General features: G+C 45.9%; 46 protein-coding genes and 2 pseudogenes (1 of these 48 running past the window's edge). 27 read left to right on the forward strand and 21 right to left on the reverse strand.

Annotated elements, in window-relative coordinates:
* Positions 1 to 175: 175 nt before the first annotated feature.
* Positions 176 to 811, reverse strand: coding sequence for an endonuclease III (gene nth / locus Q0218_RS07470; protein WP_297968214.1), 636 nt, complete (start codon positions 809 to 811; stop codon positions 176 to 178).
* A gap of 109 nt (positions 812 to 920) precedes the next feature.
* Between nth and Q0218_RS07475 the strand changes: the two genes are divergently transcribed.
* The 8 genes and pseudogenes from Q0218_RS07475 (at position 921) to Q0218_RS07510 (ending at position 10,453) form a co-directional block, all read left to right on the forward strand.
* Complete coding sequence (locus tag Q0218_RS07475) at positions 921 to 1,733, forward strand: peptidylprolyl isomerase (protein ID WP_297968215.1); 813 nt, start codon at positions 921 to 923, stop codon at positions 1,731 to 1,733.
* Between the two features lie 10 nt (positions 1,734 to 1,743).
* Positions 1,744 to 2,808 (forward strand): class II fructose-bisphosphate aldolase, encoded by a 1,065-nt coding sequence (fbaA, locus tag Q0218_RS07480; protein WP_297968217.1) that lies wholly within the window; start codon positions 1,744 to 1,746, stop codon positions 2,806 to 2,808.
* 8 nt (positions 2,809 to 2,816) lie between these two features.
* Positions 2,817 to 4,154 carry a MotA/TolQ/ExbB proton channel family protein gene (locus tag Q0218_RS07485; protein ID WP_297968220.1) on the forward strand — a complete coding sequence of 446 codons (1,338 nt, stop codon included), beginning with the start codon at positions 2,817 to 2,819 and terminating at the stop codon, positions 4,152 to 4,154.
* Entirely contained in the window at positions 4,141 to 5,208 is a 1,068-nt protein-coding gene (locus tag Q0218_RS07490; protein ID WP_297968222.1) for an OmpA family protein, read from the forward strand. The genes Q0218_RS07485 and Q0218_RS07490 overlap by 14 nt, the downstream gene beginning before the upstream one ends.
* Positions 5,209 to 5,248: 40 nt before the next feature.
* Positions 5,249 to 5,509, forward strand: a pseudogene (locus Q0218_RS11970) (1-aminocyclopropane-1-carboxylate deaminase); the annotation flags it as partial.
* 905 nt (positions 5,510 to 6,414) lie between these two features.
* Positions 6,415 to 7,710, forward strand: coding sequence for a histidinol dehydrogenase (hisD, locus tag Q0218_RS07500; protein WP_297968225.1), 1,296 nt, complete (start codon positions 6,415 to 6,417; stop codon positions 7,708 to 7,710).
* A gap of 277 nt (positions 7,711 to 7,987) precedes the next feature.
* Positions 7,988 to 8,419: a hypothetical protein gene (locus Q0218_RS07505; protein WP_297968226.1), complete on the forward strand. Its 432-nt coding sequence runs from the start codon at positions 7,988 to 7,990 to the stop codon at positions 8,417 to 8,419.
* Positions 8,420 to 8,866: 447 nt separating this feature from the next.
* Positions 8,867 to 10,453, forward strand: coding sequence for a DKNYY domain-containing protein (locus Q0218_RS07510; protein ID WP_297968228.1), 1,587 nt, complete (start codon positions 8,867 to 8,869; stop codon positions 10,451 to 10,453).
* A 117-nt stretch (positions 10,454 to 10,570) separates the two neighbouring features.
* Here the strand turns inward: Q0218_RS07510 and Q0218_RS07515 are convergent, their stop codons facing one another.
* Positions 10,571 to 11,098 carry an NAD(P)H-dependent oxidoreductase gene (locus Q0218_RS07515; protein WP_297968230.1) on the reverse strand — a complete coding sequence of 176 codons (528 nt, stop codon included), beginning with the start codon at positions 11,096 to 11,098 and terminating at the stop codon, positions 10,571 to 10,573.
* A gap of 380 nt (positions 11,099 to 11,478) precedes the next feature.
* Between Q0218_RS07515 and Q0218_RS07520 the strand changes: the two genes are divergently transcribed.
* The gene (locus Q0218_RS07520) at positions 11,479 to 12,237 is read left to right on the forward strand and encodes a flagellin (protein WP_297968233.1); all 759 of its coding nucleotides are present in this window, start codon (positions 11,479 to 11,481) and stop codon (positions 12,235 to 12,237) included.
* A 198-nt stretch (positions 12,238 to 12,435) separates the two neighbouring features.
* Here the strand turns inward: Q0218_RS07520 and Q0218_RS07525 are convergent, their stop codons facing one another.
* From Q0218_RS07525 to rpsO, 5 genes are all read right to left on the reverse strand, one after another.
* On the reverse strand, positions 12,436 to 12,867 hold the full coding sequence (locus tag Q0218_RS07525) for a trehalose-6-phosphate synthase (protein WP_297968236.1): 432 nt from the start codon (positions 12,865 to 12,867) through the stop codon (positions 12,436 to 12,438).
* Between the two features lie 293 nt (positions 12,868 to 13,160).
* Positions 13,161 to 15,038: a molecular chaperone DnaK gene (dnaK, locus tag Q0218_RS07530; RefSeq protein WP_297968239.1), complete on the reverse strand. Its 1,878-nt coding sequence runs from the start codon at positions 15,036 to 15,038 to the stop codon at positions 13,161 to 13,163.
* Between the two features lie 35 nt (positions 15,039 to 15,073).
* A complete protein-coding gene (grpE, locus tag Q0218_RS07535) occupies positions 15,074 to 15,601 on the reverse strand; it encodes a nucleotide exchange factor GrpE (protein WP_297968242.1) in 528 nt (175 codons plus the stop codon).
* The gene (locus Q0218_RS07540; RefSeq protein ID WP_297968245.1) at positions 15,598 to 16,377 is read right to left on the reverse strand and encodes an HrcA family transcriptional regulator; all 780 of its coding nucleotides are present in this window, start codon (positions 16,375 to 16,377) and stop codon (positions 15,598 to 15,600) included. The genes grpE and Q0218_RS07540 overlap by 4 nt, the downstream gene beginning before the upstream one ends.
* A 301-nt stretch (positions 16,378 to 16,678) precedes the next feature.
* Positions 16,679 to 16,951, reverse strand: coding sequence for a 30S ribosomal protein S15 (gene rpsO / locus Q0218_RS07545; protein WP_122863120.1), 273 nt, complete (start codon positions 16,949 to 16,951; stop codon positions 16,679 to 16,681).
* A gap of 144 nt (positions 16,952 to 17,095) precedes the next feature.
* On the opposite strand from rpsO, the gene Q0218_RS07550 reads away from it, so the two are divergent.
* The 8 genes from Q0218_RS07550 (at position 17,096) to msrA (ending at position 24,599) form a co-directional block, all read left to right on the forward strand.
* Positions 17,096 to 17,500, forward strand: coding sequence for an Rrf2 family transcriptional regulator (locus Q0218_RS07550; protein ID WP_297968248.1), 405 nt, complete (start codon positions 17,096 to 17,098; stop codon positions 17,498 to 17,500).
* 3 nt (positions 17,501 to 17,503) lie between these two features.
* Entirely contained in the window at positions 17,504 to 19,666 is a 2,163-nt protein-coding gene (gene flhA, locus Q0218_RS07555; protein ID WP_297968251.1) for a flagellar biosynthesis protein FlhA, read from the forward strand.
* A gap of 8 nt (positions 19,667 to 19,674) precedes the next feature.
* The gene (locus tag Q0218_RS07560; protein WP_297968254.1) at positions 19,675 to 20,793 is read left to right on the forward strand and encodes a 3'-to-5' oligoribonuclease B; all 1,119 of its coding nucleotides are present in this window, start codon (positions 19,675 to 19,677) and stop codon (positions 20,791 to 20,793) included.
* Positions 20,794 to 20,796: 3 nt separating this feature from the next.
* Complete coding sequence (locus Q0218_RS07565; RefSeq protein WP_297968257.1) at positions 20,797 to 21,024, forward strand: hypothetical protein; 228 nt, start codon at positions 20,797 to 20,799, stop codon at positions 21,022 to 21,024.
* Positions 21,021 to 21,200: a hypothetical protein gene (locus tag Q0218_RS07570; RefSeq protein ID WP_002946522.1), complete on the forward strand. Its 180-nt coding sequence runs from the start codon at positions 21,021 to 21,023 to the stop codon at positions 21,198 to 21,200. Before Q0218_RS07565 ends, Q0218_RS07570 begins: the two co-directional genes overlap by 4 nt.
* On the forward strand, positions 21,200 to 22,105 hold the full coding sequence (cmoB, locus tag Q0218_RS07575) for a tRNA 5-methoxyuridine(34)/uridine 5-oxyacetic acid(34) synthase CmoB (protein WP_297968260.1): 906 nt from the start codon (positions 21,200 to 21,202) through the stop codon (positions 22,103 to 22,105). The genes Q0218_RS07570 and cmoB overlap by 1 nt, the downstream gene beginning before the upstream one ends.
* Positions 22,106 to 22,114: 9 nt before the next feature.
* Positions 22,115 to 22,651, forward strand: a complete 537-nt coding sequence (locus Q0218_RS07580; RefSeq protein ID WP_297968265.1) for a PaaI family thioesterase — start codon at positions 22,115 to 22,117, stop codon at positions 22,649 to 22,651.
* Positions 22,652 to 23,486: 835 nt separating this feature from the next.
* The gene (msrA, locus tag Q0218_RS07585) at positions 23,487 to 24,599 is read left to right on the forward strand and encodes a peptide-methionine (S)-S-oxide reductase MsrA (protein ID WP_297968268.1); all 1,113 of its coding nucleotides are present in this window, start codon (positions 23,487 to 23,489) and stop codon (positions 24,597 to 24,599) included.
* 626 nt (positions 24,600 to 25,225) lie between these two features.
* Here msrA and Q0218_RS07590 read toward each other — a convergent pair.
* Positions 25,226 to 26,815 carry an ABC-F family ATP-binding cassette domain-containing protein gene (locus tag Q0218_RS07590; protein ID WP_297968271.1) on the reverse strand — a complete coding sequence of 530 codons (1,590 nt, stop codon included), beginning with the start codon at positions 26,813 to 26,815 and terminating at the stop codon, positions 25,226 to 25,228.
* A gap of 264 nt (positions 26,816 to 27,079) precedes the next feature.
* On the opposite strand from Q0218_RS07590, the gene Q0218_RS07595 reads away from it, so the two are divergent.
* Positions 27,080 to 27,928 (forward strand): alpha/beta fold hydrolase, encoded by an 849-nt coding sequence (locus tag Q0218_RS07595; RefSeq protein ID WP_297968275.1) that lies wholly within the window; start codon positions 27,080 to 27,082, stop codon positions 27,926 to 27,928.
* Positions 27,929 to 28,332: 404 nt separating this feature from the next.
* Here the strand turns inward: Q0218_RS07595 and Q0218_RS07600 are convergent, their stop codons facing one another.
* Entirely contained in the window at positions 28,333 to 29,364 is a 1,032-nt protein-coding gene (locus Q0218_RS07600; protein ID WP_297968278.1) for a hypothetical protein, read from the reverse strand.
* A 463-nt stretch (positions 29,365 to 29,827) separates the two neighbouring features.
* On the opposite strand from Q0218_RS07600, the gene Q0218_RS07605 reads away from it, so the two are divergent.
* Positions 29,828 to 30,088 (forward strand): DUF1440 domain-containing protein, encoded by a 261-nt coding sequence (locus Q0218_RS07605; protein ID WP_297968281.1) that lies wholly within the window; start codon positions 29,828 to 29,830, stop codon positions 30,086 to 30,088.
* Positions 30,089 to 30,557: 469 nt separating this feature from the next.
* Here the strand turns inward: Q0218_RS07605 and rpoD are convergent.
* From rpoD to Q0218_RS07645, 8 genes and pseudogenes are all read right to left on the reverse strand, one after another.
* Positions 30,558 to 32,453: pseudogene (gene rpoD / locus Q0218_RS07610) on the reverse strand (RNA polymerase sigma factor RpoD); the annotation flags it as partial.
* 240 nt (positions 32,454 to 32,693) lie between these two features.
* A complete protein-coding gene (locus tag Q0218_RS07615; protein WP_297968284.1) occupies positions 32,694 to 33,602 on the reverse strand; it encodes a hypothetical protein in 909 nt (302 codons plus the stop codon).
* A 165-nt stretch (positions 33,603 to 33,767) separates the two neighbouring features.
* Positions 33,768 to 34,439 (reverse strand): lysophospholipid acyltransferase family protein, encoded by a 672-nt coding sequence (locus Q0218_RS07620; RefSeq protein ID WP_297968287.1) that lies wholly within the window; start codon positions 34,437 to 34,439, stop codon positions 33,768 to 33,770.
* The gene (locus tag Q0218_RS07625) at positions 34,426 to 35,778 is read right to left on the reverse strand and encodes an SH3 domain-containing protein (RefSeq protein WP_297968289.1); all 1,353 of its coding nucleotides are present in this window, start codon (positions 35,776 to 35,778) and stop codon (positions 34,426 to 34,428) included. The genes Q0218_RS07620 and Q0218_RS07625 overlap by 14 nt, the downstream gene beginning before the upstream one ends.
* Positions 35,772 to 36,437, reverse strand: a complete 666-nt coding sequence (purQ, locus tag Q0218_RS07630) for a phosphoribosylformylglycinamidine synthase subunit PurQ (RefSeq protein ID WP_297968292.1) — start codon at positions 36,435 to 36,437, stop codon at positions 35,772 to 35,774. The genes Q0218_RS07625 and purQ overlap by 7 nt, the downstream gene beginning before the upstream one ends.
* The gene (gene purS, locus Q0218_RS07635; RefSeq protein WP_295146912.1) at positions 36,434 to 36,694 is read right to left on the reverse strand and encodes a phosphoribosylformylglycinamidine synthase subunit PurS; all 261 of its coding nucleotides are present in this window, start codon (positions 36,692 to 36,694) and stop codon (positions 36,434 to 36,436) included. The genes purQ and purS overlap by 4 nt, the downstream gene beginning before the upstream one ends.
* 1 nt (position 36,695) lies before the next feature.
* Entirely contained in the window at positions 36,696 to 37,412 is a 717-nt protein-coding gene (gene purC, locus Q0218_RS07640; protein WP_297968296.1) for a phosphoribosylaminoimidazolesuccinocarboxamide synthase, read from the reverse strand.
* A gap of 11 nt (positions 37,413 to 37,423) precedes the next feature.
* Positions 37,424 to 38,728 (reverse strand): S41 family peptidase, encoded by a 1,305-nt coding sequence (locus Q0218_RS07645; protein WP_297968299.1) that lies wholly within the window; start codon positions 38,726 to 38,728, stop codon positions 37,424 to 37,426.
* Positions 38,729 to 38,906: 178 nt separating this feature from the next.
* Here Q0218_RS07645 and Q0218_RS07650 point away from each other — a divergent pair, with 178 nt between their 5' ends.
* From Q0218_RS07650 to nikE, 5 genes are all read left to right on the forward strand, one after another.
* Positions 38,907 to 41,480: an AAA family ATPase gene (locus Q0218_RS07650; RefSeq protein WP_297968302.1), complete on the forward strand. Its 2,574-nt coding sequence runs from the start codon at positions 38,907 to 38,909 to the stop codon at positions 41,478 to 41,480.
* Positions 41,481 to 41,792: 312 nt separating this feature from the next.
* A complete protein-coding gene (nikA, locus tag Q0218_RS07655) occupies positions 41,793 to 43,349 on the forward strand; it encodes a nickel ABC transporter substrate-binding protein (protein WP_297968305.1) in 1,557 nt (518 codons plus the stop codon).
* A gap of 141 nt (positions 43,350 to 43,490) precedes the next feature.
* The gene (gene nikB / locus Q0218_RS07660) at positions 43,491 to 44,423 is read left to right on the forward strand and encodes a nickel ABC transporter permease subunit NikB (RefSeq protein ID WP_297968308.1); all 933 of its coding nucleotides are present in this window, start codon (positions 43,491 to 43,493) and stop codon (positions 44,421 to 44,423) included.
* Positions 44,420 to 45,229 (forward strand): nickel ABC transporter permease subunit NikC, encoded by an 810-nt coding sequence (nikC, locus tag Q0218_RS07665; protein ID WP_297968311.1) that lies wholly within the window; start codon positions 44,420 to 44,422, stop codon positions 45,227 to 45,229. Before nikB ends, nikC begins: the two co-directional genes overlap by 4 nt.
* Positions 45,226 to 47,781, forward strand: a complete 2,556-nt coding sequence (nikE, locus tag Q0218_RS07670; RefSeq protein ID WP_297968314.1) for a nickel ABC transporter ATP-binding protein NikE — start codon at positions 45,226 to 45,228, stop codon at positions 47,779 to 47,781. Before nikC ends, nikE begins: the two co-directional genes overlap by 4 nt.
* Before the next feature lie 1,217 nt (positions 47,782 to 48,998).
* On the opposite strand, the gene Q0218_RS07675 is transcribed toward nikE, so the two are convergent.
* From Q0218_RS07675 to pta, 4 genes are all read right to left on the reverse strand, one after another.
* The gene (locus Q0218_RS07675) at positions 48,999 to 50,063 is read right to left on the reverse strand and encodes a tyrosine-type recombinase/integrase (protein ID WP_297968317.1); all 1,065 of its coding nucleotides are present in this window, start codon (positions 50,061 to 50,063) and stop codon (positions 48,999 to 49,001) included.
* A gap of 324 nt (positions 50,064 to 50,387) precedes the next feature.
* Complete coding sequence (locus Q0218_RS07680) at positions 50,388 to 51,329, reverse strand: DUF3137 domain-containing protein (RefSeq protein ID WP_297968320.1); 942 nt, start codon at positions 51,327 to 51,329, stop codon at positions 50,388 to 50,390.
* Positions 51,330 to 51,594: 265 nt separating this feature from the next.
* A complete protein-coding gene (locus tag Q0218_RS07685; protein WP_297968323.1) occupies positions 51,595 to 52,809 on the reverse strand; it encodes an acetate kinase in 1,215 nt (404 codons plus the stop codon).
* Positions 52,809 to 54,194, reverse strand: coding sequence for a phosphate acetyltransferase (gene pta, locus Q0218_RS07690; protein WP_297968326.1), 1,386 nt, complete (start codon positions 54,192 to 54,194; stop codon positions 52,809 to 52,811). The genes Q0218_RS07685 and pta overlap by 1 nt, the downstream gene beginning before the upstream one ends.
* A gap of 62 nt (positions 54,195 to 54,256) precedes the next feature.
* Between pta and flgH the strand changes: the two genes are divergently transcribed.
* The 3 genes from flgH to ilvN form a co-directional block, all read left to right on the forward strand.
* Positions 54,257 to 54,958 carry a flagellar basal body L-ring protein FlgH gene (flgH, locus tag Q0218_RS07695; RefSeq protein WP_297968329.1) on the forward strand — a complete coding sequence of 234 codons (702 nt, stop codon included), beginning with the start codon at positions 54,257 to 54,259 and terminating at the stop codon, positions 54,956 to 54,958.
* Positions 54,959 to 55,627: 669 nt separating this feature from the next.
* The gene (locus Q0218_RS07700; protein ID WP_297968446.1) at positions 55,628 to 57,325 is read left to right on the forward strand and encodes an acetolactate synthase large subunit; all 1,698 of its coding nucleotides are present in this window, start codon (positions 55,628 to 55,630) and stop codon (positions 57,323 to 57,325) included.
* A gap of 8 nt (positions 57,326 to 57,333) precedes the next feature.
* On the forward strand, positions 57,334 to 57,671 hold the 5' portion of the coding sequence (gene ilvN / locus Q0218_RS07705; RefSeq protein WP_297968447.1) for an acetolactate synthase small subunit. It continues 124 nt past the right edge of the window; the window shows 338 of its 462 coding nt (coding positions 1-338); its start codon is at positions 57,334 to 57,336; the stop codon falls past the right edge of the window.

Raw genomic sequence — 57,671 nt, forward strand, 5'->3', positions numbered from 1 at the left:
TAGCCTTGACTTAAAATTTCTGCATGACATCCAAATTCATCTCAAAAATATTTCGCCTTAGATTCTTTCATTCAAATTTAATCTAAAATTTGCAGCAATTTTTTAAAACACAGCTGCCAAGAATCAAATTTTTTAAATTCCGTCAAATTTAAGCTCGCGTTCTTGAGTTAAAATTTTACGGAAAATTCTTATCCTTGCTGCTGCACAGCTTGTTTAAAAAGCACTCTTTGCAGTTTGGCTTTATCGCTTTGCAGGTGTAACGGCCAAAAAGCACCATCGCTTGATGAAGCGTATTTAGCTGCGTTTTAAAGGCTTTGGTTAGGTCAAGCTCGACGGCTTCGGGCGTCTTGCCCCTGCTAAGGCCAAGTCTATGCGCCACGCGAAAAACGTGCGTGTCCACCGCCATCAAATTTGATCCAAAATGCTCAATCAGCACGACGTGAGCGGTCTTTTGTCCGACTCCGGCTAGGCTCATCAGTTCTTTTTCGGTAGTCGGTATCTCGCCGCCAAATTCGCTCATCACGCTCTTTGCCATTTTGATCAAATTTTGGGCCTTGTTATTAAAAAAACTACAGGAGCTTATGAGTGCTTTTACGCTAGCTAGATTTGCCTGCGCTAGGCTTGCGACGTCCGGGTATGCCTCAAAAAGCGAAGGCGTGATCAAATTTACGCGCTTATCGGTGCATTGCGCGCTTAACATCACACACACAATCAGCTCGTAAAGGTTGCGAAATCTAAGCTCGCTGCCGGCGTCTTTAAAATTTTCTAAAAATAAATTTTTGATAGCGTTTATATCTTTTTTTGTTCTCATAGCGCCGATTTTAGCCGTTTTTATTTAAATTTTTGATGAATTATAACTTATATTTAATGACTTTCCTGCTATAATCACCCTCGCAAAAATCTAAATTTAAGGAACAAAGATGAATAAAATTTTATTCGCATCTCTTAGTTTGGCTGCGGCTTTAAGCCTAAACGCGGCGGAGTACGCCACCGTAAACGGTTCTAGCATAACCGATAAGGACGTGGCTTTCACGCTTGCTGCAATGCCTGGCGTTACTCTTGAGCAACTACCTAAAGACACGCAAAGAAAGGTTATCGACGAAACAATCAACAGAAAACTGCTTCTAGACGAGGCTAAAAAGAGCGGACTAGATAAGACCGACGAATACAAAGCCGCTCTTGAAGAGCTAAAAAACAATCTTGCGCTTGATCTTTGGATGAAGAGAATTTTCGACAATATAAAAGTAAGCGATAGCGAAATTAGCGACTTTTACAATAAAAACAAAGCCGAATTTGCCGTACCTGCGCAAGTAAGAGCTAAACATATCCTAGTAGCTACCGAAAAAGAAGCAAACGACGTAATAGCCGCGCTAAAAGGACTAAAAGACGATGCACTGGTTAAAAAATTCGAAGAGCTAGCTAAATCTAAATCTACAGACCAAGGTTCAGCCGTAAATGGCGGCGAGCTAGGCTGGTTCGGTCAATCTCAGATGGTAAAACCTTTTGCAGACGCCGCATTTGCTCTTAAAAAAGGCGAAGTAACTCAAAAACCGGTTAAATCAAATTTCGGCTACCACGTAATCCTAAAAGAGGATAGCAAGGCTGCCGGTACCGTAGGTCTAAACGAGGTAAAACCTCAGATCGAAGGCAGTATAAAGATGGAGAAATTTAGAAACGATATCAAAAAAAGAGGCGACGAGCTTCGCGCTAAAGCTAAAGTAGAATATAAATAAGGTCGGTAAAATGGGTGTTTTAGACGTAGTAAAAGCCGGCGTTTTAAGCGGCGATGACGTAACTAGGCTATATAAATACGCAAAAGAGCAGGGCTTTGCCTTGCCTGCGGTAAACGTGGTCGGAAGCGACTCGGTAAATGCCGTTTTAGAGGCGGCAAAAACGGCTAACTCACCCGTTATCATCCAGTTTAGTAACGGCGGAGCTGGCTTTTACGCCGGCAAAGCTTGCGGAAATGCCGACGTACTAGGTGCGGTAGCGGGCGCGCAGCACGTGCACTTACTAGCTAAGGCTTACGGCGTGCCGGTAATCCTTCACACCGATCACGCGGCTAGAAAGCTACTGCCGTGGATTGATGAGTTGATTAAATTTAGCCGCGAATATAAAAAGGTTCACGGCGTGCCGCTTTTTAGCTCGCACATGCTTGATCTTAGCGAGGAGAGCCTCAATGAAAATTTAAGCACTTGCGAGAAGTATTTAGCGGAGCTTAGCGAGCTTGGCATTAGCCTAGAGATCGAGCTTGGCGTAACGGGCGGCGAAGAGGACGGCGTGGATAACACTAGCGTAGACAACGCGCTTCTTTATACCCAGCCAGAAGACGTCGCGCAGGCATACGAGAGGCTAAGCAAAATCAGCGATAGATTTAGCATAGCGGCAAGTTTCGGTAACGTCCACGGCGTGTATAAGCCGGGCAACGTCGTATTGCGACCGGAAATTTTGAAAAATTCGCAAGCATACGTCGCGGATAAATTTCAAACTCCAACCGATAAACCCGTAAATTTCGTATTTCACGGCGGTAGCGGTAGCGAGCTAAAGGATATCAAAGACGCCGTTAGCTACGGCGTGGTAAAGATGAATATCGACACGGATACGCAGTGGGCGTTTTGGGACGGCGTGCGCGGCTACGAAGCGAAAAATCGAGCCTATTTGCAAGGTCAGATCGGCAACCCCGAAGGCGAAGATAAGCCAAATAAAAAATATTATGATCCGCGTAAATTTTTGCGTGCCGGCGAGGAGTCGATGGTAAAGCGCCTACTAACGGCGTTTGAGGATTTAAACTGCTTAAATAGAAATTAAGGCTTACGATGGAACCCAAAAAAGAAGCAAAGAACGATAGTTTTACCGATTTGACGCTGCCTGAGGTAAAGGGTAGGCAGTCGTTTTTCGTGTATGCGAAAATTATATTTTTGCCGACGGCGATATATCTGGCGGCACTTCTTGGATATTTTGGGTATATAGATTTTCAAATCGGCCTACATACGGTCGTTATGATGGGTATTATTTGGGTGATCTCGCTAATCTTTGCTAAAAATAGCGCCGAGCTTGCTTGCTGCTATTTCGAGCAAAGCGGGGCTGATTTTAAGCGAAATTTAAAAGAATATATCATCAAGCATCTTTTGGTTATCGGTAAAGATACGAAATCAAATGCCGGATTTGACGAATTTGTCGCTTATTACACCAGAAATTTGCGTAACGAAAATTTTGCTTCCGTGGGTGCCGGTATCTTCCCGATGCTAGGCATCTTAGGAACGTTTATCAGTATCGCTGTTTCTATGCCGGAGTTTAACTCCTCAAATACTACCGAACTTGAAACCGAAATTTCAACTCTTCTTAGCGGCGTAGCGACTGCGTTTTACGTCTCTATCTACGGTATTTTTTTGGCGCTTTGGTGGATATTTTTTGAAAAATACGGAACGAGTAAATTTGAAACGCTGGTGCGAAGGCAAAAAAATGCTACGAGCGGCTTTTTTTGGACGAAAGAAGAGCTTGATAGAAGATATTTGCAAGAGAATTTAAGGCACTTTGAGAAGATCGGAGTGATATTTGAGCATGTTAGTAATGCCGAGTTTTTCGAAGAACTCGACAAAACTATCGAGGCTAAATTTAAAACTTTTACAAATATCTTAAAAAATGAGGAAGAGGCTGTAAAACTAAGCGGCGGACACATCAAAGAGACGATGAATACGCTGCTAAGATCCTCAAAAGATCAAAAAGACCTCATCAAGGTTCATGCCGAAATCTTAAACGTTATCAACAAATTTAACGGCAACATCAAAGATATGCAGCTAAAATTTGCCGAGCAGTACAACAGATTGTACGACGTGGGCGGCGAGCGTATCGCAAGGCTTGAAAAGAGCGTGGGCGAACTAGAGCATAATGTTAGAAATTTTAGCGAGTCTCTTTCTAAATTTAGCAGCGAAATTTTAGAAAAACAAAAACTAGCTATGGACGGCTTTAAAGAGAGCTTGATCGATGGAGTGCAGGCGTTTAAAAAGGCCTTTGACGACGAAGCTATCGAGGCTTACGACGATAATAGCGCGCTCATCGAAGGACTAAAGCAAGACATCGACGAGCTCGACAAAGAGGCAAACGAGATCTTGCAAACCATCGAAAAGGCGAGTATGCTAGATGAAAACGCGTAACGAGGGCAAAAGCGGCGACCAGACCTTTTGGATATCGTATGCGGACCTGATGGCCGGGCTGATGTTTGTTTTTATGCTCATCATCGGCGCCGTCGTCGTAAAATACGTCCTTAGCCAAAGCGATTTGGCAAAACTACAAAAAGATTTGAGCGAGCGCGAAAAGCAAATCGTTTCATCTCAAAGCGAGCTTGTGCGCAAAGAAAACGTCATAAAAGAAATTTTTTCAAATTTGGACCGCGCAAAGAGCGAAAATAAAGAGCTTGCCAATATAAACAGACTCGTAAATGAGATGCTTGAAGGCGTAAAAAAAGAGAAAAACGAACTCACGAATCTAACCCAAACCTACGAGATAAACCTAAACGACGCAAACAAAACTATCGCCGATTTGCAGGGTAGAGTGGTGCAGCTTGGGCAAATTTTAGCGCAAAAAGAGGAGGCGCTAAACGAGCTAAATGCAAAATACGGCAATGAAGTCTCAAAATTTGCAGCGCTGGAAGAGGATTTTAATAAAACAAGAGACAAGATAAAAGACATCAGCTCGCTTCGCTCAAACGTCATATCAAATTTACGCGCCAAGCTCGGAAATAAGGTCAGTATAGATCCTAGCACGGGCGTCGTATCGCTGCCTGAGTCTATACTTTTTGACACGGGCTCGTACGAGCTAAGAGACGAAGCAAAAGCGCGCCTAAAAGAAATTTTACAGACTTATTTCGAGGCGATTTTAAATAGTGAAGATATAGCAAAGCACATCGACAGGATCGTGATCGAGGGGCATACGAACTCCGTAGGCAGCTACATGTACAACCTTGATCTGTCGCAAAAGCGCGCGTATTCGGTATTAGATTTTATCTACTCGTGGAACAAAGATAAGCGCCTAGAGCGCTATCTTATCGCTAGCGGGCGTAGTTTTAGCGATCTGGTGATGAAAAACGGCAAAGAAGATCCCGATGCTTCAAGGCGTATCGAGATCAAATTTTCGATCTCGGATAAAGAGTCGATAAAGGAGATGCAAGATCTCTTGGAGCGGCAAAATCAAAAGTATTCAAAAGACTAAATTTAACGGACTCGAGTTTTACGTACTTCGCGACGATCTGATGGACGGCGAATTTAACGGCAATAAAGCTAGAAAACTGGAGTATTTCCTGCATGCTGATCTAGGCGGCATAAAGCGCGTCGTTAGCTACGGCTCAAGCCAGTCAAACGCGATGTATAGCCTAAGCGTTTTTGCAAAGATAAAGGGTCTTGAGTTTCACTACGTAGTTTCAAATTTAAACTCAAATTTAGCGGCAAATCCGATCGGAAATTTTAAATTCGCCCTTGAAAACGGGATGAAAATTTATGTAGATAAAGATAGACGGGCGCGGGCTAGGGTTTTAGCTTATGAGCTCGCCGGGCTAAAAGAGAGCGAGATTTGCGGCGTTGAGACTGCAAATTTGACGGACAATCGCAGCCAAAACGGGTCAAATTTAAAAAACGCCTGCGAGACAAATTTGAGCAAATTTGACGAACGGCTCGGTTTTACGGATATAAATTTAAATGTAAAAAATACGTCAAATTTGCAAGCCGAAGTCGAGCCGAATTTGCAAATAGAAAAATCAAATTCACAAGATTTAGGTGGGCAAATTTCAAGTAAATTTGACGAGTCAGCAAAGCTCGCGAGTGCAAATTCCAGCGAATACATAAGCCATAAAAACTCAAATTTTGAAAAATCCGCAGATCAAACAAGCTCAAATTTACTTGCCGCGCAGGATTGCTTCATCGGCGATTCGCTTTTTATAAACGAGGGCGTTTGGCAGCCGCAGGCGGAGGCCGGCTTTATCTCGCAGGCTAGGCAGATAGAGCGCTGGGCTGAGGCAGAGAGTAAAACCGTGGATATATTTTTGCCTTCAGGTACCGGCACGTCGGCGGCGTTTTTGGCTAAGCACGTCAAATTTGACGTCTATACTTGTCCTTGCGTGGGCGACGCAGACTACCTAAAAAGCGAGATCGAAGCGCTTACGCCAAACTCGAAGGCGCGCATTTTGCAGCCACCCAAAAAATATCATTTCGGCGATCTAAAGCCGGAGCTTTATCAAATTTGGCGCGAAGTATGCGAGCAAACGAGGATAGAATTTGAGCTCATCTACGATCCGGTCGGCTTTTTAACGATGATGGCAAATTTGGGCGCGTTTAAAAACGAGATTTTATACATCCACCAAGGCGGCGCGCTCGGAAATATCAGTCAAAAACTAAGATACGAAAGAAAATTTAAGGAGACGATATGAAGTTTTTACTCACTAGTAACGAAAATTTTAAGGAGTATTTCGCGGCTTTGGTAAACCGCTCAAACGGCGATATGGGCGCGGTTATGCCCGCCGTTTCGCAGATACTTGAGGATGTGCGCGCTAGAGGCGACGAGGCGCTCTTTGAGCAGATAGAGAAATTCGACCGCTGGAAGCCCGACGCAAATACGCTAAAAATCGGCACCGACGAGATGCAAAAGGCCTACGACGGCATAGATAGCTGCCTGCGAAACGCGCTAAATTTAGCCTTTGAGCGCATCAAAAGCTATCATGAAAAAAGCCTGCCTAAAACATGGATGGAGCACGACGAGCACGGCGTTTTGCTAGGTGCGAAGTACACCCCGCTAGACCGCGCCGGACTATATATCCCCGGAGGCAAGGCCGCCTATCCTAGCTCGCTTCTCATGAATGCCGTCCCGGCTCTGGTTGCGGGCATTAGCGAGATAGTAGTCTGCACGCCTGCCGTCGGAGGCAAGGTAAACGCGCTGCTTCTAGCCGCCATGCACGTTTGCGGCATCAAGGAGGCCTATAAAGTCGGCGGCGCCTCGGCGGTAGCGGCGATGGCCTACGGCACTCAAACGATCAAAAAAACCGACGTCATCACGGGTCCCGGCAACATATACGTCGCGACGGCTAAAAAGCTCGTCTACGGCGAGGTAAATATCGATATGATCGCGGGCCCTAGCGAGATCTGCGTCATAGCAGACGAGAGCGCCGACCCTCGCCACATCGCCGTGGATCTGCTCTCGCAGGCCGAGCACGACGAGATGGCTAGCGCCGTGCTCATCACGCCTAACCAAGCCTTCGGCGCGGCGGTGCAAAGACATATCAACGAGGAGATCAAGACTCTAGCCAGGCAGCCCATCGCGCAGGTTAGCATCGATAAAAAGGGCGCTATCATCGTAGCTAGCGACCTTGATGAGTGCGTGAGGCTGGCTAACGAGCTAGCGCCCGAGCACCTAGAGATCGCCACAAACGACGCGATGGAGCTAGCCGGGCAGATCAGGCACGCGGGCGCGATATTTATCGGGCATTTTACACCAGAAGCGATGGGCGACTATCTAGCCGGGCCGAATCACACGCTGCCTACGGGCGGTAGCGCGAGATTTTACTCGCCGCTCGGAGTTGAAAATTTTATGAAGCGCACTTCGCTCATCTCGCTAAACGCAAAAGGCATAAGCGAGCTAGCAAACGCATGCATGAAGCTAGCCGATGCCGAGGGGCTGGGGGCACATAAGCGTTCGGTTGCGGTTAGACTCGAAGCTTTAAAATAGATATCATCTCTTGGGAGCTTTTAACGGAACTCGCGAAAAATCGGCTTGGCGGACCGGCTTGTCTAGCCTACGCCTATTTTTTGCTTCGTAACCCTTAAAATCTCTCCAAGATATAATATCTCTTTTGTTCTTGGATAAAATTTTGATAAAAACGTCCAAAATTTGCTCAAAAATTCTTCGCCGCGGGTTTGGGACGCGAAATTTGAGTTAAATCAGCGCAGTTTATAAAAATGTGTGGCGGCGCAATTTAAATTTACAACGACTTTACGGGGTGAAAATGGATTTTGAAAATTTTAGCTGGGCCGATGACGAGATGCTTGCTTTTTTGTACGCTTTGGGCGACGAGTGGCGCGCGATCGACGGCGGGGCGGAGTTTATGGGGCAAAATTTTAGCTTCGTCGGCTCAAAGCCGGTTTTGCAAAATTTAAAAGACTACGAAACGGTCGATTACGAAAATTTTACCGATATTAAAGATTTTATAAGCTCAAATCCAAACATCCAAAGTAAAATTTTAAGCGCAGACATAAGCTACGTCGGCGACAATCTGACCAATGCCGAAGTCAAATTTGTGCCCGAGTATTTTTACGATTTTTTAAAATTTATGCTAGAAAATATCCCCGAACATCACTATTTTTACAGCCCGGAGGCCGCTTGGATAATGCTTATAGCCATGGAAGGCTATGTGGAGTTTGCCGTTTTGGATAGATGAAATTTGCTTTTGCGCGTGCCGCATCATACTTATTTTGGTGCGGCCTTGCTTTAACTCGGGCGATTAATAAAGCGATTTTGCGTTTTTATTTAGGGCTACGCGGTTGCCGTTTTAAAATAAATAACGTCTGGGCTCTTTACCTGGAGTCGCGGCGTATAAATTCCCAAAAGATAGGATTTGGCGCTGCGGTTTGAGCGCATTTTGGCGGAGAATTTTAAGCCTAAAAGTTAAATTTATCATTTAAAACTGCGCCTTGATAGATAAAAATGCGCCGCAAGACAAGCAAACGCCGTTAATCGGCGTTTTTAAAATTAGCGAAATTTCCTACGAATCAGCGTAACCGTAATGCAAAATCTGCAGTGCTTTTGCGGGTTTTTGCGTCAAATTTAAACTCTTAAACAAAATCATAATATAATCGCCTAAATTTAGTTTAAATTTAGGCGATTTATGAAAATAAAAAATTCCCCCGCTGCTTGCGCAGTTGCGCTTTTTGCCGTACTTTTTACGGTATTTTTTATGGTTTATATCGCTAGCTACGAGGAGGAGGGCGAATTTACCCAGATAGGCGATAGCGAATTTTACGCTACGCTGCAGGGTAAAATTTACGCGCTAATCCCAAGCGGAGGCAAATTTGAGCTAAAAGGCGTGCGGGCGGATAAATTTAAGGTTCTTGCGCCGGGTGGTTATCGCGGGCGAAACGTCGGAGCTGACGAAAGCGCCGTCTACTGCGGCAATCTAGCTATGATCGGGCTTGATCCCACGCGCGCTAGGGCGATTGGAAACGGATATTTCACAGACGGTCGGGTTAGCTATTTTTGTAGCGACGTAGGCGAGAGAAACCACGAGCTAGGCGAGTTTAGTGAGGCGGTTCAAACCGCGGCGTACGCGATATTGGGCGCTGATAAACCGCAAAGCTATATTTATAAAATAAAGCGCGTTTCAAGCGTAAATTTGACCCCGGTTTTGGGTTTTGGCTTTGCGGCGGGAAGCGCGAGCCAAGGCGGCAAATTTGGCGAAAATAGCGATGCGGACGATAAAAAAGACGTCCGAGACGGAGCGCAAATCGGCGGCGATAAAGGTGGTAAAAAAGCTTATTTCGAGGGCGAGGAGCTAGATGGCGCAGACGCGGACGGGCTAAGATACTTGAGAGACGCGCGCGGGCGAACTAGCGATTTTTACGTCACGGACGGACAAAACGTCTATTTTAAAAGCTTGCGGCTTGCGGTTAAATTTACGGTGGGGTTGCACGAGGCGGCGAATTTTAGCGGAGTGCGTTATCTTTTAGAGCCCGCTAGCGGCGCGGTTTATGCGGACGGGAATGAACTTGCGCCCGAATTTGCGCCTTATTCGCTACCGTTTGGCGTCTTTGGCGCGCACGCCTATCACCTGCTTTTTCGCGGCAAGGACGGGATTTACTTTTGGCAGCGTCATAGCGACGACAAAAACGGCGAGCTAAAACGCGCGGCGGCGGATCCATTTAGGGGTGAAATTTTGCCGCTTGCGGGCAGCGTTTTTGTTAGTGGCGCCCAGACTTATTTCGTGCAGAGCCGCGAAATTTGGAGCCGCGGCAAAAGCGACAAACGGCTAAGCTCGCGCCGTACGGAGCTTTTTAGGCTCAAAACTAGCGAGCGGTGGCGCAAAATAGGCCTCGTTAGAGACGGCGTATACGGCGCGGTTTACGCAAACGGCGATAAAATTTACTATTTTGACGCGCTTGGGACGCAGCAGGGGATTAGCGCTAGCGTTTACGAGATTGCAGACGCTAGCGCCATAGAGGCCTTGACGCGGCCGTATGATCCGAGCGGGAAAAACATAAGCGGCGCGGACATCCGCAAGATGATAAAAGAGGAGCGGCTCGTGCCGGCGCGTGGCGAGCTTGTTTTTGAGGCGGTTACTTATTACGAAAGCGGCGAGGCCTATCTTTTTTGGGGAGTCGCCGCATTTGCGCTTTTAGCGGGCGTTGCGAGCCTCGCGCTTAGGGCTATAAAGAGCGCTAAGTGGCTAAAAATCAAGAAAAAGTCCTCGGTAAAGTAAAATTTTGTGGCAGATTTTACAAGCGAGCCGAAATCAAAGTCTAAATTCGGCGGCAAAGCCGTTTGGGCAAAACGATAAACGGCGGAAATTTACGCAGATAAATCTCCGCCCGCAAAATCAAAGTTTAAGCAAAAAGTCTATGTACTCTTTTGCGCTATTTTCGACGTCTTCGTCGCTAGCGCCTAGCAAAAAGCCGTACGAGGCGAAATCCGCCATAGGCTTTGCTCCGACGAAATTTAAAGTAGCTTTAAACGGCGACAATACCTCTTGCAGACTAAAGCCCTCGATACCGTCTTTGGAATACATATCCTCTTTCGCGCCCGCTGAGATAGCTAGCGAAAATAGCTTGCCGTTTAGCTTGGTGCCTCCCGTGCCGTAAGCCCAGCCGTATGCGAATACGTCGTCAAACCATTTTTTTAAAAGCGGCGGAAAATTTGACCAATATAGCGGATACTGAAGCACGATTTTATCGTGAGTTTCGAGTAGTTTTTGCTCCTTAGTTACATCGATTTTAAAGTCGGGATAAAGCGAGTAAAGCTCATGAAGCTCGAATTTATCGGCGTGTTTTAGGATTTCTTCCTTCCAGCGACGATTTACGCGAGAGCCTGCGATATCAGGATGCGCTAGGATAATAAGCGTTTTCATATTTTCTCCTTTTAAAAATAATTCGGAATTATAGTTTATTAAGATATATTTTGTCTTGTTTTGCGTCAAGTTTTGCGATGAGTTATCAAGAGCGAACCAAAATTTAGATAAAAGTTAAGTAAATTTTCGATATAGCATAAATTTAGGCGCTATTTTAAGCTAATTTCTCGCTTGAATCAAGCGTAATATCTCACGAGAGCGTCTAAGCGCCATCAAAAAAGCGGATGTGAATTTATGCGCGATGCCCGGTAAAGAGACGTAATTTTACTATTCGTTTGATAAATTTAGGCGTATAATTTGGGCTTAAATTTTTACATTCGTATAATGATAAATTTTTAATCAAATTTTCGCTATAATCGGACAAAATTTAAGGAGCGAATATGAAACTAGGAAATTTTTCGACTAATGCAAGCATGAGTAGCCACTACCTCGAACAAGCTCAAGCCAACAGTGCAAAAACCCTAAATAACATCTCCGCACAGCGCGCTCTAAGCGGCATCGACAGCGCAAATCTCGCTATCGCGGACTCCCTGCGCTCTCAAAGCTCCACGCTAGAGCAGGGCGTCGCAAACGCAAACGACGCTATCGGCATCCTACAGATCGCAGACTCCACGCTAGCAAATATCACGCAAAGCGCCGACCGTATCGGCGAGCTCTCGGTGCGCTATAGCAGCGGTATCCTAAATGCCGACCAGCAAAAAATGATAAAAAGCGAAGTCGGTGCGCTAACTAAATCAATGCAAGATAGCGTAGATCAGGCTAGCTTTAACGGTAAAAACGTGTTTGGCGGACAGATGAGTTTTCTAACCGGCAACGGTATGGAGGGCGTAAATTTATCTGTGCCTAAATTTGGTAGTATCGACGTGAGCGATATAAATAGCGTGCATAAATTTATCGGCGGCGTAAATGCTTTGCGCGGCGAAATCGGCGCGGCACAAAACGGCATACTCTCCGGTATAAATGCAAGCCTGGCGAAAAACGTCGCGCTAAAGCAAAGTGAGTCTCAGTTACAAAATAACGACATCGCTAAAAATCTAAGCGCGTTTAAGCAAAATGATTTGCAGGCAAACGCCGCCGTCCTAGCTCAAGCGCACAATGCGGCAAGCTTGCAGGCGCAGTTTGGCAGACTTTTGGGCTAAATTTAGCTAAATACCGTTTAGCCGCTATGCTCCTTGGCGGCTAAAACGCTTTTATTTTATTCTAAATTGCGATTTGATCGTGCCTTGAATCAATCTATCAAATTTTACTTTCGCGTTTAACATGCCTCCGCGCTTTGCGATCAAAAAAGCTTGCCGTGTTAAATTTATCGGAGCGGGCTACTTTCGCGTTAAATTTACCTAAACCCTCCACATTAGCTTTGCTAGGATTATCATTATGACGCACAAAACAAGGGCGATGACGTGCGAGTATTTGCCGAAAGGATCGGGCTTTTTGAGCTTATAGATGAAAAAGAGCGATATCGCCGTAACTAGGCACATCAGTCCTAGCACGCCGATTTTTGCCATTAGCAAGATCTGAAACGAGCTACCAAACCATCCATTTTCACCGCCTAGATATTCCTTTGCCATAAAAATGCCGCTGATAATTAACATCAAAAACGCCGTACCAAAAACCTTCGCGCTGCCTTTGGTGTAGGCTTTTTTGACGCGAGCGAGCGTATCTTCGTCTATGTGCTTTTTGGCAAACGGAAATATACAAACGTCAAAAAATACGTAACCGACGAAGGCGACGGCGCTTAAAATATGAATGATGAGGAAAAATAGATACATCTAAGGCCTTTTTGCTTGATTATATTTAAATAAGCTGCCCAAAGGGATGATTTTGATTAAGGATTGCGCAAAAGAGGGTTAAATTTAAAATTTATCAGTGAGGCGGCAAATTCGTGAAAAATCTTTGCGAGGTCAAATTTGAATAGATTTGTAAATTTAAGATTGTGTAAAATTTGAAAGAATTTTATAAAAACCGCCCGTCAAATTTAACGGGCGGGACAAATTTAAGGGCGCGTAAAACGTTCAAAACTTAAATTTAGGTTTGAAGCCCTTGCTAAAACAAGGGCTAAATTTTACTCTACTTCGGCGTCGATGACGTCGTCGTCTTTTTTCTTACCGCCGTTTGCTTGCTCGCCTGCGGCGCCGTCTTTTTTATACATCGCTTCGGCTAGCTTGTGGCTGGCTTCGCTTAGAGTTTTGACCTTTGCGTCGATCTGCTCTTTGCTAGCGTTTTCGTCTTTTAGCGTCTCTTTTAGCTCGTCAAGCGCCTTTTGGATGCGCTCTCTGTCCTCGGCCGGGATCTTTTCGCCTAGCTCGTCGAGGCTCTTTTGCGTTTGGTGTGCGAGCGCGTCGGCTTGGTTGCGCGCCTCTACCGCGTCTTTGCGCTTCTTATCGTCCTCTTTGTGTAGCTCGGCGTCTTTGACCATGTTATTAATCTCGTCTTCGCTTAGGCCGCTTGAGCCTGAGATCGTGATATTTTGGGCTTTGCCTGTAGCCTTGTCTTTAGCTGAGACCGTTAGGATGCCGTTGGCGTCGATGTCAAACTCAACCTCGATCTGAGGCACTCCGCGAGGAGCAGCAGGGATGCCCTCTAGGTTAAACTGGCCCAAAGACTTGTTGTCGCGGGCAAATTCGCGCTCGCCTTGTAGTACGTGGATCGTGACGGCGCTTTGGTTGTCCTCGGCGGTTGAAAATACTTGATTTTTCTTGACCGGGATAGTCGTGCCTTTTTCGATGATTTTCGTCATCACGCCGCCTAGAGTTTCGATGCCTAGGCTTAGCGGAGTGACGTCAAGTAACAACACGTCCTTCACGTCGCCTTTGATGACCGCGCCTTGGATCGCTGCGCCGATAGCTACGACCTCGTCCGGATTTACGCTTTTATTTAGCTCTTTACCAAACGCCTTTTTGACCTCTTCTTGGACTAAAGGCACGCGCGTTGAGCCGCCCACCATGACGATTTCTTTTATATCTTTTTTGTCTAGTCCGGCATCTTTTACGACCTCGTTTATCTTGGTGATCGTTTGAGCGACTAGATCCTCGATCATACCTTCAAATTTAGCCCTAGTTAGTGTTTTTGTGAGGTGTTTAGGACCGGTAGCATCAGCGGTGATAAACGGTAAATTTATCGTCGTTTCTTGAGCCGAGCTTAGCTCTTTTTTAGCCGTTTCGGCTGCCTCTTTTAGGCGTTGCATAGCCATCACGTCGGTTTTTAGATTGATGCCCGAGTCGCTTTTAAATTCGCTTGTTAGCCAGTCGATTAGGCGGTTATCGAAATCATCGCCGCCTAGAAACGCGTTACCGCCGGTAGCTAGAACCTCGACCACGTTATCGCCGGTTTCTAGTACGGTAACGTCAAACGTACCGCCGCCTAGGTCGTAAACCATGATCTTTTCGGACTCTTTTTTATCTAGACCGTAAGCAAGAGCCGCCGCGGTAGGCTCGTTTATGATACGAAGCACGTTTAGTCCCGCGATGGTTCCTGCTTCTTTAGTAGCTTTTCTTTGGCTGTCGTTAAAGTATGCAGGCACCGTGATGACGGCATCTACGACGGTTTCGCCCAGATAGCTTTCGGCATCCTCTTTTAGTTTCATTAGCACTTTGGCCGAGATTTCTTGCGGAGTGTAGACCTTGCCCGCGATCTCGATAGCGCACGCGCCGTTTCTATCTACGACGTGATACGGCAGCCTGGCTTTAGCCTCCTGCGCGTTTTTCTCGTTGCTCATTAGACCCATTATTCTTTTTATAGAGTAGATGGTTTTTTCAGGGTTGGTTACGGCTTGGCGCTTTGCGCTATCGCCTACTAAAATTTCGCCCTTATCGGTAAACGCTACGACCGAAGGAGTCGTATTTTTGCCTTCTTTGTTCGGGATTACCTTGCTTTCGCCTCTCTCATACACGCTTACGCATGAATTCGTCGTTCCTAGGTCTATACCTATTACTTTTGCCATTGTTTATCCTTTTTATTAAATTTTTATTTTAAATTTTACTTTGCTATCGATACCATCGCAGGTCGCAAAACTCTGCCGTTGATTAGATAGCCTTTTTGTATCACTTGCACGATTTTTCCTTTTTCCACGTCCTCGCTATCGATTTGCAGTACGGCATTGTGGAAATTCGGGTCAAATTCGCCCTCGGTTTCGATCGGCGTGATACCGTTTTTCTCAAAACACTTTTTAAACTGATCTATCGTTATATAGATGCCTTCTTTGATTTTTGCCGCATATTCGTCGCCTTCGGTTTCAAAATTTACCGCCATCTCAAGCGCGTCTATCACTGGAAGCAGGTCTCGCGCGAATTTCTCGTTCGCATACGTTGCGATGTCTGTTTTTTCCTTTTCAAAACGCCTTTTGATGTTTTCAAAGTCTGCGTTAGCTCTATAATACTTATCCGTCAGCTCCTCAAGCTGCTTTTGAAGCTCGACGTACTTCGCATCTAGGCCCTCAAAGCTGATGCTCTCGTCGAAATTTGACGGGATTTGCTGTTCAAACTCCGCTTTTTCATTCTCATTCATGCCGCCTCCTTTAAGTTGTTTAAAAATCTTTCATAGTCGTTATAAATACTGCCCGCGCAAAGCATTTTGGCCTCTTTGCCCCCAAAATTTACGTCTAGTTTCATACCCAGATAGTTCTCGCCGAAAAAGACTAAATTTGAGTCAAAAACCATCTCAAAGCTAGGGTTTAGCGCATTTTTAAAACTCTTGCCGAAAATCTCAAGCGCTATCTTTTCGTTTTCTAAAAAACGAATTTTAGTGCGTTTTAGCTCGGCTATCTTGTTTCTTAACTCGTTTAGGCCCACCTGCATACAGGTAAGTTCGAGTTTGCCTAGATCAGTGCCGATGAGATTACTCAAAAATTTCTCTACTTTTGGGTTAAATTTTAGCGCGATCTCGTCCTCGCTAAAGCTCAAAATCAAAAATCTATTATTTAAATTTAATACCTCGTTTAGCGTCTGGGTTTTGCTTTCAAAAACCATCGCGTAAATTTCAAATTTATCGCTTAGCAACTTTAGCAGGTTAGGATTTGCGATATCTAGCGTCTCGCCAAGATTTAACCTAGCTCGCCAATAATCTCTCATCGTCGCAGCCGTCGGTATCCTACCGCCGCTAACGTGAAACTGCGTAATCGCGCCCTCGTCGGAGAGCTTTTTAAAATAAACCCTGATCGTAGAGGCCGGGATCGACATTGCCATGCGCGAACCAAGCTCGCTAGAGCCGATCGGAGCGTTATCGCTAAGATAAGCTTGAATGATAGAATCAAGTATCAGATCTCGCTTACTTACCTTTATCATATTAGCACTCTCTCCTTTAAATTGCTAGGCGCATTATACAACATTGAGCGGATAATTGTCAAGGGCTATAGTTAAAAAAAATTGTTTAGATAACTTTAGCGTAGTAAGCTCAATGTTGGAAAGGTAAAATTTGAGTGAAATGAGCGGTATGTGGGAAAATTTAAATCTATTTAATGTAAGAGGATGGTAAATTTGGTTTTATTGCTAAATCTTTAAAAAATGAAAAAATGTAAAATTCTGTACGGAAAATTTGGAGTGAATAAAATTTTGTGAAGAAAAGCCCCGAATTTGGGGCTTAGGATTATTTATCTCTGAGATTTAGCTCAGTGATAACTTTTGTATAAGCTGCGTAATCTTTAGCTTTTAGATATTTCATCAATCGTTTTCTGCGACCGACTATTTTAAGTAGTCCGAGGCGAGACGAGTGATCTTTTTTGTAGATTTTTAGGTGCTCGGTTAACTCCTCGACTCTTGCGGTTAGCAATGCGATTTGAACTTCCGGAGAACCCGTATCTTTCTCTTTTCTAGCGAATTTCGCAACAATTTCTGCTTTTTTAGCCGAATCCAAAGCCATAATGACCTCCTGATTGGTGAGATTAAAAAAGGCGATTATAGCATAAAAATTAAAAAATGCGGCGCCTGCTTTAAAAAATATTGATTTAATCAAATTTGCAGATAAAATTTAATAAAATATCCGCAAAAAATTTAAAGGAATTTTATGCTTTTGACAAAAGCAAGCGAATACGCGCTGCTTTCCCTGATTTACATAGCGCAAAAGGACGCTCCCTCGGACGTTGATACGATGTCGGGTGAGCTTGATATATCAAAAAGCTTTTTGGCTAAAATTTTACAAAATTTGGCCAGAGAGGGCATTTTGGTTTCGTTTAAGGGCGCAAACGGCGGATTTATGCTCGCGCAAAAGCCTGAAGAAATCAGCATAAAAAGAGTAATTGAAAGCGCCGAAAAGCGTAAAATGGCGGTATTTGAGTGCTCGATCTCGGCCGATAGTTGCTCATCCAGTAAGGGCGGAATATGCCAAATTTGGCCGATGTTTAGCGCGCTTCAGTCTAAAATCGACGATTTTTTAGATACAATTACGTTAGCAAATATAATCAAGAAGTAAATTTTGGCAAAACAAAAGCGCAATATCCTAACTCTGGTCGCACCGTTTTTAGAGCCTATCGTAAGATTTAAAGGGCTCACGATCGTCGGCGTCATAATCGCCATCTTAGCGATCATCATCGTGCCGCTTCCTAGCGCGGTCTTGGACTTTTTTCTTGCGCTTTCCATCTCTATCTCGGTGCTTATCATCCTGATCGCCGTTTATGTGCCAAAGCCTACCGACCTTAGCACGTTTCCGACGCTCATCCTCATCATCACGCTTTTTAGACTCTCGCTAAACATCGCCACCACGCGCATGATTTTAAGCGAAGGACACAACGGCCCCGATGCCGTAAGCGAGATAATCTCAAGCTTCGGGCAGTTCGTCGTAGGTGGCAACTACGTCATCGGCGTGATCGTCTTTACGATCCTAGTGCTTATAAATTTCATGGTCGTTACCAAGGGCTCGACGCGCGTGAGCGAGGTGCAGGCGAGATTTACTCTCGATGCGATGCCGGGTAAGCAAATGGCGATAGACGCCGACCTAAACGCCGGTCTAATCGACGAAAAGACCGCTAGAGAGCGCCGCGAAGCCATCATCGGCGAGGCGAATTTCTATGGAGCAATGGACGGTTCGTCTAAATTTATAAAAGGCGATGCGGTCGCAGGCATCATCATCACGATCATAAACATCGTCGGCGGCTTTCTCATCGGTTCGTTTCAGTACGGCCTAGATATGGCTACTTCGGCACAAAACTACACGATCCTAACGATCGGCGACGGTCTAGTGAGCCAGATCCCGGGCCTCATCACATCGACGGCTACGGCGATCATCATCACTCGAGCTAGCAAGGATGATGAAAATTTCGCCGAAGGCTCGCTAACGCAGCTGCTAGGCGAATATAAAACGCTACTAATAGTCGGCTTTATACTATTTATCTTTGCTCTAGTTCCCGGTCTTCCGACGCTATCTCTCGGATTTATCTCGCTTCTGTTTTTAAGTATGGGCTTTATAATGAAAGAGGTAAAAGAGGGCAAGATAAATTTGACCGCCAAGGCCCAAAGCGCAGGCTCTGCTCAAGGCGAAGAAGAAGGGCAGGCCGCACCAAAACCTCCTAAAAAAAGCGAAGAAGAGATCGCTCGCGAAGAGGAAGCTAAGATAAACGATATCTTAAAGCTTGAAATTTTAGAGCTTGATCTGGGATACGGACTGCTAAAGATCGCCGAAACCGATCTCATCGAGCGCATACGAGCGATGCGCCGAAATATCGCGGCACAGCTTGGTTTTTTGATGCCAAAGATCCGTATCCGCGACAACCTCCAACTACCGCCCAACGAATACCGCTTCAAGCTAAAAGGCGTCGTGATCGGGCAGGGGGAAATTTACGCGGATAAATTCCTCGCGATGGATAGCGGACTAGTTAGCGACAACATCGAAGGCATCCCGACTAAAGAGCCGGCGTTTGGCCTAGACGCGCTATGGATCGATGCGAGCGTGAAGGAGGACGCGATACTAAGCGGCTACACGATCGTAGATCCCGCGAGCGTCATCTCTACGCACATGAGCGAGCTGATAAAACAAAACGCCGCCGAGCTCCTAACTCGTCAAGAGACGCAAAATTTGCTCGACAAGCTAAAATCTGAATACCCCGTCATCGTCGAGGATACGCTACGTATCGCGCCTATCGGAGTGATCCAAAAGGTGCTAAAAGCGCTACTAAAAGACCACATCCCGATAAAAGATATGCTAAGTATCCTAGAGGCGCTAAGCGACATCGCCGAGGTTAGCAAGAACCTCGATATGATCGTCGAGCACGTCCGCACCGCGCTTGCTCGCGCTATCACTTCGCTTTACGTCGATGAGAGCGGACGGCTAAATTTTTACGTGATGGAGCCTGCCGCGCAGCAAAAGCTGATCGACGCCGTGCAGTATAAAGACGGCGCGTATCACCTGATGATAAACGTCTCGCAGACGTCGGCGATCGTGCAGGCTCTGCGCGAGGCGAGGGCGAAGCGGCCGATCTCTGAGTACGGCTCGATGATACTTTGCGTGGAGCCTAGCTTGCGTAAATTTATTGCCGATATCTGCGCGAATTTCGCCATAGATATCACGGTGCTTAGCTTTGCCGAAGTTGCGGCAAATACGCCGTTTGAGACGCTAGGCACGATAGAAATACAAAATCTGTAAGGAATAAAATGACCATCCATCACCTCTCGCACACCGATCTTGACGGATACGGCGCGCAGGTAATAACGAATCACTATTTTAAAAACGTTAAATTTTATAACTCAAACTACGGCAAGGAGATCGACGAGAAATTTGATCAAATTTTGGCTCAAATTTCGGATAAAAACGCAGCCCAGACGCAGTCAAATTTAAGCGGCGAGCAAAATGGTAACTCGCAAAATGCGTCCGAAAATCGCGGCGAGGGCGAAGCGGCTAAAAATGACGAAAAAGCGCTCATCCTGATAACTGATCTAAATTTGACCGTGGAGCAGTGCGAAGCCTACGAAAAGGCGATCGCAAACAAAAACGCTAAAATTTTGCTCCTTGATCACCACCAAAGCGGTGCCGAGTGCGCGAGCAAATTTAGCTGGTATTTTTTAGATAGCTCAAGGTGCGCGACTAAGATCACGCATGATTTTTTCGCTAAAATTTACGGGGTGGATGCTAGCCTAAATCACTTTAGCGACGTCGTAAATGCGGTCGATATCTGGCTAAAAGACGACGTAAATTTTGAAATGGGCAAGGTCGGACTCGGACTCGTCGCAAACGCAAAAGAGATAAACAAAACGATGTTTGAGGCTGAAAATTCGCGCTATCTTTTTTATCTAATCAAACGAGCGCGGGAGTTTTTTGACGCGGGAGACGACTATGTCGGGCTTGACGAGGCGATTTTCGGGTTTAAAAAGGACTTTTTTAAAGAGGATAAAAACGATACGCTAAGCAACCTGATCTCAGCCTTCGTCGTAAAAAAACTAAGCGAGGAAAAAGAGAAATTTAGCATAAAATATAACGATCTTAACGGCATTTTGACCTACAATATCGGCAACACCTCGGTTATCGGCAATGATTTTTTAGTCGCGAACCCCGATATTGATTTTTTCATCGACGTTACGAGCAAAAAGACTCTGAGCTTTCGCGCTAACGGCAAAGCTGACGTAAGCCAGATGGCTAAAAATTTAGTCGGCGGCGGCGGACACGTGAATGCTAGCGGCGGGCTTTTTGCGGGCTTTAAGGATAGCTTTAGCTATGAAAACGTAAAAGCGCAGATAACCGACCTAATAACTAAAAAAACGATTTTACAAGGATAGAAAATGAAAGAAATAGAACCTACCGTAGACGAGCTAAGCTACGAGCTTTCGATGATGCTAGAGGCGATGCTGTATTATGCCGGCGTGAAAAAAGATAGGCTCGAGGACGCGGCAGAGGCCTACATCGAGTGCATCGACGACGCGCTGGAAAGCTCGGATGCCGAGGGCGTGGACGAGGTGCTCGAAGTCGTCGAATACATGAAGAAAAAGCACGCTAAATTTTTCAAATGAAAACTCTAGCGCAAATTTTATTTTTCTCGGCTCTGGCGGCGATGCTGGGCGGTTGCGTGTTTTTAAACGACCGCGGCGTGACGACGAAGTACTACAACGAGTGCAAGGAGTACTACGACGCGACGGGCGTCTATCACAAAGAGTGCCCTAAAAACATCATCGACTGGACGGAGTGATGAGCTTAGAAGCGGCTAGAGCGGCTAAGGCTAGGGAGCTGGCGGGTAAAACCTACGCGCCTTTGATGCGGGAGGTAGAGGAGCTAGCGGCTAAATTTAAGGAGCGCGAATTTGAGCTCAAATTTGACGATATAGTCGAGATAAACGAAAATTTAAATCCAGCCCAGCGCGAAGAGACGCTGCAAACGGCGTTAAATTTGCGCTCGTGGCGCAAGGGGCCATTTAAGATAGACGATATCTTGATAGATAGCGAGTGGAGAAGTTTTGTTAAATTTAACCTACTCGCGCCCCACATGGATCTAGCGGACAAAGTCGTGGGCGATATCGGCTGCAACAACGGCTATTATCTCTTTCGTATGTTGCCCAAGCGTCCCAAAAAACTGATCGGCTTTGATCCTGGCGTGATGAGCTTTTTGCAGTTTAAATTTATCGACGCGTTTGCGCGCTCGGGCATAGAGTACGAGCTGTTAGGCGTCGAGCATCTGCTGCACTACGGCGTCAAATTTGACGTGCTCTTTTGTCTGGGCGTACTCTATCACAGAAGCGATCCCGTGCGTACGCTAAAAGAGCTAAAAGGCGCGCTAAATGCGGGCGGCAAGCTCTTTTTGGACACGATGTATCTTGATATGCAGGGCGATTTTGCTCTGAGCCCGAAAAATACATACTCAAAGATACCAAATATCTACTTCGTGCCGACCGTTAGTGCGCTTTTAAACTGGTGCGAGAGGGCGAATTTTAAAGACGCGCAAATTTTGGCTACAAAGCCCACGGACGCGCACGAGCAGCGAAAAACAGAGTGGATCTTGGGGCAGAGCCTAGGCGATTTCCTCGATCCCGCAGACCCTACGCGCACGGTCGAGGGCTATCCCGCGCCAAAACGGGTCTATCTAAAACTAAGCGTATAAAGGTAAAAAATGGACGAAAATATATATAAAGACGGCGGCAGCGAGGATACGATACTGCCTGAGGATGAAAACCCTTTCCGCAACGAGCTAAAAACCTCGCCGAATATAAAAACCAGCTTAAGCGGCACCGTGACCGAACTGGGTTCAAATCAAGCAAAAACGAATTTTTTTGCTAGCGAAGAGATGGCTTCTGACGCCGAAGGGCTTATTCACAGTGGTTTTGTTTTCTCGGCGGCTAGCTATGCGGCGATGGCTGCGGTAAACGAAACCTTCAGCGTCGTGATAGGGGCTAAGATACATTTTTTCGCTCCGACTAAGATCGGCGAAAGCGTGGAATTTGATGCTAGGGCTCAGTTTAACGATAGCGCTAAACGCGAGGTAAGGGTGATCGGCAAAACGCGCGATATCAAGGTTTTTGAGGGTACGTTTCAAGTGGTTGTTTTAGAAGATCACGTATTTAAAATTTATAAAGCCAACGTCCAAAAACAAGCCGCCCAAAGACAAAGAAGCCGAGCTAAAGCCGAGGAAGAGGCGCAAAACTCTTAATTTTGCTTAAATTTACGGCAAATTTAAGCAAAAGGTGCAAATCAAATAAGCATTTTTGCGTTATTGATGATTTTATGCATCCATCGGTAAATCGCGGGAGGAATGATTTAAATTCACGCTAACTTTAGAGTGGGGCGTTATAATTTTGTCAAATTTGGCTTTGGGGTTTTTGCTGCGTTTGCGAATTGCAGACGAGCGCTTTTGAAAGAGATTTTTGTTGTACTCGTAGCTGCAAGCAGAGGAAATTTTATCCAGGGCAGGCTCCAGCCTAGCCTTGGTTAAATTTCCGCACGACTTTAAATTTGTCTTGCGATACTTTGTATTATCGCTTTACGTTTAAATTTGAAGCTAAATTTACAAATTTTGAGTTGCCAAGACCCGCACCTTGAAAATGTAAATTTAAACTCGCTACGCAACAGCGCTAAAATTAACCTACACCAAGTGCAGCAACATCTCATGTGCAGTGGGGTTGGTGGGGATTTTGCGTCGCTGCGCTAGCAGCTGCAAGCAGACGGGGGCGGGTATGCTTCTGGCAGCTCTCAGAGAGAGTGCGTCCTAACAGTAGCAAACAAAGTGCGGCTAAGCACAAGGCGAGTGTATAGCACGACGCAAAGGAGAGCGACGCTTCGTAAGTAGTTCTGCTCGCAGTTACGAGCCGCAGGCGAAGTAAAGCCCCTTCCGCCTCCAAAAAAAGAATTTGAAAATCTAACGCCTGATGACAAATTTTGAAGTTTAAAGGCGCGGATCTGGGTGTGTAAAATTTAAAACCGTCAAATTTGAAGCCGAATTTGCGCGAATCAAATTTAATCAAAAATTTAAGCCACAAGGAGCGAAAATGCTTGGCAAAACGTTAAAAACAGTTGGAATAGTCGGCGCTTTGGCGCTATTTTTAGGTATATTTTTAAATTTACAAGGAGAACAGATGAGTCATAAAACAAAAGAGCCTGCGGCCGCGAACAAAACGATCGTGCTAGCGGGCGGGTGCTTTTGGGGCACGGAGGCCTATCTCAAGCAGCTTCCGGGCGTGGTTAGCACCTATACGGGCTACGCGAACTCAAAGGTGCCAAACCCTAGCTACGAGCAGGTCTGCACGGGCGACACGAACGCCGCCGAGGCCGTCTGGGTCGAATACGACGAGTATGTGATCGACCTGCCGCATTTGCTCAAATTTTATTTTAACACCATCGATCCCACCAGCCTAAACAAGCAAGGCGGCGACCGCGGCACGCAGTACCGTACGGGCATCTACTACACCGATGCGGCGGACGAGCCGGCGATCAGAGCCTTTATAGCCGAACAACAAAAAAACTACAAAGCACCCATCGTAACGGAGGTCGCGCCGCTAGAAAATATCTACAAAGCCGAGGAGTATCACCAGGACTATCTGGACAAAAACCCGCACGGCTATTGCCACGTGACCTTCGAGAGCCTGCCTAAAAAGGGCGAAATTTTGAGCGACAAAAAGCGCGATATGAAGCAAAATTTGCAAAACTACAAAAACAAAGACGACGCGACGCTAAAAAACGAGCTAAGCGCCATCTCATATGACGTCGTAAAGCACGCCGCGACCGAGCGCCCGCACAGTAGCGAGCTAAACGACGAGGAGCGCATCGGCATCTACGTCGATATCACCAACGGTCAGCCGCTTTTTAGCTCGTACGATAAATTTGACGCGGGCTGCGGTTGGCCGAGCTTTACTAAGCCGATCGACGCGAGCCTAATCGCCGAAAAGTCCGATCTATCGCACGGCATGGTGCGCACCGAGGTCAAAACCGCGATGTCGGACTCGCACTTGGGGCATGTATTTGACGACGGTCCGCAGGACAAAGGAGGGCTAAGATACTGCATAAACGGCGCTGCGCTGAGATTTGTGCCAAAGGAGGAGATGGAGGAGCAGGGGTATGGGTATCTGATACCATATCTTGATGCGCAGTATTCTAAAAAATAGCGGCTTGTCTTTTTGAAACGGCTTGTCTCGCGAGTGCTTTTTACGGAGTTTGTAAAATTTTGACTCGATGAACTACGTGTTCTATCTTCGCCAAAATTTTACCGTACAACCCTAAAAATCATCTCGCGATACTTCGCCTTATCGTTTTACGTTCAAATTTACAAATTCGCAAATTTCGGCTTCAAATTTTACTCGCTGAGACCCGTATCTTGAAAACGTCAAATTTGAATACGTGGCACGATAGCACTAAATTTAAACCTACGCATAGTGCAGCAACCTCTAACGTGCAGTGGGGTTAGAGAGGGCTTGGGGGGGGGTCTACTTTGCAGTTGCGAGGCAAAGCCGAAGCAAAGGAAGGTTAAGCTTCAATACGTTCGCTACCGTCGCCCTATGGGCTTGAGACCGCTTCGCTCGTAGCTGCCAGTAGAGCGTAATTCAAACCCCTTCTTTCTTAATATAAAAGTGAGACGCCTGTAAGCATAAAATTTAAAAACAAAATTTAGCATCTTAAAGATGTTGGTCTCGGTGGGTAAAATTTAAATCCAAGCGGCAAAACCGAGTTAAATTTGCCGCTTAAATTTGGCGGGAGTCAAATTTGCCCGCCAAATCAAAGCCAAAATCAAAATTTAAACCGTCGCCCCTTCGTTCATCGCGGCGTATTCTTCAAAGGTTCCTTTAAAATCGACGACCTCGCCGTTGCCTTTTAGGTGGATGATGCGGTTAGCAAAGGCGTCGATGAGCTCTCTGTCGTGGCTCACGCAGATGACGTTGCCGCCGAATTTATACAGCGCCTCGCCTAGAGCGATGATGGCTTCGAGGTCAAGGTGGTTGTTCGGCTCGTCTAGCACGAGTAGGTTGCCGCGCTCTAGCATCAGGCGGCTTAGCATCAGGCGGTGTTTCTCGCCGCCGCTTAGGCTGCCGACAGATTTTTCCTGCTCGGCGCCGCTAAATAGCATCCTGCCTAGGCACTTGCGGATCTCGTCTAGGTCCTTGTTATTTTCGTCTTGCAGCCACTCGTAGAGCTTTAGTTCGCCGGTGATTTTATTTGTCGTGTCCTGCGCGAAATAGCTAGGCTCTATCGTCGCGCCCACGTGCACGTCGCCGCTATCCGGAGCCACCTCGCCGATGATGATTTTAGCCAACGTGCTTTTGCCTACGCCGTTTGCGCCGATGATAGCGACCTTGTCGTTCTTTTCGAGCTTGAAGCTAAAATTTTCAAACAAAACCTTGTCGTATTTTTTGCTTATGCCGCGCACCTCTAGGATCTCGTTGCCGATGTCGCGCTTGGTGCGGAAAAGTATGCTAGGATCGCGTCTGCTTGATACCTTGATCTCCTCGATGTCGAGTTTGTTTAGCTGCTTTTGGCGGCTCGTGGCTTGGCGGGCTTTGCTCGCATTTGCCGAGAATCGCGCGATAAATTTCTCCAGCTCCTCTTTTTCTTTTAGCTTTTTGTCGCGCTCCATCTCGTGCTGTTTGGCAACCAGCGTCGAGGCGATGTACCAGTCGTCGTAGTTGCCCGCAAATTGCCTAATTTTCTTAAAATCCACGTCTAGGATGTGCGTGCAAACCGCGTTTAAAAAGTGGCGGTCGTGGCTGATTAGCACCATCGTGCCTTCGTGGCGGTTTAGCTCGTTTTCCAGCCACTTTATGCTCTCGATATCAAGGTTGTTGGTGGGCTCGTCAAGGAAAAGAATGTCCGGCTTTGGAAATAGCACTTGAGCGAGCAGGACTTTAAATTTATCCGAGTTTTCGACCTCGCTCATCGGCTTTTCAAAGTCGCTAAAGCCAAGCGAGCTTAGGATTTTTTCGATGCGAACCTCGTACTCGTAGCTAGGATCCTCTTCGGCGCTTATCATCTCAAGCTGCGCTAAACGGTCGTTTACGGCGTCGGTAAACTCCTCGCTCATGTAGAGCTGCTCTTTTTCTTTTACCGCGTCGTAGAGGCGTTTGTTGCCGTATAGTACGGCGTCCTTGACGCTAAAGTTTTCAAACGCGAACTGATCTTGACCTAGCACGCCTACTTTTAGCCCGTTTTCGATGACGATCTCGCCGCTGTTTGCCTCGATCTCGCCTGCTAGGATTTTTAGAAACGTCGATTTTCCTGCGCCGTTTGCGCCGATGAGTCCGTAGCGGTTGCCGCGAGTGAGTTTTAGATTTACGTCCTCAAATAGCAGCTGCGCGTTAAATCTCATCAGTAAATTTTTTACTTCAAGCATATTTTTCCTTAAATTTGACTTTTTAAACCGTAGATTTTGCCAAAAAGTCGTTTAAAATCAGTATAAACTTCGGTAAAAAGGCGTTTTTTCGTTTTTCTAAAAGCGTAATTGCTTAAATTTGCTATTGCTGCGCGAATTTTTGCTAAAATTTCGGCATGAACGGCAGGATCTAGCGTGCGGCGCGATGAAAATTTAGCGTTTGCGCGGCTAAATTTGGGCGTTTTTGGATACAAAATCCGCCAAAGATAAATCTAAAGGACAAAAGTGAAAACGATTTTTCGGCTTTGCGTAATATTTTTAGTAGTCTACGTCGCGGTTTTGGCGCTGCTTTATTTTTTTCAAGAGAGGCTGATATTTTTCCCGAGCAAGCTAGAGCCAAACCATGATTTTAGCTTTGATCAGCCGTTTGAGGAGATAAATTTAGACGTAAACGGTACGCGCATAAGCGGACTTAAATTTTTAGCGCAGAGTAGGGACGGCGGGCGAATTTACGGTGACGCGCGCGATGCGAACGGCGAACGAAAAGCAAAAAACGGCGCGGCGATATTTTTCCACGGCAATGCGGGCAATCTGCAAGGCTGGGGCGGTTACGCACGGTTTTTTACGGATTTGGGCTATGATTTTTATCTGTTTGACTACCGAGGCTACGGCAAGAGCGGCGGCGAGATAGGCTCGCAGGAGCAGCTTTACGCGGATGCGGACGCGATGATGCAGCTGGTTTTGCGGGAGTATGATGCGGGCGAGGTTGCGGCCGTGGGTTACTCGGTAGGCAGCGGACTGGCGGCTCGCGCGGCGCTAAAATACGGCGCTAAGCGGCTAGTTTTGATCGCGCCTTATTTTAGCCTAGAGGAGCTAGCTCAGGAGAAAATGCCCTTCGTGCCGAAATTTTTAATCAAATATAAAATCCCTACGTTTGAGTTTGTAGGCGGTTTTGGCGGGCCGGTGACGATATTTCACGGCGAGCATGACGAGCTAATCGGCGTGGATAACTCGCGCAGATTGCTTAGATTTCTAAAGCCTGGAGATAAAATTTACGAGCTAAACGCCGGGCACAACGATATCCTAGGCCTAAGCGAGCTTTGGGAAAAATTAGCGCAGAGGCTTAGCGAGTAGGGCGGGCTGCGGCGGTAAATTTGATGAAGTAGACTGGAGTTTGGCCGTTTAACGGCAAGTTTGCTCGCTTGGGCCACCCTTGTCCTTGCGGCGCAACGGCTAAATATCGGCGAGCAAGGAAACAAATAAAAAATTCTAAATATATTTAGAAGTTTAAAAGACGAGGCTAAACTCGCCGCATGGATGACGGCAGCAAAGGTTTTCGTTAAATTTGGATAAACCTTGCGGCACGGTAAATTTAGCTAAATCGCAACGGCAGCCTAAAATCAAGACGATAAATTTAAATTTTACCGCATAAAGCGCCCAAAATAATTTTAAAGCAATAGGCTATTTCGTGCAGGCAAAAGGCGAACTAGAGTATCTTGGCTCGCCCGTAACCCTTAGGCGTAAATTTGGCTTTTAAATTACTTAAAAGCGTCGTTTATTTTACCGCTTTTTTGGCATTTTTCACGCTCGGCTTCGATTAGCTTTTTTGACTCTGCACCCTTAGCTAATACGCTTTCGTCTATTAAAACGCTCGGCAAATTTAGCATAATAGCGTTATGCGAACCACTAAAACCGCCTAAATTTTGCCCGAAATCTTTTCTGACGCGATCGTTTTTGCTATTTATGTCTCCGCCTTCGCAGTGAAAGTGCGCTCCGCCGTTTGAACAATGGCATTTTATCTCCATATCTTCGTCGTATATGCGTTCGTCCATAAAGTAAACATTTTTATTTAAATTTATGCTGCTGATTGGATTATAAATTAGTGCGGCCAAAATTTTATTGCCGTGCGGATTTGATACATCCCAGCGCACGGCGCGATAGGAGCTTAACATCACCACGAGCGGTTTTTGCGATTTGTCTAGCGTTACGACTACCTTATTATCCCGTGCGTCGCTGTCGTAAACGGCAGCAAGCCAGATATCAAATTTTTGGCCTTTTAGTTTCGTGACTACTTCGCTTTGTTTGTGAAATTTCGGTTCATCTTTAAAATCTACTAAAAGGCTAGTCGTGTGCCAGTTGTTAACAAACCAAACTTCTATCTTGTGGCGTCCCTTGTTAAATTTATGCATAAGCGCTTTGCTTCCGGCGTTTTCGGAATCGAATATCTGCTCGCCGTCTACCGAGATGCGTAAATTTGCCTGGCTAAAATCGGCTAAAATCATCTGCTGCGCGTCTTGTTTGAAATCGAAATTCCCAACCCAGTAGGCGATAAATTTTTCAGAAGGTATCTTATGAAACTCGTCGTAAGCAAAATTTAAATTTATATTTTCGACCGTTTCAGAGGAAACCACGTTTTTTGAATCGTCTTTATTTAGATAAAAGGCCAAAAATTTACCCGTAGGTATCTGCTTACCCGCCGTGATCTCGCTCGCCCATTTCTGTGCGTCGTTAGCGTTTGCTACCGCAAAAAATATGCAAAATGCCAGTAAAAGCATCCGTAAAATTTTCATTTTTTCTCCTTTAAATTTTATCTTTCGTAGTCTACCAAAACGTAGTTTAATGTTAAATTTTACGTGCGGTTCGGTTGTGAATTTTATAGATTTATTTTAGTGTATTTAAATTTTACGCTCGGTCGTAAATTTATCGTTTGGTTATGTTTGCGACGCGTATAGTAAAGCTAGCCTAGAGAGTGATCTCGGGTTGGCCGCGCTGCTAGGCATTCCTATCGGTATTATGCCTACTTTTTGTGAAATGGGGCGGGGAATTTCCGTTGCCGCCGCGCAGCCCCAAAGATATATTTGACGCCGCTTGCGGCTCTTTTATTAGAGCGGCGGATCAGACCAAATTGCTCGCGAAATTTTCTAAACCCACCGTATATATTTTTACGCAATTATTTGGGTATTATAGGGCCCGTATGCCGCGATTTACGAATTTGCGGGGCATGCGTTTAACTACGTGCATTTTACGCATATTTTGTTTTTGATCGTTTTTGCGGTAGCTTACTGCGTTGTTGCGGAGAAATTTCCTAAAATCACGCTTTGGCAAGGCGTCGCCGACGGTATTTTAGTCAATATCGCCGTTCACGTGATTACTTTGCCTATTCTCGGCCTTACGCCGCCGCTTTTAACGCTGCCTTGGTACGAGCACGTTTCTGAGTTTGCCAGGCACGCGCTATATTTGGTTTACCGAGCTTATGAGGCGAGATTTGCGAAATCGTATCACGCACGAGCCTGATCCGGCTGATTACTGCGATTCTTGCTGCTCGAAATAGCTTTATTTTCCGCCTAAATTTCGGGCGGAATTTCATCATTTTTTAAAATTTAAATTTATTTGACCCTTTTTTACCTTAAGTAGATACGATTTTATCAAGCTTCTATCCAAAATGTTTTACGAGTTGCTTTGGTAGCTTATCCGCAAATTTACCGATATTGCGGGTAGTGCGGGTTTGTTTTAAAGGCTATAAAAGTCCGAAAACGGCGTAAATTTATTGCTTTGCTTATAGCGATTTAGTACTAGAATTAGCCGATTCTTACGAATTTGATCGCGATTTTTGTATATGGATTTGAGGGCTGCATTTGTACGGCGGCGAGTTTGCCTAATTTTTGCTTGCGGACAAAACGCCTCTGCTAAATCTTATCTGTTCGTAGATTTAAAAATAGTGTAAAACGGAGCAAACAAACTCGGAGCGTATCGAGAGCTAAATTTAGCCCTCGATGTAGTTTTTGAGTTTTCTACCGACTTTTGGGTGTTTTAGTTTTTTGATGGCAGAGCTTTCGATCTGGCGGACGCGCTCTCTGGTTACGTTTAGCTCTTTGCCGATCTCTTCTAGAGTGCGGTCGCTCTCGTCGTCGAGTAAGCCAAATCTCATCCTGATAACGGCTTTTTCGCGCTCGTTTAGCTGATCTAATACCTCGTCTATTTGCTCTTTTAGGTCGTTTTTTAGTATATGATCCATCGGACTTAGCGAGTTTCTATCCTCGACAAAATCCCCGAATTTACCGTCGTCTTCGTTGCCGATCGGAGCTTCTAGACTGATAGGCTCTTTGGTGATTTTTATGACTTGTTTTATCTTGTCCGCACTTAGTCCGACCTCTTTTGCTATGACGCTTATATCCGGTTCCTTGCCCTCTTCCTGGAGATATTTGCGGTTGATTTTATTGATACGGTTTATCGTTTCTATCATGTGGATAGGGATACGTATCGTACGGGCTTGATCGGCGATGGCGCGGCTGATGGCCTGACGTATCCACCATGTCGCATAGGTCGAAAATTTATAGCCTTTTTTATATTCAAATTTATCAACCGCTTTCATTAGGCCGATGTTGCCCTCTTGGATGAGATCTAAAAACGGCAACCCGCGGTTCGTATAACGCTTGGCTATGCTTACGACTAGGCGCAAATTCGACTTCGCCATTCTAGCTTTTGCTTCGTCGGAGATCTTTTTACCGCGTTTTATCTGCTCTAAAATTTCTTTTAAAAGTACCGGATCAAGGTTAAATCCGCTCTTGCTAGCCTCTTTTGTCGCAAATAGTTTTTTTATCTCCACGTAGGTTGAGACCATCGTAGCCTCGGGAACCCTCGCGATGATGTCGTCTTTGCTTAGCTTGATGATATCTTTTAGGATCGATTTGTGATTTTTCTTTAGTTCGTCGCTAAACATCGGCAGCTTATACTCGAGCCTTTTTAGTTCTCTATCAAATTCATCGTCGCTTTTTAGCGCCGTTTCCATTGATTTTACTATCTCGGTTATGAGCTTGCTCGTAGGACCTAGATCCATTAGTTTATCTTTTAAAATTTTCTTTTTAAACGCGAGCGTAAGCTTGGCTAAAAATTCATCCTCTATCTCGGCGTCATTTTGTTTATTTGCCGTTTTTAGCCACTCTTTTTTTGCTTTTTCTAGAGCCTTAAAGCTCTCGATTACTTTTTCGGCTCGCTTGTCGTCTTTTTTGCTATGTTTTTTAGGCTTTGTTTCCTTCTCTTCGCCGTCTTCGCCGTCGTTTTCTATATCCTCGTCTTCTTCCTCTTCGTCGATGTCTTCACTTTCGCTGTCGCTACCTTCGCCCTCGTCGTCAAAACTTCTAAAAAGCTCTTTTACGCGGCGTTCTCGGTTGATTAGCGGTTCTTTGTAGTCTAGGATAAAGTCGATAAGATACGGCACCGAGCAAAACGCGTCGATGATTATGTCTTCGCCGAGTTCGATTTTTTTACTGATTTCGACTTCTTCTTCTTTGGTTAGTAGCGCGATTTGACCCATCTCGCGTAGATACATACGCACTGGACTGTCTGAGCGCGACCACTCGAGCAAGTCGTTTTCGTTTGCGAGGTCGAATTCCTCTTCGAGATTATCGTCGGCTAACTTCGCTAACTCTTCGCGGCGCTTTTTTGCGTCCTCGATATTTCGCATTTTTGCGATTTCGGCGGAGGTTATGAGTTTTACTTTGTTTGCTTTGGCTAGAGCCTCTATTTTTTTAGCGACCATAGCCGTAGGAGCTTTGTCTAAAAATTTAACCAGTTTTTCATACGTGACATAGCCTTTTGCGTTTTCCTTAAAAAGCTCTTCGACCTGCGTCAATACTTCTTTTTTTGCAGCACTCATTGGGGATTCCTTTTTTGTAGAAAAAACGGATTATACCCAAATTTTTTTAAATTTTGATAAAAATATGAAAAATAGGGCGTTTTAGTTTGTTAAATGCAGCTTTAAATTTTACGCTTTTATCGGTATGAGTTTGGCTGATTTGCGGCGATTAAAGTAAAACTCGCTAAATTTAACGAAAAAATTTGAGTTTAGTTCAGCGCGCGAGCCGTAAAGGCTTTTAACGCGATGTCTCGTAAAATTCGTCTATTTCGGGCTTACGGCCTTGTTGTTTATTAGCTTTAGGCTATCTTTTGCGCCAAATTGTTTTGCGTACTTTTTGAAATTTTCGCACGAGGTTTGTAAATTTTCTTGCTTGCAAACTCCGTTTTTTAGCAGAAATTTAACCATATCCTCGCTATCTAAAACGGCGGCTAGTTTTGTAAAAATTTCCAGCTCTTTAGCCTCAAATTCGCTAAGCGGTTTAAATTTTAAAAGCTCTTCGAGGTAGCGCATTTTATCGCGGTAAAACTCTGTAAATTTTGCGGTTTTCGTAAACTGCCTTATTTTTGGATCAAGCGGAGCGTTTGCGATCGGCGAGGCGCCGTTTTGACCCATAAAAATAGCTATCCCGCCGGCCACGCAAAGCATTGTTTCTTTGTCGCCGTGCGCGCCTTTGCTAAGAAGGTGACTAAAAATCTCAAACGCCTCGGCATTGCAAGCCGTTCGCAAAAGCTCGGGCGAGCCGATATCAGCGCCGTTTGCTACGAGTAGGTCGATGAGTCGTATCGCTTCTTTTTGATCAAATTTATATTTGCCGTTAGGATCTATGCCAAGCGCTATAACCGCGTCAAGAGGAGTAAAAATCATAAATTTATAGTTTAGATCCGGCTTAAATTTGAGCGCCTTTTTTATGCGTTCAAAGTCGAATTTGCCCGTTTTTATGATTTTTACATTGCAGATAAACGGCGAAAAAAGACGGTCGTTAAACTCGCCGTATTCCTCGTTTACGCGGTGCGGGTTTTGCGATAAAAACTCCAAAATTTGATCAAGCCCCGCGTCTATTTGCTTGCTTGTGGCATTTTCGTCGAAAAAAATCTCAAAACGAGGCTCCGGCAAATTTGAAGCAAATAAAATTTGAGCTAAAATCATAAATATAACGGCGCGCTTTTTCATAAATCCTCCTAAATTTACGGCTTTTACGAGGCGGTCAAATTTGACTAGCGGATTTAAGGGCTAAATTTGCTCGCGGTAAATTTGGCTCAAATTTTAGCTGAAAAGTTCGTCAAATTTACGCGCGCGGCAAAATTTATGATAAAACGGTGTTTAAATCGCCGCTTTTTACCTCTCGTTATCTAGCGTCTCTTGCATTTTCGCCCTTGCGTTTTCTAGCCACTCGGGCTCGGCGGTGTCGATAAGATCTAGGCAGATGATTTTGATTTTGCCGTTTTTAAAGCTAAAGTTTTTCACGTCCATGATATCTGAGCCCACGATCACGATAGGTTGGATTTTTAGATTTAGCTTGTCGGCGATGATTTTCGCGCCGCCTTTAAACGGCAAAAGCTCCTTTGAGTGCGAGCGCGTTCCTTCCGGGAAAATCGCCAGTACGCGCCCCTTTTCGACGCGGTCTTGCGCATCTTTTACGAGCTTGATGAGCGAGCGTTTGTTTTCGCGCTCTACTGAAATCATCTGCGGCACGTGGATGATCTGTCCGATGACGGGCAGGTCGGCGATCTCTTTTTTAGCGATCCAGCAGAGATTTTTAGGATAAATTTCTTCTAAAACGACGATATCTAACATACTTTGGTGGTTCATGATGATCATATTCGCGCGCTCGTCGAATTTGCCGACGACTTCGAGCGAATAAAAGCCGAAAAATCGCTGGCTCCTGCCCCAAAATTTCCTTACGGCGTGGATGTGCTTTTTAAAAAGCCACATAAAAAATACGACCAAAAGTATGCTGATTAGAAACTCGACCGCGAAATAAGCGGCCTTTATCCTAGAAAATATCATCTTTTTTCACCCAGCCTATCTTGCCGTCGTCTAGTAAAATTTTGACGTAGTCCTCGTGTTCGCCGAGGATCTCGACTTTTTCCTCCGCTTTTGAAGTATAAAATACGCTAGAGTTTTGCGTAGGTAAAATTTTTACGTTTATATTTTGCCTTAGCGTCGCGCCGCCAAACGGGTTGTAGCTGTAAAGGATATAAGCTCCAAGGCCTACTACGACGACAAGGAATATCGCATCGCGCTTAAACAAAAACGTGATCAAAAATATACCGAAAAGCGCGTAAACTCCGATATTTTTGTAAATTTCAAATTTGCTTTGCTTTGGATTTAGCCCTATTTGCGTGCTGATCTCGTCGTCCTCCACGACTACCGGGAGCGAAAAGCTCACGAAATCTTTTTTGGCGAGGCTAAAGTAGTTAAAATCGATCGAGGTTTTTTCGGGCGAAAATATCGCGAAATAATATCCGCTTTGCGCGTCAAATTCGCCGCTCGTGGAGTCCACGCCTTGTTTGATGATGTCCTTATCCTCGATGAAAAAGTCCGCGATGTTGCCTTTTTGCGCGTTTACCTCGACGATCATGATGAGATTTTTGTCGTCAAATTTGTTGGTTTTGTATTTTTTGACTTCGAGATTTTGGGCGACGACGTGGTTGTATTTCTCGCCGCTTTTTAGCGCTACGATTTTAGGTAGCGAAAGCGTCAAATTTACCGTCTGAAAAAACTCGCCGTTGCGCTTTAAATTTACCGTGATTTTTGGATTTTGCACGACTTGAGCGGAAGCCTCTGCGTAAATTTGAGCTTTATAAACGCCCTTGCCGTCGTTATCCCAGCGTAAATTTGAGCTTAGCCATTTTAGGTTTTCGGTTTCGGGTAAGACGGTTTGCAAATCTACCGCGATGTTATCCTGGATATCGACCGAGAGCGTAAAGCTAAAAATTTGTCCGACGTAGACTTGCTTTGGTGCGTTTAGAGCCTTGATGATGATATCGTTTGGCTGCACGCGCTCGTATAGTTGGCTGTCTTTTAAATTTAACTCAGGCTCGTTCGTAGGAGCGATATTTTGCGGGATAGGCTGGCGCAGATGCGTGCCGCCTTGGTTGCTTACGGTTTGGCTTTGCGCTGCGGGGGTTCTGTTTTGAGTAGCCGCGCTTTGTGCCTGGGCAGGAGTTCTATTTTGCGCGCTTAGCGCTTTGTTTTGTAAATTTGGCTTTTGCGCGGGCGTTTGCGGAGCAGGCTTGATCACTTTTTGGCTTTGCTCGTCACCCATCATATCAAATACGCTAGGCTCGGTGGCCGTGCAAGCTAAAACAAATATAGTAAAAAAGGCTAAAAAGGGCTTTAGCAAACTAGCCCTTTTAGCATCTTTAGTCCGTCGTCCGTACCCAAAAACTTCTCGCAGGCGCGCTCTGGGTGAGGCATGAGGCCAAATATCTTTTTGCTCTTATCGCAAATTCCCGCTATCTCGTCGACCGATCCGTTTGGATTTAGCGTGGCGCCGTTTGCATCGCAGTATTTTAGCAGGACCTGATCGTTATCATAGAGACCTTTTAACGTCGCCTCGTCGGCGTAAAAGTTACCCTCGCCGTGAGCGATCGGGATGTTTACGATCTCGCCGACGCTTAAATTTGAGAGAAATTTATTTGCGTTTGAGATCACTTTTAGGTGGTGATATTTTGAGATGAAGCTTAAATTTTCGTTTCGTCTCATCGCTCCTGCAAGCAGTTTTAGCTCGCATAGCATCTGAAAGCCGTTGCAAATGCCAAGCACGTATCCGCCTTTTTGGGCGTGTTTTACGACTGCGCTCATCGCGGGGCTAAATTTAGCGATAGCCGCCGTGCGCAAGTAGTCGCCGTAGCTAAATCCACCCGGAAGTACGATTAGATCGGCGTTTATCTCGCTTTCTTTGTGCCAGATTATCTGCGTCTGGCAACCCAAAAGCTCAAAAGCGTACTTCGTATCTTGCTCGCAGTTCGTGCCTGGAAACAAAACGATGGCGACTTTCATTTTGCGCTCTCGCATTTATCGTTCAAATTTATCTCGTAGTCCTCGATGACGGTGTTTGCGAGCAGTTCCTCGCACATTTTAGTTAGCTCCTTGCGCGCTTCGTCTTTACTTGCGGCGTTTATGTCAAGCACAATTTGTTTGCCTATTCGCACGCCGCTTACGTTGTTAAATCCAAGCGAGCCGAGCGCGTGCTCGACTGCCTTTCCTTGCGGGTCTAAAACGCCGTTTTTTAAGGATACGTTGATGATAGCTTTCATTTTAAACCTTAGATAAAATTCTTTTTAAAACTTCTTCGTAGGCGACTTTTACGCTACCCAGATCCTGGCGAAATCTATCTTTATCGAGTTTTTCGTTCGTAGTCGCGTCCCAAAAGCGGCAGCTATCCGGGCTGATCTCGTCTGCCAGCAGGATATTTCCGTCCTTATCGACGCCGAATTCGACTTTGAAATCGACTAGTTTTAAATTTCTGTCTGCGAAAAATTTAAAGAGGATAGCGTTTATCTCGCGGCCCATGTGTTTTAGTCTGTCAAGGTCGTTTTCGCTCTTAACTAAGCCCATGATTAGACAGTGTTCGTCGTTTACGAGCGGATCGTGCAGATCGTCGTTTTTGTAGTAAAACTCTACCAATGGAAACGATAAAACCGTGCCTTCTTTTATCGCAAGGCGCTTCGTTAGCGAGCCGGTTGCGATATTTCTTACGACCACTTCAAGCGGGATGATTTCGCATTTTTTCACGAGCTGTTCGGTGTCGCTTAGAGTTTCGACCAGGTGAGTCGGGATGCCTTTTTCTTTTAAAAGATTAAAAAGCTGTGTCGAAATTTTGTTATTTAGCGCGCCTTTGCCCGCTTCATTACCTCTTTTTTGCGCATCAAAGGCGGTTAGGTCGTCTTTAAATTCCGCTATTAGTAAGTTCGCATCGTCCGTTGCGAACATCTTTTTTCCCTTGCCCTCGTAGATCAGCTCTTTTTTTTGCATTTTTGCACTCCTTATTTTAGCTGTAAAATTTTGATCGCGTCAATCGCCGATTTTAGTTGTATATCGTCGTTTACGTTAGCCTCGGTTATTATAGTCTTATTATCCGTGATTTTCGTAGAGTTTTTGTCGCTATTTGCGTCTATTTTGCTCAGTTCGTTGGTTAGGTGTTTTTTTAGTTCGCTCTCTTTTATAGAAAAGGCATTTTCGTCATGCTGAGGCACTTTACCAGGAAATACGACGATATCAGGCTCCACGCCCGTTGCTTGTATAGTGCGGCCGCTAGGCAGATAGTAGCGAGCTATCGTTAGGCGGATGGCCTCTTTGTCGTCTACAGGCAGGATGATCTGCACGCTGCCTTTACCGAACGTCTTTTCGCCGATAACGACGGCTCGTTTGTGGTCTTGTAGCGATCCGCTCACTATCTCGCTTGCGCTCGCGCTTCCGCCGTTAACTAGCACCGCAAGCGGTAAATTTGTGATTTTATTTGCTCTCGCGGCTTTAAATTCACTATTTTCGCTCTCGTTTCTACCCTTTTGAGATACGATCACGCCGCTATCTATAAACAAATTCGTCAGTCCGACCGCTTGATTTAAAAGTCCGCCCGGGTTATTTCGAAGGTCAAGGATGATACCTTCTGCTTTTGGATATTTTTTGATAAATTCCTCGGCCTTTTCGGTTACGTGTTTATCAAAATTCGTCACGCGAAGATAGAGGATGTTGTCTTTTTCGATCATCTTTGCGTAAACGGACTCGACCGAGATGATGTCGCGCACGAGCTTCACGTCAAACGGCTTTTGCTCGCCTTTTCGCACGATAGTTATCGTAATAGGCGTCTTTGGTTTGCCGCGCATTTTATTTACCGCTTCGTCTATGGTGGTGCCTAGGGTTGTATTGCCGTCGATGCGAAGGATGATGTCGCCGCTTTTTATGCCGGCTTTATCGGCAGGCGTGTTTTCGATAGGCGAGATGACCGTTAGCGCGCCGTCTTTCATACCGACCGTGATACCAAGGCCGCCAAATTCACCGTTTGTCTGCACCTGCATATCTTTAAATGCCTTTTCGTTTAAAAATCCGGAATGCGCGTCAAGGTTGTTTAAAAGCCCTTCTATGGCTTTATCCACGATCTCTTTAAACTGTAAATCATCAACATAGTATTTTTCGATAGTAGAAATGGTTTTTGTGAGTTTTGAGAGCGATTGTAGTTTAGAATTTGAGCCGTCCTCAGTGGCTTTAGCGTTTAAATTTGCGCTAAAAACGGCTCCGAAAATCATCGCGCCCGCAACGCTTGAAAACAAAAACATCTTTTTTTTATTCAAAGTTAATCTCCTGCCTTTTTAAGTGGGGGTATTTTAGTTAAATTTGCCTAAAAATAGGATAAAAGATTTAATAAAATTTAATTTTCTTTCGTAAGTATTTATATAAAACCGCTTAGATAACTTGACAATAATCGACTAAAGTTATATAATACGCTCATTATAAACTAAAGGAGAAAAAATGGCGAATTTAGGCGAAAATTTAACCGCGCAAATGCAAGAGCTGGTAGAAAAGGGCGTCGCGCTAGCGATACATGCGAAAAATCCGCAAACCTTTCCGCTTCACTTGCTTTGGGCGCTGGTCGCAGATAGCGGCTCGCTACTCAACCAAGTCTTTAACAAAATGAACGTTAGCAAAGACGCCGTGGAGCTTGAAGTAAAAAGCAAAGCCGCGCAGCTACCTACAAGCTCAAACGTGAGCAAAGAAAACGTGCAAATTTCAAAGGAGCTAATAAACTCTCTTGAAAGCGCGAAAGCTCTGATGGTGAGTCTAGGAGACAGCTATATCGCGGTGGATACATGGATTATCTCAGCGCTTGAGCTGCCTGAGATCAAGCAAATTTTAGGCAAATTTACCGACGTTTTAGAAATCCGCAAAAATTTAGAAAGTATAAGAGCAGGGCGCAAGATAGACAGCCAAACTAGCGACGAGACGCTAGACAGTCTGGAAAAATACGGCATCAATCTAACCGCAAAGGCGCTAAATAAGGAGCTAGACCCGGTTATCGGGCGCGACGAAGAGATCACGCGCATGATGCAAATTTTAATAAGAAAAAGCAAGAATAATCCTATTTTATTAGGTGAGCCGGGCGTGGGTAAAACCGCTATCGTCGAGGGCTTAGCGCAAAAAATCGTGGCAAAAGACGTGCCCACTAGCCTAGCAAACAAACGCGTAGTAGCTCTTGATATGAGCGCTTTGATCGCTGGCGCAAAGTACCGCGGCGAATTTGAAGACAGGCTAAAAGCCGTCATTAACGAGGTAAAAAGCGCGGGAAATATCATCCTCTTTATCGACGAGATACACACCATCGTTGGCGCGGGAGCTAGCGAAGGCAGCATGGACGCGGCAAATATCCTAAAACCCGCGCTTGCTAGAGGCGAGCTGCATGCCGTGGGCGCTACGACGCTAAAAGAATACCGCAAGTATTTTGAAAAAGACGCCGCGTTGCAACGCCGCTTTCAGCCCATTGACGTAAAAGAGCCTAGCGTAAACGAAGCGCTTCAAATTTTACGCGGTATAAAAGAGCGCCTCGAGGTGCATCACGGCGTGACGATCACCGATAGCGCGCTGGTTGCGGCGGCAAAGCTAAGCGACCGCTACATCTCAAACCGCTTCTTGCCGGATAAAGCCATCGATCTCATCGACGAGGCCGCAGCCGAGCTCAAAATGCAGATAGAAAGCGAGCCGTACGAACTCGCCCGCATCAAGCGCGAGATCGTAACGCTACAAGTCGAAAAAGAGGCGCTAAAAATGGAAGACGAGGCTAAAAATGCCGCTCGTCTAGCCGAAATAGAAAAAGAAATCGCCGATCTAAACGAGCAAAAGCACGCCCTTGACGGTAAATTTGAAAACGAAAAGGCTGTTTTTGGCGGTATCTCAAAAGCAAAAAAAGAGATAGATAGCCTAAAAAGCGAGGCCGAGATAGCGCGCAGAAACGGCGATTTGCAGCGCGCAGCCGAGATAGAATACGGCAAAATTTTAGAAGCGGCCAACCGCCAAAAAGAGCTCGAAAAAAAATGGGACGAGATGAAAAAATCAGGCGTGCTGCTCAAAAATCAGGTCGATGAGGAGCTGGTGGCTGAAATTTTAAGCAAGTGGACGGGAATTTCGGTCAGCAAAATGCTAACTAGCGAAAAGCAAAAATTCCTGATGATCGAGGAGCATTTGCGCGAAAGCGTCGTCGGTCAGGATGCCGCTCTGCACGCGCTAGCAAGAGCTATCAAGCGAAACAAAGCAGGCCTAAACGAGGGCGCGCGTCCGATCGGATCGTTTTTGTTTTTGGGACCTACCGGCGTGGGTAAAACGCAGTCGGCCAAGGCTTTGGCTAAATTTTTATTTGACGACGAGCGCGCGCTCATACGCTTTGATATGAGCGAATACATGGAAAAACACAGCGTCTCTCGCCTGCTAGGAGCGCCTCCGGGATACGTAGGATACGACGAGGGCGGACAGCTAACCGAGGCCGTGCGCAGACGTCCGTATAGCGTCATACTTTTTGACGAGATCGAAAAAGCTCACAAGGACGTGTTTAACGTGCTTTTAGGCATCCTAGACGACGGAAGGGCGACTGATAATAAGGGCGTGACGGTCGATTTTAAAAACACGATCATCATCCTCACGTCTAACATCGCGTCAAATTTTATCATGGATCTAAAAGGCGAGGAGTGCGAGCAAGCGGTCAAAAACGAGCTTAAAAACTACTTTAAGCCGGAGTTTTTAAACCGATTAGACGACACGATAATCTTTAATCCTCTCGATGAAGACGGGCTAATAAAAATCGTGGATATAATGTTTAAAGAGCTTGAAAAAACGCTGCAAAATCGTGGTATAAAAGCAAGCCTAAGCGAAGAGGCGAAGAAATTCATCGCGGGAGCGGGCTTTGACATCGTTTACGGCGCTAGGCCTTTGCGCCGAGCTCTTTACGAGCTAGTCGAAGACCCGCTAGCCGATATGATCCTGCGCGACGAGCTTGAAAGCGGAGATGAAATCGTAATCGGCGCGAACGGAGAAAATATAACTATAAGTAAAATTTAGTTTAATTTTTTAGGCAGCGTTAAATTTTTGATTTTATTTTAACAAAACCGACTAGCAATTCAAGGCGGCAAATTTAGTCGCCTTGATTTTTTTAAGCCGGTAAAGCGACTTGTTCTGCAGAACTGCTTTAAATTTCATACTTTGGTTTCTAGCGATACCGCTAAAATTCAGACTTATAGCTTAAAATTTCCTTGACAATTCATACTAAAATTTATATAATGGCAACAGATAATACAAAAAAGTATTGTGTATTACTTTTTTATCAAAAAAGGTAATATATTGAAATTTTATGATTTCAAAAAAGGATTTAAAATGATAAAAAAACTTCTCGTTTCCGCAGCTTTTTTAGCGGCTTGTTTTGCGCAAAATCCAAACGATAATACCCTAAATTTCGCCGTTTCTAAAAACGTCGGCGAGCTAAATCCGCATCTATACTCGCCAAATGAAATGTTCGCGCAAGATATGGTTTACGAGGGACTGGTTAAATTTGAAAACGGAGGCAAAATTTCGCCCTGGCTCGCCAAGTCTTGGAGCGTAAGCGACGACGGTAAAATTTATACGTTTGAGCTGCGCCGAGACGTCGTTTTTTCAAACGGCGAAAAATTTAACGCAGCCGCGGTAAAAGCAAATTTCGACGCCGTTTTAGCCAACCGCAAGCGCCATGAGTGGTTAGAGCTTGCTAGACTGATAGACGGTTGCGAGATAGCGGGAGAATTTGAAGTAAAACTAAGCCTAAAAAACGCCTACGAACCGACTCTACGCGAGCTTAGCCTCATACGTCCGTTTAGATTTATCGCTCCTAGCGCGATGAAGGACGGCGGTACGAAAGACGGCGTAAAAGAGCCCGTAGGCACCGGCGCATGGAGATTAGTCGCCACCGAGCGGGGCGTTAGCGATACTTTTGTGAGGAACGATAAATTTTACGGCGAGCTGCCTAAAATTTCTAAAATAGTCGCGCGCGTGATACCGGAGCCAAATACCAAAATCATCGCGCTAAAAACAGGAGAGGTCGATCTCGTATACGGCGGCGAACAGATCCCGATAGATAGCTTTAACGAGCTTAAAAAAGAGTTTGGCTGGGCGGTTTCTCAGCCGGTTTTTACTCTAGTTATCGCATTAAATTCGGCCAAATTTCCTACGAACGACGAAGCGGTTAGAAAGGCGTTAAATTTAAGCGCGAACAAAGATCCTATAGCTCAAAAAATATTTTTTAACGCGGCTAAAAAGGCTGATTTTTTATTTGACGCCTCGGTTCAAAACGCCGACATAAACGCTAGCGCGTATAATTTCGACGTTAAAAAGGCAAATCAAATCCTAGATGCCGCAGGCTACGCGACGGGCAAGGACGGCGTGCGATATAAAGACGGAAAAGCTCTTGAGATAGAGCTCGTATATATCGGCTCAAACGCCGTGCAAAAGGCTATAGGAGAGGTTTTGAGAGCTAATTTTTCTAAAATCGGCGTTAGGTTAAATTTAAAAGCCGACGAGGCGACTATCTTTTACAAAAAGCAAAAAACCGGCGATTTTGGCGCCGTATTTAACTCCACTTGGGGCGCGCCTTACGATCCTCAGGCTTTTTTAGCTTCGATGAGATTGCCCGCGCACGCCGATTATCAAGCTCAGCTAGGACTAGCTGATAAAGCGCAAATCGACGAGAAAATCGAACGTATCGCGCTTAGCCTGGACGCAAAAGAAAGACGTGATCTAACTCGCGATGTTTTAACGCGCCTGCACGAGAGCGCGGTGTATATTCCTATCGTTTACGAGACGACTAAGGCGCTTTGGAACAAGCGCGTAAAAGGCGTGGAATTTGACGCTTTAAAAGACCGCATACCGTTTGAAAAGATGAGCCTGGACGCTGCAAAATAATGCGTAAATCGCTTCTTTACGGCAATCGTCTTTGGCTAGTTTTTGTTTTTTTCGAGTCGTTTTTCGGGCTATTTTTGCGCGGTACTGAGTTAAATTTACCTCTTGCGCCGCGCTTATTTGTATATTATTTAGAGCTTAAATATGCTTAAATTTATCGTTAAACGCCTGCTTTTGCTTATTCCCGTCATGTTTGCGGTTAGCGTTTTGATATTTGCGCTACTGCGGCTAAACGGCACAGACGCGGCTATGAGCTATCTAAACGCCTCGGGTATCGCGCCTACGGACGAGGCTTTGGCTCACGCTAGAGCGCAGCTTAACCTAGATAAGCCGATTTTTGAGCAGTACGCGGTTTGGCTAAAAGACGCCTCTAGCCTAAATTTCGGCGCGTCATACATTACCGGTAGGGCTGTTAGCGAGGATATGGCGCACTATTTTCCGGCCACGCTAAAGCTAGCTGCGCTAGGGCTATTTTTCACGCTTGTTTTGTCCGTTCCGATGGGCATACTTTCAGCGATCTATAATGATAAATTTATCGACTACGCCGTGAGGTTTGTTTCGTTTTTGGGCGTTTGTACGCCGAATTTTTGGCTAGGATTTTTGTTGATTTTGCTATTTTCCGTGCATCTTAAAATTTTACCGCCTTTTGGCGCGGGCGGAATTTCTCATCTTTTGATGCCGGCTTTTGCGATATCTTTTATGTCTATCGCGGTAAATTCTCGCCTCATCCGCGCAAATTTACTCGAAATCAAAAGCAAACGCCACGTGAGCTATGCTAGGATGCGCGGATTATCCGCCTCTCGCGTACTCTTTAGCCACGTGTTTAAAAACGCTTCGCTGCCGGTCGTTACGGCGCTTGGTATGCATATAGGCGAGCTAGTAGGCGGCGCGATGGTGATAGAAAGCGTATTTGCGTATCCGGGCATCGGCAGATATGCGGTCGAGGCCATCATAAACAACGACTATCCCGTGATTCAGTGCTTTATTTTACTGATGGCGTTTGCGTTTGCTATTAGCAACCTCGTTATAGACGTGCTTTACGCCTTTATAGATCCCCGTATAAGGACTAACGCGTGAAAAAAATTTGGCTGGTTTTTGCCTGTTTTACCGCGTTTGCGATGATTTTTATCATGCTTTTCGCGCCTTTGCTAGCGCCATTTGATCCAAACGAGATCGATTTAGCAGCTAAATTTGAGCCTGCCAGTCTTTCTCATTTTTTAGGCACGGATCATCTTGGCAGAGACGTATTTTCTAGGCTTTTATCGGCTACTAGCATATCGCTGGGTTCGGCGTTTGCGACTATTTTTTTGATACTTTTTTTGGGGATTTTAGTCGGCGGGACGGCGGGATTCGTCGGCGGACGAACGGATCAAATTTTAATGCGGGTTTGCGACGTGTTTTTTAGCGTGCCTACCGTCATTTTAGCGCTATTTTTAGTGGGGGTTTTAGGGACGGGAATGATAAACGTCGTTATCGCTATCTCCGCATCGCACTGGGCGTGGTACGCTAGGATAGTGCGCAGTATCGTACTAAGCCTAAAAAATGCCGATTACGTGCTGATAACTAGGACTTCGGGCGCAAGCGAAACGGTAAATTTCAAAAAAAATATGCTCCGTCCGATCATCGCTCAGTGTGCGGTGCTGGCGTCTTTAGATATAGGACATATCGTGCTGCATATTTCAGGGCTTAGCTTTTTAGGTCTTGGCGTAAAAGCGCCCGCGGCCGAGTGGGGCGTGATGATTAGCGACGCCAAGGAGTACGTTTTTAGCCATCCCGAGCTTATTTTTTATCCGGGTATCGCGATATTTTTGTGCGTGATGAGCTTTAATATCATCGGCGAGAACCTACAAGAGCGCCTAGGCGCGGTATCGGAGGATAGATGAGTCAGAGTCTGGCAAAGGATATTTTAGAAATTAAAAATTTATGCGTAAGCGCCGGACAAACGCAGCTGGTACGCGGGCTAAATTTACGACTAGCTTCGGGACGCATAACCGCCCTCGTCGGAAAAAGCGGCAGCGGCAAGACGCTAAGCGCGCTAACCTTGCAAGGCTTTACGCCCACGGGCTTAAGCTCTAGCGCGGATATTTTTTTAAACGGACGAAGGCTTGACGTCGCGGCGCGGCGCGGTAAAATTTTCGCCTCCGTTATGCAAAATCCAAAAAGCGCGTTTAACCCTCTGCTAAGCATCGGCGCGCACGCTAAAGAGACCGCGGATGCGGCGAATTTGAGCCGAAATTTAGCGCCAGAAGCCGGATTTTTTAAGGCGATGGGATTAGGAGTTAAAAGAGCTAAGGCCGCCTTTAAAAATCAGCCCGCTTCCGCGCAATCTCAAATCAAACTAGCCATGCGCGCGGTAGGGCTTGAGGAGGGCGCACTAAAGCTATATCCGCACGAGATGAGCGGCGGCATGTTGCAGCGAGCGATGATAGCTTTAGCTCTGCTTAGCGGGGCTAAATTTATCGTCGCAGACGAGCCTACGACCGACCTTGATCTCGTTTCGCAGGCTAAAATTTTAACTCTCTTGCGCGACGCGGCGCGTCAAACGGGCGCGGGAGTGCTGCTGATAACGCACGATCTTTCCGTAGTGGCTAAGCTTGCGGACGATGTTTACGTTATGGAGCGGGGCGAACTAGCTCAAAGCGGCGATACGCGCGAGATATTTTCGGCGCCGACTTTGGCTGCGACAAGAGAGCTTTTGCGGGCTCATTTTGCGCTTTACGCCGGTATGACGGGAGAGTTTAGCCGCCAAAAAACCGCAAATGAAGCTAAATTTATAAAACCCGGCGCCTATGATTTGCGGACGTTTAGCGCGCAAGTAGCGCAGGATTCTAAGCCGGGGTCTTGCAAGCTAAAATTTAGCGAGGATAAATTTACCCAAGCTAACGAGCCTAAGGAACCCGAGCAAATTTATGCCCCGGGAGGGCTTCTTTGCGCGGCGGAGGCGAAATTCCACGCTCCAAGCGAGCCGCAAGGAGACGATCTAAAAGAGGGCTACAAGGACGAAAAACGCCTCTGCGCAGAGGCTAGCGACCCAAATGCTAAGACAAACCCTAAAACAAGTACCCAAACGGGCGCTCCTAAAAACGAACAAGACGCGCAAAGCTCGGACGCAAACAAAATAGCACAAAACGATAAGGATATGCAAAACCGCGCTTTGAGCCCGGAAAATGGGCGAAAAACAGCTTCGGTAAGCGCAAATGAGGATTTACCTAGCCAGGACGCGCCGATTTTTAAATTTAACGACGAGGCCGATTTTTTTGAACTAAAATCTCAAGCGGCGGAGCCAAATTTAGACACGCAAGACGAGCGTGTCAGCTATGACGGCGGCTATGTCTTTAGCTCCAGCAAAGATAACTTGCTAGAGCAAGGCAAAGATACAAACGGTGCAAACAACGAAAAAACGAGCTTTGGCGTCAAAAACAAGGTAGATAAAAGCGCTATAAATTTAACGAAAAATCAAGCCGTTTGGGCCAAAGCGCATGCAAGTTTGATGGATAAAAACGCCGAAAATAGCGCAACCAAAACGCAGAGTCAAACAGCGTCCGCACAAGAGGACGCAAACAAAGCCGCGCTAGACGATGCTGCTTTTGCTGACTGCTGGCAAACGCACCAGGACCTGACCTGGCCTAATGCAGAAGAAAACACTCGCGACCCCAAGCTCTCGCCTCTACTAAAGTCATGCGGTATCGGCTTCGGATTTGAGAGCGTATCGTTTTTGGGCAAGCGTACTCGCAAGGACGTTTTAAAGGGCGTTAGCTTTGAGATAAGGCAGGGCGAGGCTCTGGGGCTACTGGGCAAATCAGGCTGCGGCAAAAGTACGCTAGCCAAGGTTTTGACCGGGCTTTTGCATCCTAGCGAGGGCTGGGTGGAATTTGATGGCCGTAGACTAAATTTAACGGATTTGGATGCAAAAAGGGAGTTTTATTCGCAAGCTCAAATCGTATTTCAAGACGCGCCAAGCGCCGTAAATCCGCGATTAAGCGTGCGAGAAGTTATCGAAGAGCCGCTGCTATATCTAACCCGCATGCCCGCGGCGCAGCGACTAGAGCGCATAAGGCGGCTACTAAAAACGCTTGAGATAGACGAGAGTTTTTTAAACAAAAAAGCCTCGTTATTAAGCGGAGGACAGCTCTCGCGGGTAACGATTGCGCGCGCTTTGGCGGCTGAGCCTAGGCTGGTCGTTTTAGACGAAGCGCTAAGCTCTCTTGACGCGCCTTTGCAAACATCGATCCTGCGTGTGCTTGAGCGGCTAAAGGGTAAAATTTCGTTTCTTTTTATCACGCACGACATTAGGCTCGCGCGGATATTTTGTGACCGTATCGTTTTGATGGATGAGGGGCGTATCGTGCAGACGGCTACGGCTTTTCAGAGCTTTACCTGTGCGGCGGGTAAGGAGCTAGAAAGCGCCGTACTGCCTCCGTTTCCGAGTTTTTAGCCTGTTTTATTTAAAATTTAGGCTACGTATCGGCTCGCTTTTTTAGCCGTTTTAAAAATTTATAGCCGATTTAGGGTCGTTGCGGCGTGATATAGCGCTAGTTTTTTGCATACCGACAAACTCTTGCGGTTAGATTTTAGTTAAACTTGCTCGGCGATTAAAATGGCTTTAGCATTAAATAATTAATGTAGTTAAATTTAAATAGTGTTTATAAAATATCCGTCGCGAAGTCTAAGGCTTTGATTTTACTCGGCTCGTTAAGGCGGCTATGGGCGCTATTTTACCGCCTTTTTATTGCTTTAAGGGAAGCTTATTTGTGTAGATACGGCGCAGCGGCTTAAGGCGCCAAATCGCTTCAGAAGTAACGCCTAAAGCGCTATATAGCGCCAAAATACCGCCGTGATTTGATGTTTGTAACAAAATTTCGGTTAAGATTAAAATAGCTAAATTTACGGCATTGCGGTAAAAAGCCGCTTTTTAGCACAAATCGCAAAAATTTAGCGATCAGATCGGCATAATCGGTAAGATTCCGTAATATTTTATATATAATTTTACGAAAAATATTATGTATTTCTGTAAATTTGCTGCATATTAGTGCGGTTTATTAAATTTTACGACCGTAAAATTACATATTCATAGATATTCTGCGCTTTAGGATTAACGAATCTCGCATTTTACGTTAAATTTGATACAAAAATACGGCGACTCGGGAATAAGCGGCGGTAAATTTAAAATTTATTTCTAGTAAGCCAAATCAAATCTGAAAGAAAATATTTAATATTTTTGCTAATTTATAAACCCAAAAAACTCTTAAATTTTTAAACCTACGGCCGAGCTCGTAATCCGGCCCCAAAAACATATAATGTCGCCTAAAATTTTAAAAAAATTAGAAAGTAAAAAATCATTTTTGGTTTTTTTAAAAGTACCGTGCAAATTTAGCTAATTTTTCTCGTTTTTCTCGTTTTGCTAAAACGCGATAAATGCGCGAAGCTTACGCCGTGAAAGTACGGATTTATGTGGCAAATTGGGCAAAACTGGCAAAATCCGCACTTGAACAAACGCTAAAAAACAAAGACGCAAACGAGTAAGAATTTAAAATAAATTTTTTAAAAACATCGCATAAAAATCCAAAAAGCCCGAAATAAAAATTACAGACGGGCAAGCAAAGCGCGAGGATTACGGCTGTTTAAATGCCTCAAGCAACGGGCTTAGCGGCGTTACTCCTCGCTTAGTTCCTCGGCTACCTGCGCGGCGAGCTTTAGCTTTTCGCTATCAAAATGCGTGTAAATGCGCGAGGTGTTCAGACTCGCGTGCCCAAGCGCTTCTTGCACTAAAACCAGGTCTTTTTGCTTTTTGTAAAGCATCGTGGCAAAGGTATGACGCAGCATGTGAGCGCCGTTTTTTTCCTTACGGATGCCTGCTTTAAAGAGTATCTGCTCGACGATGCGGCTCACGTAGGCCTGCGTTAGGCGCGTGCCTTTTTTATTGATAAAAAGATAGCCTTCTTTATTTATGTAGTTTATCGCGATCGCGTCTAGGTGGACTTCGATGAGGCGGCGCTTGATCATGACGACGCGGTATTTGTTACCTTTGCCGCGGATTCTTATGACGTAGAGCTCGCCGTCCTCGGTTATGTCTTTGCGCTTTAGGTTTAGCGCTTCGCTCACGCGTATGCCGGTAAAAATGATAATTTTGATGATGAGCTTATTGCGATTGGCGTTGCTTTTAAACTCCGCATTTTCGATCGCTTCCAAGAATCTCTTGACCTCATCCTCGCTCATAAACTCAGGCAGCTTTTGCCCGCGCGCTCCGCCCACGCCGCCCCAGTTTTTTAGCTCGATGTCAAAGACGTGCGCCTTGCCGTCCTCTTCGTTTTGCTTATCCAAAAATGCGAAAAAATTTATCGCGCTTATGCGGTAGTTTTTCTTACTCGCGTCGCTAAGCCCGCCCGTGACGCTAGCTAGCACCTCGCTTAGCAGCTCTTCGTCGATCTGCTTTAGGCTCTCTAGCTCGTAAAATTTGAGCGTCTCGAATATCTTTTTAAGCGGATTAAAGTATGTATTTATGCCAGTTAGTCCCGCGTTTCTAGCCGATTTTACGAGGCCGTCTAGCTGGTCGATGTTTTTTATCTCGCGGCTAAGGGCGAAATTTACGCTTGCTAGCGCCTTTGGGTCGCGAAGCTCTTTGTTTGAGAGCGAGCTAAGCTTAAATTTGACGTAACGAGTCAGCCAAAATATAAACGAGTTTTCAAAACTATCCTTGCAATCAAGCGCGTATTTCAAGATATTTTCCTTAAATTTATAAAAATGTGAAAAGCATTATAGCTAAAATCTGCGCTATTTTGCCCGTCTAAAATCGTTTAATCTTTGTATAAATTTAATGTCGCAAATAAAGCTTTAAACGGCAAAAGGCGATAAATTTAAGCGCACTAAATTACGAGGTAGCGATAAACCTAAATTTTGCGTTCGGATTTAGCAAAAGAGGGCAAATTTACGCAAAAATTTAGGCTTAAAGTTGCGCTTTTGCGGTAACGCGCATAAATTTACGTCGCACAAAACCCCCAAACCCAATGAGCCTAAATTTAGTCGAAAAATCGCTTACGAAAATTATTGTAGATAAATATCTAAGCTCAAATTTAGCTCGTCGATGACGCTAAGCATCTGCCTCACGTATCTTTGCTCGCGGCGAGCCTCGGCGATGTCTAGTTTATCAAAAAGCTGCCCCTCGAAAAAATTTCTCCTACTAAAGCAAAATAGATAAAATTTGTTATCCATAAAGGCCGCGCTCGGCGATTTTAGCGTGTTTTTGTAGGCCTTGAGCATATTTAGCTTGCCCATAAACGCAGGCGTGAGCAGATATCTCGCCTCCACCTTGTCGGTCGTAAAAACTCTAAAATTTTCGTTAAATTTGACGTCGTCGAGCAACTCTTTTTCGCCTAAAAATTTAGTATTAAAATCCTTGCTAACGGCGATTGTTTTGCCGTTAAATTTCTTGTTAAACTCGCACTTTAGCACGCTACCTTTAAAGTCCGAATACTTATCAAACCCATACTTTAGCAGGATAAATGCGGCGACGTATTTGTTATTTATCCGCGGATATTCGCGCTCATGGCTAATAATCTCGCACAAGTTAAATTTGACGCCTTTATATACGCCGCGCACGCTATCTTCGCTGTAAAATATGCTCGGTCTATAAATCCCCGCCGCGTCAAATTCGCTCTGCGAGATGCCGCCGTAAGAGCTATACGTAAAGCTCTCGTCGATATCTTTGATGAGCGCGGGGATAAAAACTTCTTTATAAAATTCGTTGTACTCGTTCTGTGCCCTGTCGATATCTACTAACTTTGACGATAGCCAAAATAGCAGACAAAAGAACAATATTAGTAAAACAGGGGCCACTCCGCTACCTAGATCAAAAATCTTAAGCGCCGCTAAAAATAGGGCAAAAACGCCGATACAAAGGGCGATAAGAGTGGGCGTTCCAGCCGCTGCGGCTCGGCACTCTTTTTGTTTTTTCACGGTTAATAAAAATGCTTGCGAAAGGGTCATTTGCTCGCTTTTGATTAAATTTTACGTAAATTTTGACCGAGCGCGGCTTAAAATAAAGTAAATTCGGGCGGGTAAATTTGAGCTAGAAATTTCAAAATTTGGAGTAAAATTCGACTCAGCGTAAATTTGAAATTTACCGCCGCTTTTAATCGTAAATTTAAGATCAAATTTGACCGAGTCCTAGAAGCGACTCGTCAAATTTGCTTTAAGCGCCAAATCAAAGCGGCAAACGCGCCGACAAAAGCTCAAATTTAAGCGGTCAAATTTAGAGATTTTCTATCACCCTTTTTGTTTCTAGCGCGATTTCTAGCTCCTCGTTAGTGGGTACGACGAGAGTTTTTACCGTAGCGCCAGAGGCGCTTAGATCGCGTATGCCGCCGCTAGCGGCGAAATTTAGCTCGTGATCGATCCTGATACCCATGTGCGTTAGATCATTGCAGATTTTCTCGCGGCTATACGGGGCGTTTTCGCCGATACCGCCGGTAAAAACGACTGCGTCCACTCGGCCCAAAACCGCGTAATACGCGCCGATGTATTTTTTTATACGGTAGCAAAACATCTCAAAGGCTAGATGCGCGCGCTCGTCGCCTTCGTGCATTTTGGCGACCACTTCGCGCATGTCGTTTGAGCCGCAGATGCCCAGCAGTCCGCTTTTTTTGTTTAAAAACGCGTCTATGCCATCAGCCGTGAGCTCGCCTAAATTTAAAAGATAAGTAAGCACCGCAGGATCCATATCGCCGCTTCTAGTGCCCATTATCAGGCCTTCTAGCGGGCTTAAGCCCATCGAGGTATCGACGCTTTTACCCCCTTGCACGGCACAGGCGGAGGCTCCGTTGCCAAGATGCAGCGAGATAGCGTTAAATTCCTCGTACGGCACGCCTAGATACTCGGCTGCTTTTTTGGTTATGTAGTGGTGCGAAGTACCGTGAAAGCCGTATCTGCGGATATGTAGCCTCTTGCAAAGATCAAACGGCAGAGCGTAGCGGTAGGCGTACTCGGGGATAGTTTGATGAAACACGGTATCAAAAACAACGACATGAGGCACTTTTTTGCCGCTTCCGTTTTTGTCCGTTTCTTGCATGGCGTTTCTTATGCCTGCTAGGTGGCCTGGGTTGTGAAGGGGCGCTAGAACGGAGTTTTGCTCGATTTTGGCGATCACGTCAGGGGTGACTAGAGCCGAGTCGCTAAAGCTCTCGCCGCCGTGCACGATGCGGTGTCCGACGCCGTCAAGTTCGCTAAAATCATGCAAAATATTTGAGCTAGCAAACAGCCGCCTCATCGCCTCAAGCCCCTCGTGGTGGTCTTTTAGCGGCGCGCGCTCCTCGTAAATTTTATCCGCGCTAACGTCTTTTAGCTTGGCGTAGGAGCTTGTTTCGCCGATCTTTTCGACTAGGCCGCTAGCGATGACGCGGTTATCCGCCATATCAAAAAGCTGAAATTTAACCGACGAGCTGCCTGAGTTTAAAACCAAAATTTTCACTATTTTCCTCCTTCGTTTGCGGCTTGTATCGCGCTTATTAGAACCGTATTTACGACGTCGCCCACGCCGCATCCGCGACTTAGGTCGTTTACGGGTTTTTTTAGACCTTGCAAGATCGGTCCGACGGCGACGCAGTTTGCGCTTCGTTGCGCGATTTTATAGCCGATGTTGCCCGAGTTTAAATTTGGAAATACAAAAACGTTCGCGCGGCCGGCTACGTCGCTGTTTGGCAGCTTTTTGCGCGCTACGGCCGGATCTATGGCTGCGTCGTACTGCACGGGAGCTTCGATTTTTAGGGCGGGGTCTAGCTCTCGCGCTATCTCGCCCGCGCTCCTAACCAGGTCTATATCCGCACCGCTGCCGCTATCTCCGCTAGAGTAGCTTAGCATCGCTACCCGCGGCTCCAGTCCGAACGCGCGCGCCGTATCCGCCGAGGCTAGGGCGATTTGGGCTAGTTGCTTGGCATCCGGGTTTGGATTTATCGCGCAGTCGGCGTAGATCAGGATCTCCTCGTCAAAGCACATTATAAACGAGCTTGAAACTAGCGGGCTATCAGGGCGGGTTTTGATGATCTGAAGCGCAGGTCGGATAGTGTGCGCCGTGGTCGTGTTTGCGCCGCTCACCATGGCGTCCGCGAGCCCTTCTTGCACCAGCATCGTAGCAAAATACGTCCTATCTCGCACGAGCTCGTGGGCTTGTTCCATGCTTACGCCCTTGCTTTTGCGAGCTTCAAAAAGCGCGGCGGTTAGGTGATCTGCATACTCGTTTTTTTCTAAATTTATAAATCGCGCGCCGCTTAAATTTACTCCGAGCTTCTCCGCGTCAAATTTAACCTTGTTTTCGTCACCCAAAAGAATCAAATTTACAGTACTGCTTTTTAGTAAAATTTCGCTCGCTCTTAGTATCCGCTCGTCTTCGCTTTCGGGCAAAACGACGGTTTTTTTATCTTTTGCGGCGAGTTTAAATAGTGAGCTTTCAAACCTCAAAGGCGTGATTATATCTTGCTTTGCGTTTAAAATTTCATCTAAATTTCCGCTTACGATCAGCCTTGAGTTTCGCGTAAAAAAGCTCAAATTTTCGCGGCAAAAAACCGGAACGTTTAAATTTCTAGCTATCTGTAAATTTAGCTCTATTTCGCCGATATTTGCGATACTTTTTGTGGGTTTAACAAGTACGAAATCAGCGCTCTCGGCTAGGCGGTCAAACTCATCTATCATGCTTTTAAAAAACTCACGCTCGCTGCCGTTTTCAAAAGCTTTTTTGGCATTTTCGAGCCCGTAAAAATCATTGATGGGGTCAAAAACGGCTACATTTTCAAATTTTGTTGATATAATTTCGTAAATTTCTTGAAAATTCGCGCCAAGCGCAAGGATAGAATCGGCCATAATTTTCCTTTTGGAACTTGATTTGCTTATTTTATCGTAAAATTTTCACTTTAAGGTAAAACGTGAGAAAAAATATTTACTTTTGCGCCCTTGCAGCAGCGTTTTTGAGCGGGTGTTTACCTAGCGCCGACCCTCGCATAGATATGAAGCCGCCAGTTTACGTCGAGCAGCTTCCCGCCAAACAGGTCAATAACCAACCAAACGCGGGCAGTCTTTTTGGTCGCGGCGACAACCCGCTTTTTGCCGACCGCAAGGCGATGAACGTAAACGATATCGTAACCGTCGTCATCAGCGAGCGCGCCAACCAAAGCTCCAGCGGTAAGCACGACACGAGCAAAAACAGCGCGATAAGCCTTGGCGGAGGACTGTTTAGCGCGGGCTCTGCGCCGCTATCTACGCTGGCTACCCAGCTAAACAAGGCCGGAGATATCGGCTTTAGCGCGGGCAATAAAAACGAATTTACGGGTGCGGGATCTAGCGTGCGCGCAGAGGCATTTACGACTACGATTTCAGCGCGCATCATCAAGGTACTAGAAAACGGCAACTACTTTATCGAGGGCTCGCGCGAACTGCTCATAAACGGCGAAAAACAGATCATGCAGCTTAGCGGCGTGATCCGCCCGTACGACATCTCAAATGCCAACGAGATCGACTCGCGCTACATCGCCGACGCCAAGATCTTATATAAAACCGAAGGCGACGTGGATAGGGCGACGAGGAAGCCGTGGGGGACGAAGCTTATGGAGGCTATCTGGCCTTTTTAGTCTCCTTTGTTTTTTGGCGGCTTGTCTTTTTTCTTTATACATCGTTAGAAATATCGCCGAAGCTCGGTTACGTATTATTTATACGCGCCCTCGCTCGGCTCATTTCCGCCTCGTCTAAAGAAAAAATACTTCGCCTTATCGTTTTACGCTCAAATTTGACATTAAATTTAAAAATTTGAGCCGCCAAAACCCGTACCTTGAAAACGTAAATTTAAATTTGCGACGCTTTGCCTGCAAGGCAAGGCAGTGTCGCCACATCTCACGTGCAGTGGGGTTAGAGAGGGCTTGGGAGAGGAAGGGGCGACGCTTCGTAAGTAGAATCCCCTTCCTCTCCCGAAAAAAAGAAAAAGGGAGCTCTTTTGCATCGCTACGCTCGCAACTGCAAAGTAGAGCGTAATTCAAGCCCTTTTCGCCTTAACAAGAAAGATTGATTTGCGCAAAAACCCTAACTAAATTTGATTAAACCAAATTTAGTATCTTAAAGGTGCGGGTCTCGGCGAGCAAAATTTAAAAACCATCCAAATTTGAGCCTTTCTAAATTTCGCTCACAAATTTACTCAAATTTAAGCCCTTTCAAAGCACGGCCTAAATTCTAAGCCCGGTTTTACGCCTTTTTAAACCTTAAAGCTGTATAATCGGGGTCAAATTTATCAAAAGGCGATACAGATGATAAAAGGTATTTCTGGTTCGCGCATGGTTATGGAAGCCTTGCGCGAAGAGGGCGTAGACACGGTTTTTGGTTACCCGGGCGGCGCGGCGCTAAACATCTACGACGAGACATACAAGCAGAGTTATTTCAGACACGTTTTGACGCGTCACGAGCAGGCTGCCGTGCACGCAGCAGACGGCTACGCGCGCGCTAGCGGCAAGGTCGGAGTGGCGTTTGTGACGAGCGGCCCCGGTTTTACAAACGCGGTCACGGGTCTAGCAACCGCATACTCGGATAGTATTCCGCTTATATTAATCAGCGGCCAGGTTCCAACCTCGCTTATCGGCACGGACGCCTTTCAGGAGATCGACGCCGTGGGCATCTCTCGCCCGTGCGTGAAGCATAACTACCTCGTGCGCAGTATCGAGGAGCTGCCGCGCATCCTAAAAGAGGCCTTTTATATCGCTCGCTCGGGACGCCCGGGGCCCGTTCACGTCGATATCCCAAAGGATATAACCGCGGCCGTTGGGGATTTTGATTACCCGACCGAGATAAAGATGCCGACGTACAAACCGACCTACAAAGGCAACGCAAAGCAGATCAAAAAGGCGCTCGAGGTCATCGCCGAGGCCAAACGCCCGCTACTTTATCTAGGAGGCGGCGTCGTAGCGGCGAACGCTAGCGAGCTTGTGCGTAAATTTAGCGCAAAGACGGGCATCCCAGCAGTCGAAACGCTGATGGGGCTTGGCGTCCTAGCGCACGAGGATAAAAATCTACTCTCTATGGTCGGCATGCACGGCAGCTACGCGGCAAATATGGCGATGAGCGAAACCGATCTCATCATCGCGCTTGGCGTGCGGTTTGACGACCGCGTGACGGGCAAGCTAAGCGAATTTGCCAAACACGCCAAAATCATCCACGTCGATATCGACCCTAGCTCGATCTCAAAGATCGTAAACGCGCACTTCCCGATCGTGGGCGATCTAAATTTCGTCCTAGAAGAGATGCTGGGAAAAGTAACCGTAAACGAGCAAAATTTGACCTCGTGGCACGAGATCTTGGCTCGCTACGACGCGCTAAATCCGCTGGATTACAAAGATAGCGACGAAGTCCTAAAGCCGCAGTTGGTCGTGCGCGAAACGGCTAAAATTTTAAAAGAATCCGGCAAAGACGCCCTGGTCGCCACCGACGTCGGCCAGCATCAGATGTGGGTCGCGCAGTTTTATCCGTTTGATAGGCCGCGTCAGCTGATAACTAGCGGAGGTCAGGGGACTATGGGATACGGCCTACCAGCAGCAGTCGGAGCAAAGATAGCAAAACCTGAAGACATCGTCGTAAATTTCACCGGCGACGGCTCGATCCTGATGAATATCCAAGAGCTGATGACCGCCACCGAGATAGATAAGCCCGTCATTAACATTATCTTAAACAACAACTTCCTAGGCATGGTGCGCCAGTGGCAGACCTTTTTTTACGGCGAGCGCTACTCTTCGACCGACCTTAGCCTGCAGCCTGATTTCGTAAAAATCGCGGAGGGATTTGGCGCGGTAGGCTTTGTTTGCCGCACGAAAGACGAGTTTTGCTCCGCGCTAAAAGAGGCGATGATCTGTGGCAAAACGGCGATGTTAGACGTGCGCGTGGATAGATTTGAGGACGTACTGCCGATGGTTCCTGCGGGCGCAGCGATATATAATATGATCTTAAAAAGCAAGGAATAAAAATGAGCATAAGAAGAGTGATTTCAGTCATCGTGCTAAACGAGCACGGCGTTTTATCGCGCATTTCCGGGCTTTTTGCAGGGCGCGGATACAACATCGACACGCTCACGGTAGCACCGATCCCGAGCACCGAGCTTTCTCGTATCAGTATCGTCACTAGCGGCGACGAGCGCGTGCTAGAGCAGATCGTAAAGCAGCTACACAAACTAATACCGACCTACAAAGTCATCGAAAGCGGCGAATTCGTAGAAAAAGAAATGGCGCTGGTAAAAATCCCGCTAAGCGAAAATTTCGGCGGGCTGGATGCGATACTAAAGGCCTACAACGGCATCGTAGCCAACACCAA

The organism is uncultured Campylobacter sp. (assembly GCF_938039245.1).
Lineage (GTDB): Bacteria > Campylobacterota > Campylobacteria > Campylobacterales > Campylobacteraceae > Campylobacter_A.

Bases quoted from the DNA above. Each gene is read 5' to 3' on its own strand.
- nth (WP_297968214.1), bottom strand. From the start codon at position 811: ATGAGAACAAAAAAAGATATAAACGCTATCAAAAATTTATTTTTAGAA.
- Q0218_RS07475 (WP_297968215.1), top strand. From the start codon at position 921: ATGAATAAAATTTTATTCGCATCTCTTAGTTTGGCTGCGGCTTTAAGC.
- fbaA (WP_297968217.1), top strand. From the start codon at position 1,744: ATGGGTGTTTTAGACGTAGTAAAAGCCGGCGTTTTAAGCGGCGATGAC.
- Q0218_RS07485 (WP_297968220.1), top strand. From the start codon at position 2,817: ATGGAACCCAAAAAAGAAGCAAAGAACGATAGTTTTACCGATTTGACG.
- Q0218_RS07490 (WP_297968222.1), top strand. From the start codon at position 4,141: ATGAAAACGCGTAACGAGGGCAAAAGCGGCGACCAGACCTTTTGGATA.
- hisD (WP_297968225.1), top strand. From the start codon at position 6,415: ATGAAGTTTTTACTCACTAGTAACGAAAATTTTAAGGAGTATTTCGCG.
- Q0218_RS07505 (WP_297968226.1), top strand. From the start codon at position 7,988: ATGGATTTTGAAAATTTTAGCTGGGCCGATGACGAGATGCTTGCTTTT.
- Q0218_RS07510 (WP_297968228.1), top strand. From the start codon at position 8,867: ATGAAAATAAAAAATTCCCCCGCTGCTTGCGCAGTTGCGCTTTTTGCC.
- Q0218_RS07515 (WP_297968230.1), bottom strand. From the start codon at position 11,098: ATGAAAACGCTTATTATCCTAGCGCATCCTGATATCGCAGGCTCTCGC.
- Q0218_RS07520 (WP_297968233.1), top strand. From the start codon at position 11,479: ATGAAACTAGGAAATTTTTCGACTAATGCAAGCATGAGTAGCCACTAC.
- Q0218_RS07525 (WP_297968236.1), bottom strand. From the start codon at position 12,867: ATGTATCTATTTTTCCTCATCATTCATATTTTAAGCGCCGTCGCCTTC.
- dnaK (WP_297968239.1), bottom strand. From the start codon at position 15,038: ATGGCAAAAGTAATAGGTATAGACCTAGGAACGACGAATTCATGCGTA.
- grpE (WP_297968242.1), bottom strand. From the start codon at position 15,601: ATGAATGAGAATGAAAAAGCGGAGTTTGAACAGCAAATCCCGTCAAAT.
- Q0218_RS07540 (WP_297968245.1), bottom strand. From the start codon at position 16,377: ATGATAAAGGTAAGTAAGCGAGATCTGATACTTGATTCTATCATTCAA.
- rpsO (WP_122863120.1), bottom strand. From the start codon at position 16,951: ATGGCTTTGGATTCGGCTAAAAAAGCAGAAATTGTTGCGAAATTCGCT.
- Q0218_RS07550 (WP_297968248.1), top strand. From the start codon at position 17,096: ATGCTTTTGACAAAAGCAAGCGAATACGCGCTGCTTTCCCTGATTTAC.
- Q0218_RS07560 (WP_297968254.1), top strand. From the start codon at position 19,675: ATGACCATCCATCACCTCTCGCACACCGATCTTGACGGATACGGCGCG.
- Q0218_RS07565 (WP_297968257.1), top strand. From the start codon at position 20,797: ATGAAAGAAATAGAACCTACCGTAGACGAGCTAAGCTACGAGCTTTCG.
- Q0218_RS07570 (WP_002946522.1), top strand. From the start codon at position 21,021: ATGAAAACTCTAGCGCAAATTTTATTTTTCTCGGCTCTGGCGGCGATG.
- cmoB (WP_297968260.1), top strand. From the start codon at position 21,200: ATGAGCTTAGAAGCGGCTAGAGCGGCTAAGGCTAGGGAGCTGGCGGGT.
- Q0218_RS07580 (WP_297968265.1), top strand. From the start codon at position 22,115: ATGGACGAAAATATATATAAAGACGGCGGCAGCGAGGATACGATACTG.
- msrA (WP_297968268.1), top strand. From the start codon at position 23,487: ATGCTTGGCAAAACGTTAAAAACAGTTGGAATAGTCGGCGCTTTGGCG.
- Q0218_RS07590 (WP_297968271.1), bottom strand. From the start codon at position 26,815: ATGCTTGAAGTAAAAAATTTACTGATGAGATTTAACGCGCAGCTGCTA.
- Q0218_RS07600 (WP_297968278.1), bottom strand. From the start codon at position 29,364: ATGAAAATTTTACGGATGCTTTTACTGGCATTTTGCATATTTTTTGCG.
- Q0218_RS07615 (WP_297968284.1), bottom strand. From the start codon at position 33,602: ATGAAAAAGCGCGCCGTTATATTTATGATTTTAGCTCAAATTTTATTT.
- Q0218_RS07620 (WP_297968287.1), bottom strand. From the start codon at position 34,439: ATGATATTTTCTAGGATAAAGGCCGCTTATTTCGCGGTCGAGTTTCTA.
- purQ (WP_297968292.1), bottom strand. From the start codon at position 36,437: ATGAAAGTCGCCATCGTTTTGTTTCCAGGCACGAACTGCGAGCAAGAT.
- purS (WP_295146912.1), bottom strand. From the start codon at position 36,694: ATGAAAGCTATCATCAACGTATCCTTAAAAAACGGCGTTTTAGACCCG.
- purC (WP_297968296.1), bottom strand. From the start codon at position 37,412: ATGCAAAAAAAAGAGCTGATCTACGAGGGCAAGGGAAAAAAGATGTTC.
- Q0218_RS07650 (WP_297968302.1), top strand. From the start codon at position 38,907: ATGGCGAATTTAGGCGAAAATTTAACCGCGCAAATGCAAGAGCTGGTA.
- nikA (WP_297968305.1), top strand. From the start codon at position 41,793: ATGATAAAAAAACTTCTCGTTTCCGCAGCTTTTTTAGCGGCTTGTTTT.
- nikB (WP_297968308.1), top strand. From the start codon at position 43,491: ATGCTTAAATTTATCGTTAAACGCCTGCTTTTGCTTATTCCCGTCATG.
- nikE (WP_297968314.1), top strand. From the start codon at position 45,226: ATGAGTCAGAGTCTGGCAAAGGATATTTTAGAAATTAAAAATTTATGC.
- Q0218_RS07680 (WP_297968320.1), bottom strand. From the start codon at position 51,329: ATGACCCTTTCGCAAGCATTTTTATTAACCGTGAAAAAACAAAAAGAG.
- pta (WP_297968326.1), bottom strand. From the start codon at position 54,194: ATGGCCGATTCTATCCTTGCGCTTGGCGCGAATTTTCAAGAAATTTAC.